Annotated in this window: 54 protein-coding genes and 1 pseudogene (2 of these 55 cut by a window edge); 29 read left to right on the top strand and 26 right to left on the bottom strand. The window is 51.4% G+C overall.

Going from position 1 to position 57,671, the window contains the following annotated elements:
• Positions 1 to 672: the 5' end (the start) of a cyclic di-GMP phosphodiesterase gene (gene pdeR, locus FQ015_RS11075; protein ID WP_160524058.1), read on the bottom strand. The gene continues 1,314 nt to the left of window position 1, outside the view; only the first 672 of its 1,986 coding nucleotides appear in the window; it begins with the start codon at positions 670 to 672; its stop codon lies beyond the left edge, outside the window.
• A gap of 53 nt (positions 673 to 725) precedes the next feature.
• Here pdeR and FQ015_RS11070 point away from each other — a divergent pair, with 53 nt between their 5' ends.
• On the top strand, positions 726 to 830 hold the full coding sequence (locus FQ015_RS11070) for a hypothetical protein (RefSeq protein WP_000221855.1): 105 nt from the start codon (positions 726 to 728) through the stop codon (positions 828 to 830).
• Between the two features lie 76 nt (positions 831 to 906).
• Here FQ015_RS11070 and FQ015_RS11065 read toward each other — a convergent pair whose 3' ends face one another.
• The 13 genes and pseudogenes from FQ015_RS11065 to puuA form a co-directional block, all read right to left on the bottom strand.
• Positions 907 to 2,841, bottom strand: a complete 1,935-nt coding sequence (locus FQ015_RS11065; protein WP_000484961.1) for an exoribonuclease II — start codon at positions 2,839 to 2,841, stop codon at positions 907 to 909.
• Between the two features lie 67 nt (positions 2,842 to 2,908).
• Positions 2,909 to 4,036 (bottom strand): carboxymuconolactone decarboxylase family protein, encoded by a 1,128-nt coding sequence (locus FQ015_RS11060; protein WP_032302932.1) that lies wholly within the window; start codon positions 4,034 to 4,036, stop codon positions 2,909 to 2,911.
• A 143-nt stretch (positions 4,037 to 4,179) separates the two neighbouring features.
• The gene (gene fabI, locus FQ015_RS11055) at positions 4,180 to 4,968 is read right to left on the bottom strand and encodes an enoyl-ACP reductase FabI (protein WP_000506490.1); all 789 of its coding nucleotides are present in this window, start codon (positions 4,966 to 4,968) and stop codon (positions 4,180 to 4,182) included.
• 368 nt (positions 4,969 to 5,336) lie between these two features.
• Positions 5,337 to 5,699 carry a DUF559 domain-containing protein gene (locus tag FQ015_RS11050; protein WP_000357889.1) on the bottom strand — a complete coding sequence of 121 codons (363 nt, stop codon included), beginning with the start codon at positions 5,697 to 5,699 and terminating at the stop codon, positions 5,337 to 5,339.
• 70 nt (positions 5,700 to 5,769) lie between these two features.
• Positions 5,770 to 6,576: a peptide ABC transporter ATP-binding protein SapF gene (gene sapF, locus FQ015_RS11045; protein WP_000573406.1), complete on the bottom strand. Its 807-nt coding sequence runs from the start codon at positions 6,574 to 6,576 to the stop codon at positions 5,770 to 5,772.
• Between the two features lies 1 nt (position 6,577).
• Positions 6,578 to 7,570, bottom strand: coding sequence for a peptide ABC transporter ATP-binding protein SapD (sapD, locus tag FQ015_RS11040; protein WP_001128858.1), 993 nt, complete (start codon positions 7,568 to 7,570; stop codon positions 6,578 to 6,580).
• On the bottom strand, positions 7,570 to 8,460 hold the full coding sequence (gene sapC / locus FQ015_RS11035; protein WP_160524057.1) for a putrescine export ABC transporter permease SapC: 891 nt from the start codon (positions 8,458 to 8,460) through the stop codon (positions 7,570 to 7,572). Before sapC ends, sapD begins: the two co-directional genes overlap by 1 nt.
• Complete coding sequence (gene sapB, locus FQ015_RS11030) at positions 8,447 to 9,412, bottom strand: putrescine export ABC transporter permease SapB (protein ID WP_105267380.1); 966 nt, start codon at positions 9,410 to 9,412, stop codon at positions 8,447 to 8,449. The genes sapC and sapB overlap by 14 nt, the downstream gene beginning before the upstream one ends.
• Positions 9,409 to 11,052: an ABC transporter substrate-binding protein SapA gene (gene sapA / locus FQ015_RS11025; RefSeq protein ID WP_032184026.1), complete on the bottom strand. Its 1,644-nt coding sequence runs from the start codon at positions 11,050 to 11,052 to the stop codon at positions 9,409 to 9,411. The genes sapB and sapA overlap by 4 nt, the downstream gene beginning before the upstream one ends.
• A gap of 312 nt (positions 11,053 to 11,364) precedes the next feature.
• Positions 11,365 to 11,610, bottom strand: coding sequence for a YmjA family protein (locus FQ015_RS11020; protein WP_001015099.1), 246 nt, complete (start codon positions 11,608 to 11,610; stop codon positions 11,365 to 11,367).
• A 133-nt stretch (positions 11,611 to 11,743) separates the two neighbouring features.
• Positions 11,744 to 13,125, bottom strand: a pseudogene (gene puuP, locus FQ015_RS11015) (putrescine/proton symporter PuuP).
• Positions 13,115 to 13,279: a YmjE family protein gene (locus FQ015_RS11010; RefSeq protein ID WP_120795382.1), complete on the bottom strand. Its 165-nt coding sequence runs from the start codon at positions 13,277 to 13,279 to the stop codon at positions 13,115 to 13,117. Before FQ015_RS11010 ends, puuP begins: the two are co-directional and overlap by 11 nt.
• Before the next feature lie 148 nt (positions 13,280 to 13,427).
• On the bottom strand, positions 13,428 to 14,846 hold the full coding sequence (gene puuA / locus FQ015_RS11005; RefSeq protein ID WP_001296746.1) for a glutamate-putrescine ligase: 1,419 nt from the start codon (positions 14,844 to 14,846) through the stop codon (positions 13,428 to 13,430).
• A gap of 211 nt (positions 14,847 to 15,057) precedes the next feature.
• Here puuA and puuD point away from each other — a divergent pair, with 211 nt between their 5' ends.
• The 5 genes from puuD to puuE all read left to right on the top strand — a co-directional run bounded on the left by puuD (position 15,058) and on the right by puuE (position 20,628).
• Complete coding sequence (gene puuD / locus FQ015_RS11000; RefSeq protein WP_001307158.1) at positions 15,058 to 15,822, top strand: gamma-glutamyl-gamma-aminobutyrate hydrolase; 765 nt, start codon at positions 15,058 to 15,060, stop codon at positions 15,820 to 15,822.
• Between the two features lie 26 nt (positions 15,823 to 15,848).
• Positions 15,849 to 16,406 carry an HTH-type transcriptional regulator PuuR gene (puuR, locus tag FQ015_RS10995; protein WP_001278727.1) on the top strand — a complete coding sequence of 186 codons (558 nt, stop codon included), beginning with the start codon at positions 15,849 to 15,851 and terminating at the stop codon, positions 16,404 to 16,406.
• Between the two features lie 149 nt (positions 16,407 to 16,555).
• A complete protein-coding gene (gene puuC / locus FQ015_RS10990; protein WP_160524056.1) occupies positions 16,556 to 18,043 on the top strand; it encodes an aldehyde dehydrogenase PuuC in 1,488 nt (495 codons plus the stop codon).
• A 1-nt stretch (position 18,044) separates the two neighbouring features.
• On the top strand, positions 18,045 to 19,325 hold the full coding sequence (puuB, locus tag FQ015_RS10985) for a gamma-glutamylputrescine oxidase (RefSeq protein ID WP_160524055.1): 1,281 nt from the start codon (positions 18,045 to 18,047) through the stop codon (positions 19,323 to 19,325).
• A 37-nt stretch (positions 19,326 to 19,362) separates the two neighbouring features.
• Complete coding sequence (puuE, locus tag FQ015_RS10980; RefSeq protein WP_000069238.1) at positions 19,363 to 20,628, top strand: 4-aminobutyrate transaminase; 1,266 nt, start codon at positions 19,363 to 19,365, stop codon at positions 20,626 to 20,628.
• A 119-nt stretch (positions 20,629 to 20,747) separates the two neighbouring features.
• Here the strand turns inward: puuE and pspF are convergent, their stop codons facing one another.
• Positions 20,748 to 21,725, bottom strand: a complete 978-nt coding sequence (pspF, locus tag FQ015_RS10975; protein WP_000852835.1) for a phage shock protein operon transcriptional activator — start codon at positions 21,723 to 21,725, stop codon at positions 20,748 to 20,750.
• A 166-nt stretch (positions 21,726 to 21,891) separates the two neighbouring features.
• Between pspF and pspA the strand changes: the two genes are divergently transcribed.
• From pspA to ompG, 16 genes are all read left to right on the top strand, one after another.
• On the top strand, positions 21,892 to 22,560 hold the full coding sequence (gene pspA / locus FQ015_RS10970) for a phage shock protein PspA (RefSeq protein WP_000511033.1): 669 nt from the start codon (positions 21,892 to 21,894) through the stop codon (positions 22,558 to 22,560).
• A gap of 53 nt (positions 22,561 to 22,613) precedes the next feature.
• Positions 22,614 to 22,838 (top strand): envelope stress response membrane protein PspB, encoded by a 225-nt coding sequence (gene pspB, locus FQ015_RS10965; RefSeq protein ID WP_001274963.1) that lies wholly within the window; start codon positions 22,614 to 22,616, stop codon positions 22,836 to 22,838.
• On the top strand, positions 22,838 to 23,197 hold the full coding sequence (pspC, locus tag FQ015_RS10960) for an envelope stress response membrane protein PspC (protein ID WP_039020818.1): 360 nt from the start codon (positions 22,838 to 22,840) through the stop codon (positions 23,195 to 23,197). Before pspB ends, pspC begins: the two co-directional genes overlap by 1 nt.
• Before the next feature lie 8 nt (positions 23,198 to 23,205).
• The gene (gene pspD / locus FQ015_RS10955; protein ID WP_001295585.1) at positions 23,206 to 23,427 is read left to right on the top strand and encodes a phage shock protein PspD; all 222 of its coding nucleotides are present in this window, start codon (positions 23,206 to 23,208) and stop codon (positions 23,425 to 23,427) included.
• A 74-nt stretch (positions 23,428 to 23,501) separates the two neighbouring features.
• Positions 23,502 to 23,816: a thiosulfate sulfurtransferase PspE gene (gene pspE / locus FQ015_RS10950; protein ID WP_000473128.1), complete on the top strand. Its 315-nt coding sequence runs from the start codon at positions 23,502 to 23,504 to the stop codon at positions 23,814 to 23,816.
• Between the two features lie 213 nt (positions 23,817 to 24,029).
• Positions 24,030 to 25,709, top strand: coding sequence for a glucosylglycerate phosphorylase (ycjM, locus tag FQ015_RS10945; RefSeq protein ID WP_160524054.1), 1,680 nt, complete (start codon positions 24,030 to 24,032; stop codon positions 25,707 to 25,709).
• 13 nt (positions 25,710 to 25,722) lie between these two features.
• Positions 25,723 to 27,015, top strand: coding sequence for an ABC transporter substrate-binding protein (locus FQ015_RS10940; RefSeq protein ID WP_160524053.1), 1,293 nt, complete (start codon positions 25,723 to 25,725; stop codon positions 27,013 to 27,015).
• Between the two features lie 20 nt (positions 27,016 to 27,035).
• A complete protein-coding gene (locus FQ015_RS10935) occupies positions 27,036 to 27,917 on the top strand; it encodes a carbohydrate ABC transporter permease (RefSeq protein WP_001080790.1) in 882 nt (293 codons plus the stop codon).
• Complete coding sequence (locus FQ015_RS10930) at positions 27,904 to 28,746, top strand: carbohydrate ABC transporter permease (protein WP_000224670.1); 843 nt, start codon at positions 27,904 to 27,906, stop codon at positions 28,744 to 28,746. Before FQ015_RS10935 ends, FQ015_RS10930 begins: the two co-directional genes overlap by 14 nt.
• Positions 28,747 to 28,776: 30 nt before the next feature.
• Positions 28,777 to 29,829, top strand: a complete 1,053-nt coding sequence (locus FQ015_RS10925; RefSeq protein ID WP_039020821.1) for a zinc-dependent alcohol dehydrogenase — start codon at positions 28,777 to 28,779, stop codon at positions 29,827 to 29,829.
• A gap of 16 nt (positions 29,830 to 29,845) precedes the next feature.
• Complete coding sequence (locus tag FQ015_RS10920; protein WP_160524052.1) at positions 29,846 to 30,634, top strand: sugar phosphate isomerase/epimerase family protein; 789 nt, start codon at positions 29,846 to 29,848, stop codon at positions 30,632 to 30,634.
• A gap of 9 nt (positions 30,635 to 30,643) precedes the next feature.
• Positions 30,644 to 31,699, top strand: coding sequence for a Gfo/Idh/MocA family protein (locus FQ015_RS10915; RefSeq protein ID WP_039020823.1), 1,056 nt, complete (start codon positions 30,644 to 30,646; stop codon positions 31,697 to 31,699).
• Entirely contained in the window at positions 31,696 to 33,963 is a 2,268-nt protein-coding gene (gene ycjT, locus FQ015_RS10910) for a kojibiose phosphorylase (protein ID WP_160524051.1), read from the top strand. The genes FQ015_RS10915 and ycjT overlap by 4 nt, the downstream gene beginning before the upstream one ends.
• A complete protein-coding gene (gene pgmB / locus FQ015_RS10905) occupies positions 33,960 to 34,619 on the top strand; it encodes a beta-phosphoglucomutase (RefSeq protein WP_039020825.1) in 660 nt (219 codons plus the stop codon). The genes ycjT and pgmB overlap by 4 nt, the downstream gene beginning before the upstream one ends.
• Before the next feature lie 13 nt (positions 34,620 to 34,632).
• Positions 34,633 to 35,715, top strand: a complete 1,083-nt coding sequence (locus FQ015_RS10900; protein ID WP_000057969.1) for an ABC transporter ATP-binding protein — start codon at positions 34,633 to 34,635, stop codon at positions 35,713 to 35,715.
• 44 nt (positions 35,716 to 35,759) lie between these two features.
• The gene (gene ompG / locus FQ015_RS10895; protein ID WP_000735245.1) at positions 35,760 to 36,665 is read left to right on the top strand and encodes a monomeric porin OmpG; all 906 of its coding nucleotides are present in this window, start codon (positions 35,760 to 35,762) and stop codon (positions 36,663 to 36,665) included.
• Positions 36,666 to 36,775: 110 nt separating this feature from the next.
• On the opposite strand, the gene FQ015_RS10890 is transcribed toward ompG, so the two are convergent.
• Positions 36,776 to 37,774 (bottom strand): LacI family DNA-binding transcriptional regulator, encoded by a 999-nt coding sequence (locus tag FQ015_RS10890; RefSeq protein WP_039020827.1) that lies wholly within the window; start codon positions 37,772 to 37,774, stop codon positions 36,776 to 36,778.
• 154 nt (positions 37,775 to 37,928) lie between these two features.
• Here FQ015_RS10890 and FQ015_RS10885 point away from each other — a divergent pair, with 154 nt between their 5' ends.
• From FQ015_RS10885 to tyrR, 3 genes are all read left to right on the top strand, one after another.
• Positions 37,929 to 39,326, top strand: coding sequence for a YcjX family protein (locus FQ015_RS10885; RefSeq protein WP_039020828.1), 1,398 nt, complete (start codon positions 37,929 to 37,931; stop codon positions 39,324 to 39,326).
• Positions 39,323 to 40,384: a YcjF family protein gene (locus FQ015_RS10880; protein WP_000138727.1), complete on the top strand. Its 1,062-nt coding sequence runs from the start codon at positions 39,323 to 39,325 to the stop codon at positions 40,382 to 40,384. Before FQ015_RS10885 ends, FQ015_RS10880 begins: the two co-directional genes overlap by 4 nt.
• A gap of 147 nt (positions 40,385 to 40,531) precedes the next feature.
• Positions 40,532 to 42,073, top strand: coding sequence for a transcriptional regulator TyrR (tyrR, locus tag FQ015_RS10875; protein ID WP_032302953.1), 1,542 nt, complete (start codon positions 40,532 to 40,534; stop codon positions 42,071 to 42,073).
• 37 nt (positions 42,074 to 42,110) lie between these two features.
• On the opposite strand, the gene FQ015_RS10870 is transcribed toward tyrR, so the two are convergent.
• Together FQ015_RS10870 and tpx are read right to left on the bottom strand one after the other, a co-directional pair.
• Positions 42,111 to 44,153: a hypothetical protein gene (locus FQ015_RS10870; RefSeq protein WP_160524050.1), complete on the bottom strand. Its 2,043-nt coding sequence runs from the start codon at positions 44,151 to 44,153 to the stop codon at positions 42,111 to 42,113.
• Positions 44,154 to 44,306: 153 nt separating this feature from the next.
• The gene (gene tpx / locus FQ015_RS10865) at positions 44,307 to 44,810 is read right to left on the bottom strand and encodes a thiol peroxidase (protein ID WP_032184040.1); all 504 of its coding nucleotides are present in this window, start codon (positions 44,808 to 44,810) and stop codon (positions 44,307 to 44,309) included.
• 118 nt (positions 44,811 to 44,928) lie between these two features.
• Between tpx and ycjG the strand changes: the two genes are divergently transcribed.
• On the top strand, positions 44,929 to 45,894 hold the full coding sequence (gene ycjG, locus FQ015_RS10860) for an L-Ala-D/L-Glu epimerase (protein WP_039020831.1): 966 nt from the start codon (positions 44,929 to 44,931) through the stop codon (positions 45,892 to 45,894).
• Here the strand turns inward: ycjG and mpaA are convergent.
• Positions 45,869 to 46,597, bottom strand: a complete 729-nt coding sequence (mpaA, locus tag FQ015_RS10855) for a murein tripeptide amidase MpaA (protein WP_001353227.1) — start codon at positions 46,595 to 46,597, stop codon at positions 45,869 to 45,871. The two genes, ycjG and mpaA, sit on opposite strands and share 26 nt — an antisense overlap.
• Positions 46,598 to 46,779: 182 nt before the next feature.
• Between mpaA and mppA the strand changes: the two genes are divergently transcribed.
• The gene (gene mppA, locus FQ015_RS10850; RefSeq protein WP_000683032.1) at positions 46,780 to 48,393 is read left to right on the top strand and encodes a murein tripeptide ABC transporter substrate-binding protein MppA; all 1,614 of its coding nucleotides are present in this window, start codon (positions 46,780 to 46,782) and stop codon (positions 48,391 to 48,393) included.
• A gap of 45 nt (positions 48,394 to 48,438) precedes the next feature.
• Here mppA and ynaI read toward each other — a convergent pair whose 3' ends face one another.
• Complete coding sequence (gene ynaI, locus FQ015_RS10845) at positions 48,439 to 49,470, bottom strand: low conductance mechanosensitive channel YnaI (protein ID WP_000559907.1); 1,032 nt, start codon at positions 49,468 to 49,470, stop codon at positions 48,439 to 48,441.
• 243 nt (positions 49,471 to 49,713) lie between these two features.
• On the opposite strand from ynaI, the gene FQ015_RS10840 reads away from it, so the two are divergent.
• Positions 49,714 to 49,971, top strand: coding sequence for a DUF2534 family protein (locus tag FQ015_RS10840; RefSeq protein ID WP_000605090.1), 258 nt, complete (start codon positions 49,714 to 49,716; stop codon positions 49,969 to 49,971).
• 49 nt (positions 49,972 to 50,020) lie between these two features.
• On the opposite strand, the gene uspE is transcribed toward FQ015_RS10840, so the two are convergent.
• The 6 genes from uspE to abgA form a co-directional block, all read right to left on the bottom strand.
• The gene (gene uspE / locus FQ015_RS10835; protein WP_001262123.1) at positions 50,021 to 50,971 is read right to left on the bottom strand and encodes a universal stress protein UspE; all 951 of its coding nucleotides are present in this window, start codon (positions 50,969 to 50,971) and stop codon (positions 50,021 to 50,023) included.
• Positions 50,972 to 51,122: 151 nt separating this feature from the next.
• Positions 51,123 to 51,875 (bottom strand): fumarate/nitrate reduction transcriptional regulator Fnr, encoded by a 753-nt coding sequence (gene fnr, locus FQ015_RS10830; RefSeq protein ID WP_000611911.1) that lies wholly within the window; start codon positions 51,873 to 51,875, stop codon positions 51,123 to 51,125.
• Between the two features lie 194 nt (positions 51,876 to 52,069).
• Positions 52,070 to 52,585, bottom strand: coding sequence for a methylated-DNA--[protein]-cysteine S-methyltransferase (gene ogt / locus FQ015_RS10825; RefSeq protein WP_000944997.1), 516 nt, complete (start codon positions 52,583 to 52,585; stop codon positions 52,070 to 52,072).
• 10 nt (positions 52,586 to 52,595) lie between these two features.
• The gene (abgT, locus tag FQ015_RS10820) at positions 52,596 to 54,122 is read right to left on the bottom strand and encodes a p-aminobenzoyl-glutamate transporter (protein WP_000062957.1); all 1,527 of its coding nucleotides are present in this window, start codon (positions 54,120 to 54,122) and stop codon (positions 52,596 to 52,598) included.
• Between the two features lie 36 nt (positions 54,123 to 54,158).
• Positions 54,159 to 55,604, bottom strand: a complete 1,446-nt coding sequence (gene abgB, locus FQ015_RS10815; protein ID WP_160524049.1) for a p-aminobenzoyl-glutamate hydrolase subunit AbgB — start codon at positions 55,602 to 55,604, stop codon at positions 54,159 to 54,161.
• Positions 55,604 to 56,914, bottom strand: a complete 1,311-nt coding sequence (gene abgA, locus FQ015_RS10810; protein ID WP_160524048.1) for a p-aminobenzoyl-glutamate hydrolase subunit AbgA — start codon at positions 56,912 to 56,914, stop codon at positions 55,604 to 55,606. Before abgA ends, abgB begins: the two co-directional genes overlap by 1 nt.
• 175 nt (positions 56,915 to 57,089) lie before the next feature.
• Here abgA and FQ015_RS10805 point away from each other — a divergent pair, with 175 nt between their 5' ends.
• On the top strand, positions 57,090 to 57,671 hold the 5' portion of the coding sequence (locus FQ015_RS10805; RefSeq protein WP_160524047.1) for a LysR family transcriptional regulator. The gene runs 327 nt beyond the window's last position; the window shows 582 of its 909 coding nt (coding positions 1-582); it begins with the start codon at positions 57,090 to 57,092; its stop codon lies beyond the right edge, outside the window.

The raw sequence follows: 57,671 nt of genomic DNA, 5'->3' as shown, positions 1-57,671 counted from the left end.
GGTAATGTCGGTGCCGGAACAGATTAAAAAAATCTCGTTCTTGCCACTGCCGCTGTGGACAAATTTATTGCGAAACAGAAACAGCCGCTGGCCTTTACGTGTTGGTATCCACAGTTCGACTTCATATGCATTGCCGCTTCGAAAAAATACACGGTTATTGCGCCTGGATGCCGCAGCTTCACGACGGCTCATAAACAGTTTAAACACGCTTTGCCCAATGACGTCGTGTTCTTTCAACCCTGTGTAATCTTCACATAACCGATTGAAGCGTTGGATATTCCCCCGACTGTCGAGAATCACTATTGCGGAATGTGCTTCAGAAACTACCTGCTCAGCAAAGGAAAGCCCGTGTGATAAATCACGAGCAACCGCCGGTGTGTCATGCCATGCCGACGCGTTGCCAGCCCATTCCCGTTTATTGATTTTTCGTCCTACCAGATGCACAGAAAGATCGCTTTCATCGACGGTCAGACTCATCATCAGGCTGGAAGTGATGACCGTCATTTCCCTGATGCGAGCAGCCTGTTCGGCAGATAACTGCAACGTACGTTCAGGTTCTGTGGTTTCGGTGGTAGAAAAGCGCAAAACATCGCTGCTTTCCGTCAACCGCCAGTATGGATTGTGCGATCCGAGAAAGTTGTACAACGTTGTGGACTCCCTAACGGTTTTCATGATGCATATCCTCCGGTTAACAGCGGAGTCCGCGGTTAAATAAAAGGAACAACATGACTTACATGAAATTAACGGCGGCTAAACGCATTGTTTTTTTTATCTATTTATTTGTAATCCAGTTTTGGAAAAACGCCAGTTTTCAAACGAAAGTCAGTTAAAAATCTGCCGGGATATGGCGAAGGTGGAGCGGGGAAATAAACGGCCCATTCATGAGGAATGGGCCGTGAAAGGAGATTACGCGACCGGGCGTGCAATAATGCTGCGGGTTTCCATGCGGACTTCGGCAATGGTGACGTCAATAACGTCGGTCACTTTGTAAGCCGTTTCACCTTTAATTTGTACAGTGCCGTTTTCCTGGCTGCAAACCAGTTCATCGCGCACAGCGTGTAAGAAAGGTGCTGGAATAAAGGCGATAGCGCCGTTATCAACCAAACGCACACGCATGCCGCCACGGCTGATATCGACAATTTCCGCCGCGAAACGGGTGTCAGTCCCGGCTTTGTCTTTCAGGAAGCGTGCGTATAACCAGTCGCCAACATCACGTTCTGCCATTCGGTTGAGACGGCGACGCTCGGCCATTTGGACAGTGATTTCATCCTGCGGACGCGTCGCAGTTTCGCCTTTGATAACCGCTTTCAGCAGACGGTGGTTGATCATGTCGCCATATTTACGGATTGGCGAAGTCCAGGTGGCGTATGCTTCCAGACCGAGGCCAAAGTGAGGACCGGGTTCAGTGCTAATTTCAGCAAATGACTGGAAGCGACGAATGCGGCTGTCGAGGAAACCAGTTGGTTGCGCATCCAGTTCACGACGCAGTTTGCAGAAACCGTCCAGCGTGAGCACTTCTTCGGCATCGACATGCAGACCGTGGGTTTTCAGCAACGCCGCCAGCGCGTCGGCATTCGCCGGATCAAAGCCCATATGCACGTTATAGATGCCAAAACCGAGCTTATCGCGCAGTACGCGGGCCGCACAAATGTTAGCGGCAATCATCGCTTCTTCGACGATACGATTGGCAATGCGACGAGGCTCGGCGACGATATCCAGCACTTCACCTTTTTCACCGAGAATAAAGCGGTAATCCGGGCGATCTTTAAATACCAGTGCGTGGTTATTACGCCACTCGCCACGGCGTTGGCAAATTTGCGCTAACAAACGGACTTGTTCGGCAATTGCTTCACTTTCAGGCTGCCAGTCACCGGTATTTTCCAGCCAGTCAGAGACCTGGTCATACACCAGCTTCGCTTTGGATTCGATGGTGGCGGCAAAGAATTCGATATTATCTTCAATGGTGCCATCAGCGGAGAGCGTCATGCGGCATGCCAGTACCGGGCGGACTTCATTGGCGCGCAGTGAGCAGAGATCGTCAGAAAGCTCGCGAGGCAGCATAGGGATGTTGAAGCCAGGCAGATAGTTGGTGAATGCGCGAATTTTCGCGGCTTTGTCCAGCTTGCTGCCTTCAGCAATCCACGCGGTTGGATCGGCAATCGCCACAATCAGCTGAAGTTTGTCATCCGGCAACGCCTTAGCGAAAAGGGCGTCATCCATATCTTCTGTGCTGGCACTGTCGATGGTGACAAAATCCAGCGCTGTCAGATCTTCACGAACCAGACCTTCATCGAGCATTTCGGTAGCGACGCCGTCTGGTGCTTCTTTTTCCAGGTTATGGCGCGCCAGGGTAACCCACCACGGTACAAAGTGGTCGTCACCAAAAGTGATGTATTGTGTCAGTTCAGCATAGAAAGAACGATCGCCTTTCAGCGGATGACGGCGCATTTCGGCAACCGCCCAGTCGCCTTCTTTAAACTCGTGGGTCAGGCCACGGGCTGCGCGACAAGGAATAGCGTCTTTTAACAGTGGATGATCAGGAACGATGGCCAGACGGTCATTTTTGCCCTGGACTTTACCCACGAAACGAGTCAGAAACGGCTCAACCAGTTCTTCTGGCTCTGCGGATTCACGATCTTTTTCACTGTGGATCACTGCGATAATTCGGTCGCCATGCATGACTTTTTTCATCTGCGGCGGCGGAATGAAATAACTTTTTTGCGCGTCGACTTCCAGGAAGCCAAAGCCTTTTTCTGTGGCTTTTACCACCCCTTCAGCGCGTGGCGTCTGGGAATGCAGTTGCTGTTTAAGCTGCGCTAGCAGCGGGTTGTCCTGAAACATAATTGTCTATTTTGGTGGCCATTAGAGCGGCTGACAGTTTTACGCGAATCTGTCTGACGCAGCAAGGTTAATATGTCTCACCCAATGCGATTTTTAAGCGATTTATCCAGCCACACATCCCGCTCCATACCAGCAGATTAATAATCTGCGTTGATGATTTTTCGTGTTCGAGTAATGGACTGAATTGGGCTGCGCTAAAGCGATCGGGTGCTCGGGTCAGCCATTGTATCGCCTGAACGGTAGCGCGCTCAACAGAATGACGGTCAGCCCATTGGTTAATTTCATTTTCGCCCTTGCGCAGAAGGGGGCTGATTTTTTTATATTCATTTGATGAATTCATACAGGCAGCAAAACAAGCAGGACTGCCATTAATACGCGCGCATAACAACGCCGCAAGCTTATTATCCGGCTGTGTATTGACCCGTGTGCTGTTTAACAACTTTTCGAGAAGGGAAAGTGAAATAGGGTGGAGAGAGAGTGTTTCGGTCAGTTGGCAAAGTTCTGCATTAGAACTTTTTGTGTGCTCTTCAGGTAGTTTTTCCACCTCATAGCTGCTTCGCCAGCGTATTGATTCATCAGCAAACAGTGACGCGTCGGCGTAGTTTTGTATCTCCAGACCGGGTAACCAGCGTACCGAATGCCCGAGATAAGCCTGAAATGTCGCAATTGTCCGCGCCTGAAAGCCAATAAAACCAATTATTTGGTTGATTATCACACAGTCCCAGGCAGTAAGACCGACGTCATTCAGATGTTGGCGCGATCGGTTGTCGATAATAGAAGGCGAGCTGGCCAGTTGGCGGGCATATTGCGTGATTTGTGCCAACCGATGATTGCTTTCCCTGGAGGAATCAGGTCCGGGGAGCGGTGTAAGTCGCGCCGAATAGTAGTTGCACAACCGCTGGACGCCGCAAACCTGAGCAACCGTCAGGGCCGTCGACAAACGTTCATAAGCGGTGAAGGTCTGTGAACGGGTCACAGTAAGCTGGTCAGGGAACAACTCCGCTGCAAGAATGCGCGCCGGGACCATCCATGAAAGGAAGGGGGCCAGCGTTTCTTCATCAAGGATCACGTCGAGCAGAAAGGGATCGCGAACCTTTGCGGCTTCCGGGACCAGAGGCAGAACGTCATTCTCCGCAGTACTGGATTGCGTTTCATGATACCAGTGGCTTTTGCCGGTGATGTGGCGTTGTTCCATGGGCGCTCCTTGGTCGTAAAGGAAATCGTTATCCTGACGCAAGGCGGGAAGGGGAGAAAGACGGATCGGCGATAACAAATATCAGAAAGGTATAACAGAGATAACGGGCGGCAGAACGCCGCCCATCTTGACCAACAGAACGATTATTTCAGTTCGAGTTCGTTCATTGCAGCGATGCTGAAACCGCCGTCAACGTGGACCACTTCACCGGAGATACCGGCAGAGAGATCGGAGCACAGGAATGCCGCAGAGTTACCCACATCTTCAATAGTAACGGTACGGCGAATCGGGGTAACGGCTTCGCAATGAGCCAGCATTTTGCGGAAATCTTTGATACCGGAAGCCGCCAGAGTACGGATCGGACCAGCAGAGATGGCGTTAACACGCACACCTTCCGGACCCATCGCGTTCGCCATATAGCGCACGTTCGCTTCCAGAGACGCTTTTGCCAGACCCATAACGTTGTAGTTCGGGATAGCGCGCTCAGCGCCAAGGTAGGAAAGGGTCAGCAGGGCAGAACCCGGATTCAGCATGGAGCGGCAAGCTTTTGCCATTGCAACGAAGCTGTAGGAGCTGATGTCGTGGGCAATTTTGAAGCCTTCACGAGTAACGGCGTTAACATAGTCACCATCCAGCTGATCGCCAGGTGCAAAACCAATAGAGTGTACGAAACCGTCAAATTTCGGCCAAACTTTCCCCAGTTCAGCGAACATGGTGTCGATGCTGGCATCTTCGGCAACATCGCACTGCAGAACGATGTCAGAACCCAATTGAGCGGCAAATTCTTCTACGCGGCCTTTCAGTTTGTCGTTCTGGTAGGTGAATGCCAGTTCAGCTCCTTCGCGGTGCATCGCCTGAGCGATACCGTAGGCGATGGACAGTTTGCTGGCAACACCGGTTACCAGAATGCGCTTACCGGAAAGAAAACCCATAGCTTTAATCCTTATTGTTGATGCTTGTTGTGCCTGAAAATCAGGCGATTCGTCGTTTTAGTAAACAGTACGAACAGATAAACGGTTATTATAATCAACCTGGCTGTGGGTGGCTATAGTTGCCAGGTCTGACCGGAGCAGGGCGCGGGCAGGGTGGGCGCTTTTCCCCTCACCCTAACCCTCTCCCCAGAGGGGCGAGGGGACCGATTGTGCGCGTTGTCACCCCAGCAACAAACAGGCACATACAGCCCCCATGCCCTTTCAGGGAGAGGGTAACAGGCGGCTCAGTTCCTGCAGAATGATCCCCGGCACCGCTTGTTCATTTGCCTGCGCAGCAACAAACAGGCACATACAGCCCCCTCGCCCTTTCAGGGAGAGGGTTGGGGTGAGGGTGACCGGCGGCTCAGTTCCTGCAGAATCTCCCCCAGAACCGCCTCTTCATTATGATCGATCTCGTTATTCCAGAAACGCAGCACGGTCCAGCCCTGGGACTCAAGCCAGCGCGTGCGCCTGGTATCATACGCGATAGCTGAATCATGTTGCCCACCATCAAGCTCTACCGCTAAACGTGCAGAGCAACAGGCAAAATCGAGAATGTAATTCCCCACCGGATGTTGACGGCGAAATTTGAAATCAGCAAAACGTCGGCTGCGAAGATATCGCCAGAACTTTCGCTCCTGCGGGGTGAGGTTGCGTCTTAAATCGCGGGCATTTGCTTTTATTTTATCCATCCCTTCATTCTGACAGGATGAATTTCCCTGTCAGAATGAGGTGAATATTCTGCAAGCTTGATTCAGAAAATTAACGGTCCTTACGCCACGCATCCGCCGTCAATGCCTCGCCAAAATGACCGGCAATCAGTCGTTTAGTGAGGTCGTGCAGCGGAGAGGCGAGCACATCCGCAGTACTACCTCGCTCGACAACCTCGCCCTGATGCATCACCAGTACCTGGTCGCTAATGTGCTTCATCATCCCAATATGCTGGGTGACATAAATATACGAAATGCCCTGTTTTTCCTGTAATTCCAGCATCAGATTAATCAACTGCGAACGCATCGACATATCCAGTGAGGCGAGGGCTTCATCGGCAATAATCACTTTTGGACGCAATATCAGCGCGCGCGCCAGACCCAGACGCTGTTTTTGCCCGGGTGCTAACATATGCGGATAGTAACTGACGTGATCCGGTAGCAGCCCAACCATACGCATCGTTTCAATAATCTGTTTGCGACGCTGTTCCGGTTCCAGGTCGGTGTTCAGGCGCAGTGGAAAATCCAGAATTTGCGAGATACGTTGACGGGGATTCAACGAGGTCGAAGGATCCTGAAAAATCATGCGAATACGCTGACTGCGGAAGGAATAATCGCCAAAATGCAGCGGATGATCGTCAATCAATAACTCGCCGCTGGTAGGTTCTATCATTCCCGCCAGCATTTTTGCCAGCGTGGATTTACCAGAACCATTCTCGCCAATGATCGCCAGTGTCTGGCCTTCACGTAGCGTAAAGCTCAAGGGTTTTACCGCTTCTACGGTCTGACGACGAAACCAGCCGGTCCGGTAGCGGAACGTTTTACTTAAATTACGCACTTCAAGCAGCGTTTCGATCATCTCACTCTTTCTCCATGTTCAGCGGGAAATGACAGGCATAGAGATGATTTTTCGCCCCCGTCAAACGTGGCGTCACAATGCATTCTCGTTGTGCATACGGGCAACGCGGCCCCAGACGACACCCAATCGGTAACTGTTCCAGCAGTGGGATAGCGCCGGGCAGCGTATTGAGGCGACTTTTATGCGGCATCGCGCTGCCGAAGTCTGGTATTGCGCGGATCAGCGCCTGGGTATAAGGATGATGTGGCATCGTTACCAACTCCTTACTCGGCGCAGTTTCCACTGTCTGACCACAATAAAGCACGTTGATTTTATCCGCCCATTGGCTAAGCATTTGTAAGTCATGGCTGATAAGCAAAATAGTGGTATTGCTGTTTTGGTTGAGACGCGTCAGCAGGCGAAAGATTTGCGCCTGGGTTGTTGGCTCCATTGAGTTGGTCGGTTCGTCAGCAATCAGCAGACGCGGTTGATTCGCCAGTGCAATGGCTATCATCACTTTCTGACATTCACCTTCGGTCAACTCATAGGGAAAACTGCGCATCGCATCTTTGTGATCTTTAATCCCCACGCGGTGCAGCAGTTCAATGGCACGGCGTTTGCGCCAGCCAAAACGCTGCCACCAACGGCCTTTATAGGTCCAGGCAGGGATGTTTTGCATCAACTGGCGACCCACACGTTCTGAAGGGTCAAGACACGACTGTGGTTCCTGGAAAATCATCGACACGTTGTGACCAACCAGCTTGCGCCGTTCGCGTGCGGAGAGACGCAGCAAATCGATATCATCAAAACGCATACGGTCAGCAGTAACACGCCAGTTATCTTTATTCACCCCACAAATCGCTTTCGCAATCAAACTTTTGCCGGAACCGGATTCGCCAACAAGACCGCGGATCTCACCTTCGGTTAAGGTCATACTTACGCGGTCGACGGCTTTAACCCACTCATCACCGGTTTTAAATTCAATGGTCAGGTTACGAATATCGAGTAATGGCATTATTCCACCCCCGCAATAATTGCACGACGAACACCGTCGCCAAGGAGGTTAACCAACAGCACGCTAATCATAATTGCCGCACCTGGCAGCATGACAGTCCACGGGGCGACATAAATCAGTTCCAGCGCATCACCGAGCATCGCTCCCCATTCAGGCGAGGGGAGTTGTGCGCCGAGATCGAGAAAGCCCAGCGCAGCGATATCGAGAATTGCCATCGACAGTGCGCGGGTGATCTCGGTGACCAGCCCGGCGGTGATGTTTGGCATCACCGCAAACCAGAGAATATTCAGCGTTGATGCGCCATCCAGACGGGCGGCGATAACATACTCTTTTTCCAGTTCATCATGCACCATGCTGTAAATCGAACGTACCATACGAGGCAGCAGCGCCAGCCAGACGGCAAACATGGCGTGCGACAAACTCGGTCCGGCAAACGCTACAACGATAATTGCCAGCAGCAGAGAAGGGATCGCTAGTAAGGTATCCAGAATATGGTTTAGTACTGCTGAGCGTAGACCGTGCGTCGACCCGGCAAAGGTGCCAAGTATCAGGCCACAGATTGTCGCTGCAAGCGTCACCACAAATGCCCCCCCCACGGTTGGTGCAGCTCCACTCAGTAAACGACTTAAAACATCGCGTCCGAGGTCGTCAGTCCCCAGGAAGAAAGAAACTTCGCCATAGCGTGACCATGACGGCGGCAATAATTGATAGCCGAGAAATTGCTGATCGATTCCGTAAGGCGCAAACCAGCCGCCAAAAATACACAGTACAGCCAGTCCCGCGCAGCCGTACAGACCGACCATCGCAGAGGCATCACTATAAAATTTGCGCCAGGCGGTACGCAGCGTGCCCGGCGGGCGCTTTTCGCTGTATACGCTATCGTAAGGCATACCATTCCTTATGTTTCAGAGGGTTAGCCATGGCACCCAAAATATCAGAAATCACGTTAACAATAATGACCAGTGAGCCACACACCATCACTCCGGCGGAAATGGCCGCGTAATCTTGCTGGCGGATGGCGTTAATTAACCAGCGCCCTAAACCCGGCCAGCTAAAGACCATTTCGGTGATCATTGCCAGCGTTAGCATGGTGGAAAACTGTAAGCCCAGGCGAGGAATAACCGGAGGTAACGCGTTATGCAGAACGTGGCGACGCAAAATAGTAAAGCGTGACAACCCGCGTGTCGCCGCCGCTTTCACATAGTTCTGGTCATACACTTCGATAGTGCTGATACGCATCAGTCGGATGACTTCAGTTGTTGGCGCAACCGACAGGGTGATAACGGGCAATACCATATGACGTATTGCGCTCATAATCATTTCATCCCGCCACGGTGAGTCCGAAAGCCAGGCATCAATCAACGCAAAACCGGTAATCGGTTTCACTTCGTAGAGCAGATCGAAACGCCCTGAAACGGGCAACCAACCTAGCGTGAGTGAACAAAACAGCGTCAACAGAAGCGCCAGCCAGAACACCGGGATTGAAAAGCCCAGTAAGGCGATGGCGTTGATCAAGTTATCCTGCCACTTATGGCGCGTAATCCCGGCAATCATTCCTACGGGGATGCCAACAATCAGCGCAAAACCGAAGGCGAGGATGCACAGTTCCATCGTCGCCGGGAAGACCTCTTTTAACTGTTCGGCAATCGGTTGACCGTTAATGCTGGAAACACCAAAATCCCAGTGGATCAGGCCGTTAAACCAGAACACCCAGGCATTCCACAGTGACGCGCCTTGTAACGGCGCATGTGGGGTGAAATAGCTCAAGCTAAAGCCAACGAACGTCAGCAGGAACAAGGTGACAATCAATAACAAAATGCGGCGTAAGGTGAAGATAATCATGGTTTTTTCACCTCATCCTGTTTCTCGCGATACACACCAGCAAAGGAGGCGTTACCAAACGGGCTAAGAACCAGCCCTTTGATATCGTAACGGTAGGCTTGCAAGCGCAATGACGACGCCAGCGGCAAAATGGGCAATTCCTGCGCCAGAATACTTTGCGCTTCGTCATAGGCTTCAATACGCGCCGCTAGCTGCTGCGAGGAGAGCGCCTTACGCAACACGCTGTCGAATTTCGGATCGCACCAGTGGGCGAGGTTGGTCTGGGAATGTATTGCTGCGCAGCTCAGTAGCGGACGAAAGAAACTGTCCGGATCGTTACTGTCTGTCGCCCAACCGGATAACGTCAGATCATGGCTCATATCCATCAACCGCGCCTCCTGAAAACGACCTTCTACCGGCACAATCACCACTTTTACGCCAACCTGCGCCATATCCGCCTGAATCAGTTCGGCGGTTTTCAGTGGACTGGGGTTCCACGCCTGCGAACGTGTTGGCACCCACAGTTTCAGCGTTAAGTTTTCCAGCCCCAACGCCTTCAACTGTTCGCGCGATTTCGCCGGATTGTATTCAGTAATTTTAGCCTCGTTGTCATAGGCCCACGAGGCGCGCGGTAAAATAGAGGCTGCCGTTTCAGCCGTACCATAATAGATGGATTGCATCAGACGCTGGTTATTGATCGCCAGTGCCAGCGCATGGCGGACAGCGGGATTATTTAGCGGCGGTTTAGCAGTGTTAAATGCCAGATAGGCGACATTCATCCCCGGGCGCAGCGTTAAACGCAAGCGTGGGTCGTCACGCAAAATGGATAGCTGACTGGCAGCAGGCCAGGCCAGAACGTCGCATTCACCTGTCAGAAGTTTCGAAAGACGTCCGGTACCGCCGGAGCCTAAATCCACCACCACCTGCGGCATTAACGGTTTGCCGCGCCAGAAGTCATCATGACGTTGTAGGCGAATAAATTGCCCGGCGCGGTATTCCGATAACTGATACGGTCCAGTGCCGACCGGCTGACGGTCGAGTTGTTCCTGGCGATCTTCTTTCTCTAACTTCTGGGCATATTCTGCCGACATGACCGATGCATAATGGGTCGCCAGGTGCCACAAAAAAGAAGCATCTGGCTGGGCGAGTCGGAACTCAACGGTATGATTATCCAGTTTGCGGACGCTTTTAACGTTATCGGCAAATTGCAGGCTGTCGAAGTAGGGAAAGTTGCTGCCGTTGACGTTATGCCACGGGTTGTTACGGTCAAAAATTCGCTGGAAGGTAAACACCACATCGTCGGCATTCATTTTACGAGTGGGAGTAAACCAGTCGGTTTTTTGAAACGGAACATCGCGACGCAGGTGGAAGCGATAGGTCGCGCCGTTGTCGAGAACTTCCCAGCTTTCGGCAAGTTCCGGCATCAGGCGATAGGTATAGGGATCGACATCCAGGAGTCGATCATAAAACTGGGCGGCAAGGGTATCGACAATTAACCCACTGCTCGCTTTGGATGGGTTAAAGGTGTTGACTTGCCCGCTAACGCAATAGACAAAACCGCTGTCGCGGATATCAGCATGCGGGGGGGATTCAGGCGCGGCGATTGCCTGACCACTCACAAGTCCAGCAATCACCAAAAGAGACGATAATACCTGGCGCATAATATTAAGAGATTTTATGTAAAGAGGCTATCTTACTAATATTTAATGACATTTGCCATTACCGTTTGTGTTCAGGGGTCGTAATGAGGGCCGTGTGGTTGGTCGTTGAACAGGTGACGTCGCCATCTGTTCAACATTCGTACCCGTGATTTCTCTATAACTATAACTCACAGAACAACTTAGCGAGGAGCAGAGCGGTACGATCGTGAGAAACCCATTAAAGCACGCTGCAGTGCGTGTCATTTTTAGCCGGATGCGGCGTGAACGCTTTATCCGGGCAACGATACTGACCGAGCGTCTGCAATGAAATAATTACTCATTACCCCATTGATTCAAAAACTCTGCGATCTCATCAATGCGTACGGGATTAATCCCCGCTTCAGCAGCCATTTCATGTTGGGCTTCTTCGCTGATCTCTTCATTGTTCATCAAACGGGTGAGCAGTAACTGGAAGTAGTGGGCCAGCGGTGTGCGTTCAGCGTCTGCGACAGGCTCTGCGCATTCGGTCGCGTACTCATCGGCAATATCAAAATATTTTAGCGGGATATCGTGGTTCATTATTTGCCCCTGGGGTTAATGCGCTAAGCATAAGGGCGGATGATAGCACTCGTGATCCGGGTCATACATCTTTTTATAGTTAATGGCGCGGCGCATTACCCTCAGGCAGGATAATGCGCCGCGCATCCGACTATTACGTTTCGCTCACCGGCGTTCTGTCACCATCATACAACGGCACTTTGCGATAGCGGCGGATCAAATACCACAAATATGCGCCGCCTAATGAAGCCCATACCAGACCGAGTGTCAGTGACGTTGACTCGAGGTTAACCCACAGCACACCCACCGTCAGCGCGCCAACCAGCGGCATCAGCAAATAGTGGAAGTGATCCTTCCAGCTTTTATTCATTCCTTTACGCCGCCAGAAATGATTAAACACCGACAGGTTAACGAAGGTAAACGCCACCAGAGCACCGAAGTTAATCAATGCTGTCGCGGTGACTAAATCAAAGAACAGCGCTGACAACGCGACAATCCCGACCATAATGACATTCAGTGCCGGAGTCCGCCATTTCGGGTGCACATAGCCAAACACGCGTTCCGGAAACACATTGTCGCGCCCCATCACATACAGCACGACACGCTGGCATGTGACGCCAGGCCAGACGCTAACGTGTTCACAAACGTCGTGCAGAGGAAAATCGACTGGAACAACTTGCCGCCAACGTACAGTGCGATTTCCGGCAGTGCGGCGTCCGGATCTTTAAAGCGGCTGATATCCGGGAAGAACAGCTGCATAAAGAACGACGCGGCGATAAAGATAACGCCGCCGTACACCGCCGTCAGGAAGATGGCTTTCGGGATCACGCGTGCGGCGTCCGGCGTCTCTTCTGAAAGCGTGGTCACCGCATCAAAACCGAGGAACGAGAAACAGACAATCGTCGCCCCGGTAATAATCGGGATCAGGTGCGCGTTCTCGCTGATAAACGGCTGAAGTGACCAGACGGTGCCAACGCCTTCTCCTTTATGTAGTCCCTGAACCACCAGGAAGATAAACACCACCATGATGGAGATTTGCACCAGTACAAACAAGGTATTGAAGTTAGCGACCAGGTTGACGCTCTTCAGATTCGCGGCGGTTAAAATGGCGACGAAGGTTACCACCCACACCCACGGCGGCACTTCCGGGAAGAGGGCGGAGAGATAGATTTTCGCCAACAAAACGTTGATCATCGGCAAAAAGAGATAATCCAGCAGCGATGACCAGCCGACCATAAATCCGACGTGCGGGTTAATCGACTTTTGCGCGTAGGTATAGGCCGAACCGGCCTCCGGAAACTGGCGAACCAGTTTGCCGTAGCTGATCGCGGTAAACAGCACACCCGCCAGTGCCAGCAAATAGGACGCCGGAACGTGACCGTCGCTAATGCCGGAAACAATGCCAAAGGTATCGAACACAGTCATCGGCGTGAGATAGGCCAGACCCATCATCACCACCTGCCACAATTTCAGTGATTTTCGCAGACGGGTTTTGCCGGGTTGCGCAGCAATATTCAGTGGTGAATTAATAGCCATAATTGCTGCCTCCCCTGCGTAATAAGGTTTGCGGTCGTGTCGACCTGAAATCAAACCTGTTTAGCAAGGGAAGCAAAGGGGGCGGAGTCCAGTCAGTCGCAGGAGGGGCGCATACGCAGCCTCCCTCGCCATGCGGGGATTTAATCATCGGCATCATCTCATTTCCTCGTCACAGTCTTAATCGTTAACGGAAGCCCGTTGCCGCCTGCGCTCCATAACGCGACATCCGGGAAATGTCTGGATTACCAGCAAATGTCAGGCCTGGCTCCGCTCAGGCCGCTGAAACAACCCCGCAAGGGGTATTACGCGTTTTTCAACATCCACTCAATTTCTGTTTCTGTGATGAGGCGCTCAAACTGCAACAGCTCATCATTTTTACAGGCGTGATAGACATGACAGAAGCGTTCGCCTAAATAGCGGCGCAGGTGATCATTCTCGATAAACTCACCCAGGGCATCGCTCTGGCGAATCGGGAAGGGTAAGCCTTCCTGTTCCAGCCCGTTGCCTTCGACTTCTTCCTGTAATGGCAGTTCGTTATCAAGGCCATGCAAAATACCGGCAAAAATCGCTGCCATCACCAAATACGGGTTGGCATCGGCACCCGCCACGCGATATTCCACGCGGTGATTATGGCGATCGCCGCAGGGAATACGCAGGGCGACGGTGCGGTTGTTATGGCCCCACGACGCCTGCGTCGGTACATACATCCCCGGCTGGAAGCGGCGATACGAGTTCACGTTTGGTGCCAGCAACGCCATTGATGACGGCATCAGGTCAATCATCCCGGCGAGCATCTTTTTCAGCAGCGGCGAATCTTCGCCTTCCGCGTCAGAAAGCACGTTCTCGCCACGATTATTTTGCATACTGATATGGATATGCATCCCGCTGCCCGCGTGCTCTTCATACGGCTTCGCCATAAAAGTGGCGTGCATCTTATGCTTTTCTGCCATCAGACGCACCAGGCGTTTTAGTGCCAGCGCATCATCGCAAGCTTCCAGCACGTTATCGGTATGGTAAAGATTGATTTCAAACTGACCTGGCGAGGCCTCGGCGACCGCGCCATCTGCCGGAATCAGCTGTAACTGCGCCAGCTCATCAATATCATTGAGCACGTCGGCGAAGTGGTTGAGGTTATCAACGGAGTAAACCTGACTTTGTGTATTGCGGTCATCGGTGCCGGGCGCGCAGGGCGGTTGCAGATACCCTTCAGCGTCGCGCTGGCGATCCAGTAAATAGAACTCCAGCTCTACCGCTACAACCGGGAACAATCCGCGCTGGCGTAGCTGCTGCCACAGGCGGTTAAGAACGTTCCGCGGCTCAACGTCAAAGGGAGCGCCATCTTCATCGACCATGGTCAGGAGCATCTGACCGATAAACTCAGGATCTGCAGCAGAAGGGGTTAAGGAACCGAGAACAGGAACACAGGTACGATCCGGCTCGCCCATTTCCTGACCCAGGCCCGCTTCTTCTACTACGTTGCCCAGAATATCCATTGCAAACACCGAGGCCGGGAAATAACACCCTTTCTCGAGCTTCTTCAGGCTTGAAACAGGAATACGTTTCCCACGAAAACAACCATTCAGATCGGTAAGTAAAACATCAACATATTGCGTATTCGGGTAGCGCTCCAGGTAGCGTTTCACTTCCTGCGTAAAGGCGCTACCCCGCCTCTCTTCTGACTGCTGAACAAAGTTCTCTACTTCAACGATATTGGTTTCCATGATTCTTCGCCTTTGGTTTGTTTTCCGCTCGTTATCAAAGCGTAAAATATAATGACCACCATTCGAATCTGTATGCAAACTAAATGTTTGTCAAATGTTAAATTGAGTTTGCAAAAATGAAAACCCGCTGCTAGATTGAAAAAATATTGAACATAAAGGTCATTTAAAGCGCAGTAATGGCGATAATTTAGTCCACTTTGTGAGATTGAGCATGGAAAATATAATGAACAATCCGGTTATCGGTGTCGTAATGTGCAGGAACAGGCTTAAGGGTCATGCGACCCAGACTCTGCAAGAAAAGTACCTGAATGCCATCATCCACGCAGGCGGCTTGCCAATTGCGCTGCCACATGCGCTGGCGGAACCGTCATTACTTGAACAACTTTTGCCGAAACTCGATGGTATTTATCTTCCTGGTAGTCCCAGCAATGTGCAGCCGCACCTATATGGTGAAAACGGCGATGAGCCTGACGCCGATCCCGGGCGTGATCTTCTGAGCATGGCGTTAATTAATGCCGCACTCGAAAGGCGCATCCCCATTTTCGCCATCTGCCGGGGTTTACAGGAACTGGTGGTGGCAACCGGTGGTTCGTTGCATCGCAAGCTGTGCGAACAGCCTGAATTGCTGGAACATCGGGAAGATCCCGAACTGCCGGTGGAACAGCAATATGCACCGTCGCATGAAGTTCAGGTTGAAGAGGGGGGATTGCTGTCTGCACTGTTACCTGAATGTAGCAACTTTTGGGTAAACTCTCTGCATGGACAAGGGGCGAAGGTCGTTAGCCCACGGTTGCGTGTTGAAGCTCGCTCGCCGGATGGCTTAGTTGAGGCGGTTAGCGTCATCAATCATCCTTTTGCGCTGGGCGTACAGTGGCACCCGGAATGGAACAGTAGCGAGTACGCGCTTTCGCGTATATTGTTCGAGGGCTTTATCACCGCTTGTCAGCACCATATCGCTGAAAAACAGCGACTCTGACCACTACAGTTTAAGGAAATGCAAATATGAGTGATGAGGGACTGGCGCCAGGAAAACGCTTGTCGGAAATCCGCCAGCAGCAGGGGCTTTCACAACGTCGTGCCGCCGAACTCTCCGGGCTGACTCACAGTGCTATCAGTACGATAGAACAGGATAAAGTCAGCCCTGCCATCAGTACGCTACAAAAGCTGCTGAAGGTGTATGGTCTGTCACTCTCGGAATTCTTTTCCGAGCCGGAAAAACCTGATGAACCGCAGGTCGTCATTAATCAGGATGACTTAATTGAAATGGGTAGTCAGGGTGTGTCGATGAAGCTGGTGCATAACGGTAACCCGAATCGCACGCTGGCGATGATCTTTGAAACTTACCAGCCGGGCACAACCACTGGGGAAAGAATTAAGCATCAGGGTGAGGAAATAGGCACTGTACTGGAAGGTGAAATTGTTCTGACGATTAATGGTCAGGATTACCACCTCGTCGCGGGGCAAAGTTATGCCATTAATACCGGCATCCCGCACAGTTTCAGTAATACGTCGGCAGGTATTTGCCGAATTATCAGCGCCCATACGCCCACCACGTTTTAATCTTTTTGTTCTGTAAGCCGGGTAAGCGCAATGCGCCCGGCAATCCATAAAGAATGTCGCCAGAAATAAACGGGCATGCGGCCCGGGGATCTCTGCGCCCTGACGTTCACAAACTGCATATATCTGATACACGTGAAACAGGAGTCATAATGAATTTTCATCATCTGGCTTACTGGCAGGATAAAGCGTTAAGTCTCGCCATTGAAACCCGCTTATTTATTAACGGTGAATATACTGCTGCGGCGGAAAATGAAATTTTTGAAACCGTTGATCCGGTCACCCAGGCACCGCTGGCGAAAATTGCCCGCGGCAAGAGCGTCGATATCGACCGTGCGGTGAGCGCAGCACGCAACGTATTTGAACGCGGCGATTGGTCGCAGGCTGCCCCGGCAAAACGTAAAGCGGTGCTGAATAAACTCGCTGATTTAATGGAAGCCCACGCTGAAGAGCTGGCACTGCTGGAAACTCTCGACACCGGCAAACCGATTCGTCACAGTCTGCGTGATGATATTCCCGGCGCGGCGCGCGCCATTCGCTGGTACGCCGAAGCGATCGACAAAGTGTATGGCGAAGTGGCGACCACCAGTAGCCATGAGCTGGCGATGATCGTGCGTGAACCGGTCGGCGTGATTGCCGCCATCGTGCCGTGGAACTTCCCGTTGCTGCTGACCTGCTGGAAACTCGGCCCGGCGCTGGCGGCGGGAAACAGCGTGATTCTAAAACCGTCTGAAAAATCACCGCTCAGTGCGATTCGTCTCGCCGGGCTGGCGAAAGAAGCAGGTCTGCCGGATGGCGTGCTGAACGTGGTGACGGGTTTTGGTCATGAAGCGGGGCAGGCGCTGTCGCGTCATAACGATATCGATGCCATCGCCTTTACCGGTTCGACCCGTACCGGGAAACAGCTGCTGAAAGATGCAGGCGACAGCAACATGAAACGCGTCTGGCTGGAAGCGGGCGGCAAAAGCGCCAACATCATTTTCGCCGAATGTCCGGATTTACAACAGGCAGCAAGCGCCACCGCAGCAGGCATCTTCTACAACCAGGGGCAGGTGTGTATCGCCGGAACGCGCCTGTTGCTGGAAGAGAGCATCGCCGATGAATTCTTAGACCTGTTAATACAGCAGGCGCAAAACTGGCAGCCGGGCCATCCACTTGATCCCGCAACCACCATGGGCACCTTAATCGACTGCGCCCACGCCGACTCGGTCCATAGCTTTATTCGGGAAGGCGAAAGCAAAGGGCAACTGCTGCTGGATGGCCGTAACGCCGAGCTGGCTGCCGCCATCGGCCCGACCATCTTTGTGGATGTAGACCCGAATGCGTCCTTAAGCCGCGAAGAGATTTTCGGTCCGGTGCTGGTGGTCACGCGTTTCACATCAGAAGAACAGGCGCTACAGCTTGCCAACGACAGCCAGTACGGACTTGGCGCGTCGGTATGGACACGCGACCTCTCCCGCGCGCACCGCATGAGTCGCCGCCTGAAAGCCGGTTCCGTCTTCGTCAATAACTACAACGACGGTGATATGACCGTGCCGTTTGGCGGCTATAAGCAGAGCGGCAACGGTCGCGACAAATCCCTGCATGCCCTTGAAAAATTCACCGAACTGAAAACCATCTGGATAAGCCTGGAGGCCTGAAATGACCGAACATACCAGCAGTTATTACGCCGCCAGTGCGAATAAATATGCCCCCTTCGACACGCTGAATGAGTCAATCACCTGCGACGTTTGCGTGGTCGGCGGCGGCTATACCGGGCTTTCCTCCGCGCTGCATCTGGCGGAAGCGGGCTTTGACGTGGTGGTTCTTGAAGCCTCACGCATCGGCTTCGGCGCAAGCGGACGCAACGGCGGGCAGCTTGTGAACTCCTACAGCCGCGACATCGACGTTATCGAAAAAAGCTACGGCATGGATACCGCCCGTATGCTCGGCAGCATGATGTTCGAGGGTGGCGAGATCATCCGCGAACGTATCAAACGTTATCAGATTGACTGCGACTATCGCCCCGGCGGCCTGTTTGTGGCGATGAATGATAAACAACTCGCCACACTCGAAGAGCAGAAAGAGAACTGGGAACGCTACGGTAACAAACAGCTTGAATTGCTGGACGCCAACGCCATTCGCCGCGAAGTCGCCAGCGATCGCTACACGGGTGCGCTGCTGGATCACAGCGGTGGACATATTCACCCGCTGAACCTCGCCATTGGTGAAGCCGACGCCATTCGTCTGAACGGTGGACGCGTGTATGAGCTTTCTGCGGTGACGCAGATCCAGCACACCACGCCAGCCGTTGTGCGCACGGCCAATGGTCAGGTGACGGCGAAGTATGTGATTGTCGCCGGGAATGCGTATCTGGGCGATAAAGTGGAGCCGGAGCTGGCGAAACGCAGTATGCCGTGCGGCACGCAGGTGATCACCACTGAACCACTGTCGGATGATTTGGCCCGTTCGCTGATCCCGAAAAACTACTGCGTGGAAGACTGTAACTACCTGCTCGATTACTACCGTCTTACCGCGGATAACCGCCTGCTGTACGGCGGCGGCGTGGTGTACGGCGCGCGTGACCCGGATGATGTTGAGCGTCTTGTTGTGCCGAAACTGCTGAAAACCTTCCCGCAGCTGAAGGGCGTGAAAATTGATTACCGCTGGACGGGCAACTTCCTGCTGACCTTGTCGCGCATGCCGCAGTTCGGTCGCCTTGATACCAACATCTATTACATGCAGGGTTACAGCGGCCACGGCGTCACCTGTACCCATCTTGCCGGGCGTTTGATTGCTGAACTGCTGCGCGGTGACGCCGAACGCTTCGACGCCTTCGCCAATCTGCCGCATTACCCGTTCCCCGGCGGGCGCACGCTGCGCGTGCCATTTACCGCGATGGGCGCGGCTTATTACAGCCTGCGCGATCGTCTGGGCGTTTAATTTCCGATTAACAGTGAAGAGTCAAAAGGTGTGAAACATGAGCAACAATGAATTCCATCAGCGTCGTCTTTCTGCTACCCCACGCGGGGTTGGCGTGATGTGTAACTTCTTCGCCCAGTCGGCTGAAAACGCCACGCTGAAGGATGTAGAGGGCAACGAATATATCGATTTCGCCGCAGGCATTGCGGTGCTGAATACCGGGCATCGCCACCCTGATCTGGTCGCGGCGGTGGAGCAGCAATTGCAACAGTTTACCCACACGGCGTATCAGATTGTGCCGTACGAAAGCTACGTCACCCTGGCGGAGAAAATCAACGCCCTTGCCCCGGTGAGCGGGCAGGCTAAAACTGCGTTCTTCACCACCGGTGCGGAAGCGGTGGAGAACGCGGTGAAAATCGCCCGCGCCCATACCGGACGCCCTGGCGTGATTGCGTTTAGCGGCGGCTTCCACGGTCGTACATATATGACCATGGCGCTGACCGGAAAGGTCGCGCCGTACAAAATCGGCTTCGGCCCGTTCCCCGGTTCGGTGTATCACGTACCTTATCCGTCAGATTTACATGGCGTTTCAACGCAGGACTCCCTCGATGCCATCGAACGCTTGTTTAAATCGGACATTGAAGCGAAGCAGGTGGCGGCGATTATTTTCGAACCGGTGCAGGGCGAAGGCGGTTTCAACGTTGCGCCAAAAGAGCTGGTTGCCGCCATTCGCCGCCTGTGCGACGAGCACGGTATTGTGATGATTGCCGATGAAGTGCAAAGCGGCTTTGCGCGTACCGGTAAACTGTTTGCCATGGATCACTACGCCGATAAGCCGGACTTAATGACGATGGCGAAAAGCCTCGCGGGCGGGATGCCGCTTTCGGGCGTGGTCGGTAACGCGAATATTATGGACGCGCCCGCGCCGGGCGGGCTTGGTGGTACCTACGCCGGGAACCCGCTGGCGGTGGCTGCCGCGCACGCGGTGCTCAACATTATCGACAAAGAATCACTCTGTGAACGCGCTAATCAACTGGGCCAGCGTCTGACAAATACGTTGATTGATGCCAAAGAAAGCGTTCCGGCCATCGCGGCGGTACGCGGTCTGGGGTCGATGATTGCGGCAGAGTTTAACGATCCGCAAACGGGCGAGCCTTCCGCCGCCATTGCACAGAAAATCCAGCAACGCGCGCTGGCGCAGGGGCTGCTCCTGCTGACCTGTGGCGCATACGGCAACGTGATTCGCTTCCTGTATCCGCTGACCATCCCGGATGCGCAATTCGATGCGGCAATGAAAATATTGCAGGATGCGCTGAGCGACTAATAGCCCAACGCAATAATGTCTGATGCACTGCGCTTATCAGGCCTGCAAACGACGTATTGATTATGTATGCCGGATAAGGCGTTCACGCCGCATCCGGCAAGTTGTATTGCCCAACTTCGCTAAATCTGGTGCTTTTTCAACAACGCGCGGAACTGATGATAGGTTAACCCCAGTAATTCAGCCGCGCGCTTCTGGTTATATTTCCCTTGTTGCAAACTGAGTTGCAGCAACTCTTTTTCCTGCTGCATCTGAAACTCACGTAAATCCAGTGGCAGCGTTGGAAGCGAGGTGGTTTCTGAAACGGCGATAGCGTCTTCAGGCGGACGCCGTTTAAAGGGATCAATAATAATGTCATCAAGCGGATAATCGCTGGTGCCGTGGCGATACACCGAACGTTCCACCACGTTTTTCAATTCACGAATATTTCCCGGCCAGCGATAATTCAGCAATGTTTCTCTGGCGCGCTCAGTAAACCCCGGGAACAGAGGCAGCTTGATTTCCCGACACATCTGAATGGCAAAGTGTTCTGCCATCAGCATAATGTCGCTTTCGCGCTCGCGCAGGGGTGGCAGTTGAACAACATCAAAAGCCAGACGGTCGAGCAGGTCAGCGCGAAAAGTACCTTCATTGACCATCGCCGGGAGGTCGGCATTCGTCGCGCATACCAGCCGCACATTCACCTGCAATGGCTGGCTGCCGCCAACGCGCTCCAGTTCACCGTACTCAATCACGCGCAATAATTTTTCTTGCACCATCATCGGTGCCGTAGCGAGTTCATCAAGAAATAGCGTACCGCCGTCGGCACGTTCAAATCTCCCTGGATGACGTTTTTGCGCACCGGTAAACGCGCCCGCTTCGTGACCAAACAGTTCGGAATCCAGCAGATTTTCATTTAACGCCGCGCAGTTAAGGGAAATAAACGGCCCCTGCCAACGGGAGGAGAGATAATGCAGACGACTGGCAATCAGCTCTTTACCTGTGCCGCGCTCGCCGATGATGAGCACCGGTTTGTCCAGCGGTGCGAGATGCGAAACCTGTTCCAGCACTTCGAGAAAGCTGTTCGCCTCACCGAGTAAATTATCTTTGTATTCTGCCATGATGAAATTCGCCACTTGTTAGTGTAATTCGCTAACTCATCCTGGCATGTTGCTGTTGATTCTTCAATCAGATCTTTATAAATCAAAAAGATAAAAAATTGGCACGCAAATTGTATTAATAGTTCAGCAGGACAATCCTGAACGCATAAATCAAGAGGACAACATTATGGGTATTTTTTCTCGCTTTGCCGACATCGTGAATGCCAACATCAACGCTCTGTTAGAGAAAGCGGAAGATCCGCAGAAGCTGGTGCGTCTGATGATCCAGGAAATGGAAGATACACTGGTTGAAGTACGTTCTACTTCGGCGCGTGCGCTGGCAGAAAAGAAACAGCTGACTCGCCGTATTGAACAAGCGTCGGCGCGTGAAGTTGAATGGCAGGAAAAAGCCGAACTGGCGCTGCTGAAAGAGAGAGAAGATCTGGCGCGTGCGGCGTTAATTGAAAAACAGAAACTGACCGATCTGATTAAGAGCCTGGAACATGAAGTGACGCTGGTGGACGATACGCTGGTGCGTATGAAGAAAGAGATCGGCGAGCTGGAAAACAAATTGAGTGAAACACGCGCTCGCCAGCAGGCATTGATGTTACGCCATCAGGCGGCAAACTCGTCGCGCGATGTGCGTCGTCAGCTGGACAGTGGCAAACTGGATGAAGCAATGGCTCGTTTCGAATCTTTCGAACGTCGAATTGACCAGATGGAAGCGGAAGCAGAAAGCCACAGCTTCGGTAAACAAAAATCGCTGGACGATCAGTTTGCCGAACTGAAAGCCGATGATGCAATCAGCGAGCAACTGGCACAATTAAAAGCCAAAATGAAGCAAGACAATCAATAATAACATCCAGGCGGCGTCCGAACGCGCCGCCGCTCATCGTCTAAGGAGTCCTTATGAGCGCGCTATTTCTGGCTATTCCGTTAACCATTTTTGTGCTGTTTGTTTTACCGATCTGGTTATGGCTGCATTACAGCAATCGTTCTGGTCGCAGTGAATTGTCGCAAAGTGAGCAGCAGCGATTAGCGCAACTGGCTGATGAAGCAAAACGGATGCGCGAACGTATTCAGGCGCTGGAATCCATTCTTGATGCAGAACATCCGAACTGGAGGGATCGCTAATGGCGGGCATTAATCTCAATAAAAAATTATGGCGTATTCCACAGCGGGGCATGGTACGCGGCGTCTGCGCCGGGATTGCCAACTATTTTGATGTACCGGTAAAACTGGTACGTATCCTGGTGGTGCTGTCGATTTTCTTCGGCCTGGCGCTGTTTACCCTGGTTGCTTACATCATTTTGTCATTTGCGCTTGATCCAATGCCGGACAACATGGCCTTTGGTGAGCAGCTACCTTCCAGCAGCGAATTGCTGGATGATGTCGACCGTGAACTGGCGGCAAGTGAAACGCGTTTACGCGAGATGGAACGTTATGTCACTTCCGATACTTTCACGTTACGTAGCCGTTTCCGTCAACTGTGAGGAAAGTTATGAATACTCGCTGGCAACAGGCCGGGCAAAAGGTGAAGCCTGGTTTCAAATTAGCAGGCAAGCTGGTACTTCTTACCGCACTGCGCTATGGCCCGGCGGGTGTAGCTGGTTGGGCGATAAAATCAGTTGCTCGCCGACCGCTGAAAATGTTGCTGGCCGTGGCGCTGGAACCGCTGTTAAGTCGGGCTGCCAATAAACTGGCGCAGCGTTATAAAAGGTGAGGGGAGTTTCGCAAAAATTGTTAAAGCTAAGGCGTATTATGGATGGCAATTTTCATCCATAGAAGGACGCTTACATGTTTAAAAAAGGCTTACTTGCTCTGACACTGGTGTTTTCGCTGCCCGTTTTCGCCGCTGAACACTGGATCGATGTTCGTGTTCCAGAGCAGTATCAGCAAGAGCACGTTCAGGGAGCCATCAATATTCCCCTGAAGGAAGTGAAAGAGCGCATTGCCACCGCCGTTCCGGATAAAAACGACACCGTGAAAGTGTATTGCAATGCCGGACGCCAGTCAGGGCAGGCAAAAGAGATCCTTAGCGAGATGGGATATACCCACGTTGAGAACGCTGGCGGCCTGAAAGACATCGCAATGCCGAAGGTCAAAGGTTAAAAGAATCCACCCTAAGCGGCGCTTATGCGCCGTTTACTTTTTCTGTCACACCTTATTTACATCCCCATAGATTATTTGCGTCAGCTCACAAATACGCTTTTTCCCTGGTAAAAAATGATTTCCTGCGTGACTAAAACCCTTGTGCTCAATTGACAGTTTATTTTCTGCGGAGTAGTCTCTCGTTTCATGGGACCGCTACCACGGAAAGGCAACATGAAACAGAAAATTACGGATTACCTGGACGAAATCTACGGTGGAACATTTACCGCGACTCATTTACAGAAACTTGTAACGCGTCTTGAGAGTGCGAAAAGATTAATTACACAGCGACGTAAAAAACACTGGGATGAAAGTGATGTCGTGTTAATTACCTATGCCGATCAATTTCACAGTAATGATTTAAAACCACTACCCACATTTAATCAGTTTTACCATCACTGGCTGCAAAGCATTTTTTCACATGTTCATTTGTTGCCGTTTTATCCATGGTCATCTGATGATGGCTTTTCGGTAATTGATTATCATCAGGTCGCCAGTGAAGCGGGGGAGTGGCAGGATATTCAGCAACTCGGTGAATGCAGTCATTTAATGTTTGATTTTGTCTGCAACCATATGTCGGCAAAAAGTGAATGGTTTAAAAACTATTTACAACAAAAGCCAGGCTTTGAAGAGTTTTTTATTGCCGTTGACCCGCAAACCGATCTTAGCGCCGTCACCCGCCCACGCGCGTTACCCTTATTAACGCCGTTTCAAATGAACGATAATTCAACGCGCCATTTATGGACCACCTTTAGCGACGATCAAATTGACCTCAATTATCGCAGCCCAGATGTATTACTGGCGATGGTAGATGTGCTGTTGTGTTACCTGGAAAAAGGCGCAGAGTATGTCCGTCTGGATGCCGTTGGCTTTATGTGGAAAGAGCCGGGAACAAGCTGCATCCACCTGGTAAAAACACATCTGATTATCAAGCTGTTACGGTCGATTATTGATGACGTAGCACCAGGTACAGTGATCATTACCGAGACCAATGTTCCGCACAAAGACAACATTGCTTACTTTGGCAACGGTGATGACGAAGCGCATATGGTGTACCAGTTCTCACTGCCGCCGCTGGTGTTACATGCGGTGCAAAAACAGAACGTCCAGGCGCTGTGCCAGTGGGCGCAAAGTCTGACGTTGCCTTCCAGCAAAACCACCTGGTTTAACTTCCTCGCGTCTCATGATGGTATTGGACTTAACCCACTGCGTGGCTTGCTACCCGAAAGCGAAATATTAGCGCTGGTCGAGGCATTACAGCAGGAAGGGGCATTAGTAAACTGGAAAAATAATCCCGATGGTACGCGCAGTCCCTATGAAATAAATGTCACCTATATGGATGCGTTAAGCCGCCGCGAGAGTAGCGATGAAGAGCGGTGTGCCAGGTTTATCCTTGCCCATGCGATTTTGTTAAGTTTCCCCGGTGTGCCAGCGATATATATTCAAAGTATTCTTGGCTCGCGTAATGATTACGCAGGTGTCGAAAAACTGGGATATAACCGTGCGATTAACCGTAAAAAATATCACAATGAAGAGATAACCCGAGAACTGAACGATGAAGATACATTAAGGCATGCGGTATATCATCAGTTGTCGCATTTAATTACACTTCGTTGCAGTCATAACGAGTTTCATCCGGATAATGATTTTACCATCGATACGGTTAATTCATCCGTAATGCGTATTCAAAGAAGCAACGCGGATAGTAATTGTCTGACAGGATTGTTTAATGTCAGTGAAAATATTCAGCATATAAATATTACTGATCTGCACGGTCGGGATCTGATTAGTGAAGTTGATATAGTGGGTAATGATATAACGCTGCGCCCCTGGCAGGTTATGTGGATTAAATAAAAAGGAACATCTCATGATTAAATCAAAAATCGTGCTGTTATCAGCACTGGTTTCCTGCGCCCTGATTTCAGGTTGTAAAGAAGAAAATAAAACGAATGTTTCCATCGAGTTTATGCATTCTTCGGTGGAACAGGAACGCCAGGCGGTTATAAGTCAGTTAATTGCGCGTTTTGAAAAAGAAAACCCAGGCATCACTGTTAAACAAGTGCCGGTGGAAGAAGATGCCTATAACACCAAAGTCATCACCCTTTCCCGTAGCGGCTCGCTGCCGGAAGTGATCGAAACCAGCCATGACTACGCGAAAGTGATGGACAAAGAACAGCTTATCGATCGCAAAGCGGTTGCTACGGTCATCAGTAATGTCGGTGAAGGCGCGTTTTATGACGGCGTTCTGCGGATTGTGCGCACCGAAGATGGTAGCGCCTGGACCGGTGTTCCTGTCAGCGCATGGATTGGCGGTATCTGGTATCGCAAAGATGTCCTGGCAAAAGCCGGGCTGGATGAGCCGAAAAACTGGCAACAGTTGCTGGATGTCGCACAGAAACTGAACGATCCGGCGAATAAAAAATACGGTATTGCACTGCCGACGGCAGAAAGCGTACTGACGGAACAATCGTTCTCCCAGTTTGCGTTATCCAATCAGGCCAACGTTTTTAACGCCGAAGGCAAAATCACCCTTGATACGCCGGAGATGATGCAGGCGCTGACCTATTACCGCGACCTTGCTGCCAACACCATGCCGGGTTCTAACGACATTATGGAAGTGAAAGACGCCTTTATGAACGGCACCGCGCCGATGGCGATTTACTCCACCTACATCCTTCCGGCTGTGATTAAAGAATGCGACCCGAAAAATGTCGGTTTCGTGGTGCCAACCGAGAAAAACTCGGCGGTCTACGGCATGTTGACATCGCTGACCATTACCGCCGGGCAAAAAAGCGAAGAGACGGAAGCGGCGGAAAAATTTGTCACCTTTATGGAGCAGGCGGACAACATTGCCGACTGGGTGATGATGTCGCCAGGCGCGGCGCTGCCGGTGAACAAAGCGGTTGTGACGACTGCCACCTGGAAAGATAACGACGTGATTAAGGCGCTGGGAGACTTGCCGAATCAGTTGATTAGCGAACTGCCAAACATTCAGGTCTTTGGTGCGGTAGGGGACAAAAACTTTACCCGCATGGGCGATGTCACGGGGTCTGGTGTGGTGAGTTCAATGGTGCATAACGTCACCGTGGGGAAAGCCGATCTCTCAACCACGCTGCAAGCGAGCCAGAAAAAGCTGGATGAACTGATCGAACAGCACTAATCCCAGGACAGGAATCCGCAATGAACAGGCTTTTTTCAGGTCGTTCCGATATGCCCTTTGCGCTGCTGCTTCTCGCGCCCAGCTTATTACTGCTGGGCGGTCTGGTGGCGTGGCCAATGGTGTCGAATATCGAAATCAGTTTTTTACGTCTGCCGCTTAATCCCAACATCGAGTCAACGTTTGTTGGGGTGAGCAACTATGTGCGTATTCTCTCCGATCCCGGCTTCTGGCACTCGCTGTGGATGACGGTCTGGTATACCGCGCTGGTGGTGGCAGGTAGCACCGTGCTCGGCCTGGCGGTGGCGATGTTTTTCAACCGCGAGTTTCGCCTGCGCAAAACCGCGCGTTCGTTGGTGATCCTCTCCTACGTAACGCCGTCCATTTCGCTGGTGTTCGCCTGGAAATACATGTTCAACAACGGCTACGGCATTGTGAACTACCTCGGCGTCGATCTTCTGCATCTCTATGAGCAGGCGCCGCTGTGGTTCGATAACCCGGGCAGTAGTTTTGTACTGGTGGTGCTGTTCGCCATCTGGCGCTACTTCCCGTATGCCTTTATTTCGTTTCTGGCGATTTTGCAGACCATCGACAAATCGCTGTACGAAGCGGCAGAGATGGATGGCGCGAATGCCTGGCAGCGGTTTCGCATCGTCACGCTGCCCGCGATTATGCCGGTCCTGGCGACGGTGGTGACTCTGCGTACCATCTGGATGTTCTACATGTTCGCTGACGTTTATTTGCTGACGACCAAGGTCGATATTCTCGGCGTCTATCTCTACAAAACCGCCTTTGCCTTTAATGACTTAGGGAAAGCGGCGGCGATCTCAGTGGTGCTCTTCATCATTATTTTCGCTGTCATTCTGCTGACCAGAAAACGGGTGAACCTCAATGGCAACAAATAAACGCACACTCAGTCGCATCGGTTTTTACTGCGGGCTGGCGCTGTTTCTCATCATCACGCTGTTTCCGTTTTTTGTGATGTTGATGACCTCGTTCAAAAGCGCGAAAGAGGCGATCTCGCTGCATCCTACGCTGCTGCCACAGCAGTGGACGCTGGAGCATTACGTCGACATTTTTAATCCGGTGATTTTCCCGTTTGTCGATTATTTCCGTAACAGCCTGGTGGTGTCGGTAGTTTCATCCGTGATAGCAGTATTTCTCGGCATTCTCGGGGCTTACGCGCTTTCCCGCCTGCGCTTTAAAGGGCGAATGACCATCAACGCCAGCTTCTACACGGTGTACATGTTCTCCGGCATTTTGCTGGTGGTGCCGCTGTTCAAAATCATCACCGCGCTTGGCGTTTACGACACCGAGATGGCGCTGATCATCACCATGGTGACGCAAACCCTGCCTACCGCCGTGTTTATGCTGAAAAGCTACTTCGACACCATCCCCGATGAAATCGAAGAAGCGGCGATGATGGATGGCCTCAACCGGCTGCAAATCATCTTCCGCATCACGGTACCGCTGGCGATGTCCGGGCTGATATCCGTGTTCGTCTACTGCTTTATGGTGGCATGGAACGACTATCTGTTTGCCTCGATTTTCCTCTCCAGCGCCAGCAATTTCACTTTACCGGTAGGCCTGAACGCGCTGTTCAGTACCCCTGATTACATCTGGGGCCGAATGATGGCGGCCTCGCTGGTGACCGCATTGCCGGTGGTGATTATGTATGCACTTTCGGAACGTTTTATTAAGAGTGGTTTGACCGCCGGTGGCGTGAAGGGCTAAAGCGGCCAGTTTCTTGACAAGGAGTTTTACATGAAAAAGTTAGTAGCCACAGCACCGCGCGTTGCCGCGTTGGTGGAGTATGAAGACAGGGCGATTTCAGCCAATGAAGTGAAGATCCGCGTGCGGTTCGGCGCGCCGAAACACGGGACGGAAGTGGTCGATTTCCGCGCCGCCAGCCCGTTTATCGATGAAGACTTTAATGGCGAATGGCAGATGTTCACCCCCCGTCCGGCAGATGCGCCGCGCGGCATTGAGTTTGGCAAGTTCCAGCTTGGCAACATGGTGGTTGGCGACATTATCGAGTGCGGCAGCGACGTTACCGACTACGCGGTGGGTGACAGCGTATGCGGCTACGGCCCGCTTTCCGAAACGGTCATCATTAACGCGGTGAATAACTACAAACTGCGCAAGATGCCGCAAGGTAGCTCGTGGAAAAACGCCGTCTGTTACGACCCGGCGCAGTTTGCCATGAGCGGCGTGCGCGATGCCAACGTGCGCGTGGGCGATTTTGTGGTGGTAGTCGGGCTTGGTGCGATTGGTCAAATTGCCATTCAACTGGCAAAACGCGCTGGCGCGTCGGTGGTGATTGGTGTCGATCCTATCGCTCATCGCTGTGATATTGCCCGTCGCCACGGGGCGGATTTCTGCCTTAACCCCATTGGCACGGATGTAGGCAAAGAGATTAAAACGCTGACCGGCAAGCAGGGTGCCGATGTGATTATCGAAACCAGCGGCTACGCCGACGCGCTGCAATCGGCACTGCGCGGCCTGGCTTATGGCGGCACCATCTCCTATGTTGCGTTTGCCAAACCGTTTGCTGAAGGTTTTAACCTCGGACGCGAAGCGCATTTCAACAACGCCAAAATTGTCTTCTCTCGTGCGTGCAGTGAACCGAACCCGGATTATCCGCGCTGGAGCCGCAAGCGTATTGAAGAAACTTGCTGGGAACTGCTGATGAACGGTTATCTCAATTGTGAAGATTTAATCGACCCGGTGGTGACCTTTGCTAACAGCCCGGAAAGCTACATGCAGTATGTCGACCAGCATCCGGAACAGAGCATCAAAATGGGCGTAACTTTTTAATTCTAAGGACGGAAAAATGAAAATTGGTACACAGAATCAGGCGTTCTTTCCGGAAAATATTCTGGAGAAATTTCGTTATATCAAAGAGATGGGTTTTGATGGCTTTGAGATTGACGGCAAACTGCTGGTTAACAATATCGAAGAAGTCAAATCAGCGATCAAAGAAACCGGTTTACCGGTGACCACCGCCTGCGGCGGTTATGACGGCTGGATTGGGGACTTTATCGAAGAACGTCGTCTTAATGGTTTAAAGCAGATCGAGCGCATTCTTGAGGCGCTGGCGGAAGTGGGCGGCAAAGGTATTGTCGTTCCAGCAGCGTGGGGCATGTTTACCTTTCGCTTACCGCCGATGACCTCGCCGCGCAGCCTGGATGGCGATCGTCAAATGGTGAGCGATTCCCTGCGTTTCCTGGAGAAGGTAGCCGCGCGTACCGGAACGGTGGTGTATCTCGAACCGCTAAACCGCTATCAGGACCACATGATCAACACGCTCGCCGATGCTCGTCGTTACATCGTCGAAAACAACCTTAAACATGTGCAGATTATCGGCGATTTCTATCACATGAACATCGAAGAGGATAACCTGGCGCAGGCGCTGCATGACAACCGTGACCTGCTTGGTCATGTGCATATTGCCGATAACCATCGCTATCAGCCGGGCAGCGGCACCCTCGATTTCCACGCACTGTTTGAACAGTTGCGCGCCGATAACTATCAGGGCTATGTGGTGTATGAAGGGCGCATTCGGGCAGAAGATCCTGCTCAGGCGTACCGTGATTCTTTGGCCTGGTTGCGCACCTGCTAAGAGGTCTTTGTGAAAAGTGCAATGACAAGCTCTCCGCTGCGGGTCGCGATAATAGGCGCGGGCCAGGTGGCGGATAAGGTTCATGCTTCGTACTACTGCACCCGCAACGATCTGGAACTGGTGGCTGTCTGTGACAGCCGCCTTTCCCAGGCGCAGGCGTTGGCAGAGAAATACGGGAACGCATCCGTGTGGGACGATCCGCAGGCCATGCTGCTGGCGGTAAAACCTGACGTGGTAAGCGTCTGTTCACCTAACCGTTTTCATTACGAGCATACCCTGATGGCGCTGGAGGCAGGCTGCCATGTGATGTGCGAGAAACCACCCGCCATGACACCAGAACAGGCGCGGGAGATGTGTGATACCGCGCGTAAACAGGGTAAGGTGCTGGCCTACGACTTTCACCATCGTTTTGCCCTTGATACGCAACAACTGCGTGAACAGGTGACCAACGGCGTTTTAGGTGAGATTTACGTCACGACCGCCCGAGCCCTGCGTCGCTGCGGTGTTCCCGGTTGGGGTGTGTTTACCAATAAAGAACTTCAGGGTGGCGGCCCGCTGATCGACATCGGCATTCATATGCTGGATGCCGCGATGTATGTGCTGGGCTTTCCGGCGGTGAAAAGCGTGAATGCGCACAGCTTTCAAAAGATCGGCCCGCAAAAGAGCTGTGGTCAATTTGGCGAGTGGGACCCGGCAACCTACAGCGTCGAAGATTCGCTGTTTGGCACCATTGAATTTCATAACGGCGGTATTCTTTGGCTCGAGACATCATTTGCACTCAACATTCGCGAACAGTCAATTATGAACGTCAGCTTTTGCGGCGATAAAGCGGGAGCCACGCTGTTTCCGGCGCATATCTATACCGATAACAACGGTGAATTAATGACGCTGATGCAACGGGAACTGGCCGACGACAACCGTCATTTGCGCAGCATGGAAGCCTTTATCAATCACGTACAGGGCAAGCCAGTGATGATTGCCGACGCCGAACAAGGGTACATCATCCAGCAACTGGTGGCGGCGCTGTATCAATCCGCAGAAACAGGGACGCGTGTGGAATTATGACCAGGCCAGTAACATTAACGGAACCCCATTTCAGCCAGCATACCCTGAATAAATATGCCTCATTAATGGCGCAGGGAAACGGCTATCTTGGGCTTCGTGCCAGCCATGAAGAAGATTACACGCGGCAGACGCGCGGCATGTATCTGGCAGGGCTTTATCATCGAGCCGGGAAAGGTGAAATCAACGAACTGGTGAATCTGCCAGACGTGGTGGGAATGGAAATTACCCTAAACGGGGAGATTTTTTCGTTATCCCGCGAAGCGTGGCAGCGTGAGCTTGACTTTGCCAGTGGAGAATTACGCCGCAGTGTTATCTGGCGCACCAGCGACGGCGCAGGGTTCACCATTGAAAGCCGTCGTTTTGTTTCGACAGATCAACTGCCGCTGATCGCGCTGGAAATCAGTATTACCCCGCTGGACGCCGAGGCATCAGTGCTGATCTCAACAGGCATTGACGCCACGCAAACTAACCATGGTCGCCAGCATCTTGATGAAACCCAGGTGCGCGTGTTTGGCCAGCACCTGATGCAGGGGATCTACACCACCCAGGATGGGCGCAGTGATGTGGCCATCAGCTGTCACTGTCAGGCGAGTGGTGACGTTCAGCAGTGCTATACCGCAAAAGAGCGCCGTTTGCTGCAACATACCAGCGCGCAACTTCGCACAGGTGAAACACTGACCCTGCAAAAGCGGGTGTGGATTGACTGGCGGGACGACCGACAAGCCGCTTTAGACGAGTGGGGCAGTGCGTCGCTTCGCCAGCTCGAAAGGTGCACGCAACAGAGTTATGACCAACTTCTTGCAGCATCCACAGAAAACTGGCAGCAATGGTGGCAGAAACGTCGTATCACGGTAAACAGTAGCGATGCGCACGATCAGCGGGCGTTAGACTATGCGCTTTATCATTTGCGTATTATGACGCCCGCCCATGACGAGCGTAGCAGCATTGCGGCGAAAGCCTTAACCGGCGAAGGCTACAAAGGCCACGTTTTCTGGGATACGGAAGTGTTCCTGCTGCCGTTCCATCTGTTTAGCGAACCGACGATTGCCCGAAGTTTACTGCGCTATCGCTGGCACAACTTGCCTGGCGCGCAGGAGAAAGCGCGACGCAATGGCTGGCAGGGCGCGCTGTTTCCGTGGGAGAGCGCACGTAGCGGCGAAGAAGAAACGCCGGAATTTGCCGCCATTAACATTCGTACCGGACTGCGGCAAAAAGTGGCCTCAGCGCAGGCGGAACATCATCTGGTTGCCGATATCGCCTGGGCGGTTATTCAATACTGGCAGGTAACGGGGGATGAAAGCTTCATTGCTCACGAAGGCATGGCGCTACTGCTGGAGACCGCAAAGTTCTGGATTAGCCGCGCGGTAAGGGTTAACGATCGTCTGGAAATTCATGATGTTATTGGGCCAGACGAATATACCGAACACGTTAACAATAACGCATACACAAGTTATATGGCCTGCTACAACGTCCAACAGGCACTGAATATTGCTCGCCAGTTTGGCTGTAGCGACGATGCGTTTATTCATCGTGCCGACATGTTCCTCAAAGAGCTGTGGATGCCAGAAATTCAGCCCGACGGCGTTTTGCCGCAGGATGATTCGTTTATGGCGAAACCGGCGATAGATCTGGCGAAATACAAAGCGGCGGCAGGCAAACAAACCATTCTGCTGGATTATTCACGCGCAGAAGTGAACGAGATGCAGATCCTCAAGCAGGCCGATGTGGTGATGCTCAATTACATGCTACCAGAACAATTTTCAGCGGCCTCTTGTCTCGCCAATCTGCAATTTTATGAACCGCGCACCATTCACGACTCGTCATTGAGTAAAGCGATCCACGGCATTGTTGCCGCGCGTTGTGGCTTGCTTGCGCAGAGTTACCCGTTCTGGCGCGAGGGGAGTGAAATCGATCTTGGTGCTGATCCGCATAGCTGCGATGACGGTATCCATGCCGCCGCAACTGGCGCTATCTGGCTGGGGGCGATTCAGGGTTTTGCCGGAGTCAGCGTGCGCGACGGCGAATTACATCTGAACCCAGTGTTACCTGAGCAGTGGCAACAGTTATCTTTCCCTTTGTTCTGGCAGGGCTGCGAATTACAGGTCACTCTCGACGCGCAGCGTATTGCGATTCGAACTTCTGCGCCCGTTGCACTGCGGTTGAACGGTCAGCTTATTTCCGTGACTGAAGAATCTGTTTTCTGTTTGGGTGATTTTATTTTGCCCTTCAATGGGACCGCTACCACACATCAGGAGGATGAATGAAACTACAAGGGGTAATTTTCGATCTGGATGGCGTGATCACCGACACCGCACATCTGCACTTCCAGGCATGGCAGCAGATTGCCGCCGAAATCGGCATCAGCATCGATGCGCAATTTAACGAGACGTTAAAAGGGATCAGCCGCGATGAGTCCCTGCGACGCATTCTGCAACACGGGGGCAAAGAGGGCGACTTTAACGTGCAAGAGCGGGCGCAACTGGCGTATCGCAAAAATCTGCTCTACGTCCACTCACTGCGCGAACTGACGGTTAACGCTGTTCTGCCGGGAATTCGGCCTTTGCTGGCAGATCTTCGGGCGCAAGGCATCCCGGTAGGGCTGGCCTCCGTCTCTCTGAATGCCCCAACAATTTTAGCGGCGCTGGAGCTGCGCGAGTTTTTCACCTTCTGCGCGGACGCTTCCCAACTTAAACACTCGAAACCGGACCCGGAAATCTTTCTCGCCGCCTGTGCCGGGCTGGGCGTGCCGCCGCAGGCATGTATCGGCATTGAAGATGCGCAGGCGGGCATTGACGCCATTAACGCCAGCGGTATGCGCTCGGTGGGGATCGGCGCGGGCTTAACTGGGGCGCAATTACTGTTGCCCTCAACGGAGTCCCTGACCTGGCCGCGGTTATCGGCCTTCTGGCAAAACGTATAGCAAAGGAATCAACATGGCACAGCTTTCGTTACAACATATTCAAAAGATCTACGATAACCAGGTGCATGTGGTGAAGGACTTCAACCTGGAGATTGCCGATAAAGAGTTCATCGTGTTTGTCGGTCCGTCGGGCTGCGGTAAATCGACCACCCTGCGTATGATTGCCGGGCTTGAGGAGATCAGCGGCGGCGATCTGTTGATCGACGGTAAACGAATGAATGACGTTCCGGCCAAAGCACGCAATATCGCGATGGTGTTCCAGAACTACGCGCTGTATCCGCATATGACGGTCTACGACAACATGGCGTTTGGCCTGAAGATGCAAAAAATCGCCAAAGAGGTGATTGATGAGCGGGTTAACTGGGCGGCGCAAATCCTTGGCCTGCGTGAGTACCTGAAACGCAAGCCGGGTGCGCTTTCCGGCGGGCAACGCCAGCGTGTGGCGCTCGGACGGGCGATTGTGCGCGAAGCGGGCGTGTTTTTGATGGATGAACCGCTCTCTAACCTGGATGCCAAGCTGCGCGTACAAATGCGCGCGGAAATCAGCAAGCTGCATCAGAAACTGAACACCACCATGATCTACGTGACCCACGATCAGACCGAAGCGATGACCATGGCGACGCGGATTGTCATTATGAAGGATGGGATTGTTCAGCAGGTCGGTGCGCCGAAAACGGTCTATAACCAACCGGCGAATATGTTTGTTGCCGGATTTATTGGGTCACCAGCAATGAATTTTATTCGCGGCACGATCGATGGTGATAAATTCGTTACGGAAACGCTTAAATTAACCATTCCCGAAGATAAATTAGCGGTTCTGAAAACGCAGGAAAGTTTGCATAAGCCCATCGTGATGGGAATACGCCCGGAAGATATTCATCCGGATGCGCAAGAGGAAAATAACATTTCCGCCAAAATTAGCGTGGCGGAATTAACCGGTGCGGAATTTATGCTCTACACCACGGTTGGGGGGCACGAGCTGGTGGTCCGTGCCGGTGCGTTAAATGATTATCATGCAGGAGAAAACGTCACTATTCATTTCGATATGACCAAATGTCATTTCTTTGATGCAGAAACGGAAATAGCAATTCGCTAAATACAGGGGGAAGGCATTCCCCCAGGATAATACAAGGAACAATAATGAAAAAGTTATTACCCTGTACCGCACTGGTGATGTGTGCGGGAATGGCCTGCGCACAGGCTGAGGAAAAAAACGACTGGCACTTTAATATCGGCGCGATGTACGAAATAGAAAACGTCGAGGGTTATGGCGAAGATATGGACGGGCTGGCGGAGCCTTCCGTCTATTTTAATGCTGCCAATGGGCCGTGGAGAATATCGCTGGCTTATTACCAGGAAGGGCCGGTAGATTATAGCGCGGGTAAACGTGGAACCTGGTTTGATCGCCCGGAACTCGAAGTGCATTATCAGTTTCTCGAAAGCGATGATTTCAGTTTCGGCCTGACCGGTGGTTTCCGTAACTATGGTTATCACTACGTTGATGAACCGGGTAAAGACACGGCAAATATGCAGCGCTGGAAAATCGCGCCAGACTGGGATGTGAAACTGACTGACGATTTACGTTTCAACGGATGGCTGTCGATGTATAAATTTGCCAACGATCTGAATACAACCGGTTATGCTGATACCCGTGTCGAAACGGAAACGGGTCTGCAATATACATTCAACGAAACGGTTGCCTTGCGAGTGAACTATTATCTCGAGCGCGGCTTCAATATGGACGACAGCCGCAATAACGGTGAATTCTCCACGCAAGAAATTCGCGCCTATTTACCGCTGACGCTCGGCAATCACTCGGTAACACCGTATACGCGCATTGGGTTGGATCGCTGGAGTAACTGGGACTGGCAGGATGATATCGAACGTGAAGGCCATGATTTTAACCGTCTTGGTTTGTTTTACGGTTATGATTTCCAGAATGGTCTTTCCGTTTCGCTGGAATATGCGTTTGAGTGGCAGGATCACGACGAAGGCGATAGCGATAAATTCCATTATGCAGGTGTCGGTGTGAATTACGCGTTCTGATAATGTGCTAAATTGCCGGATGCGGCGCGAGTACTTTATCCGGTTTATAAATGTAGGCCGGATAAGATGCGCCAGCATCGCATCCGGCATTCAGGCAACGTAGCTGGCATTTATTTCAACGACATATGCGTGGCAACGGTAATATTTTGTGGTGACGGTTTTCCGGCAATTAAGCGGAATAATAACTCGCAGCTTTGTTGACCTAACTCCTGCGTCGGAACATCGATGCCGCCCGGTGCAGGCGTTAATATAAACGACAGCGTTTCATTACTATAACCCACCACCGCTAACTGCTGCGGAATAGCAATGTTTTTCTCTGCCGCCGCACGATAAATGCTCATTAATTTCAGGCTGTCAGTAGCAAACACTGCCTCAGGCAACGGTGACTGGCTTAATAATTCCCGCGCGGCTTGCAGTGCTGTCTCATGGGTATAACCGCCGTCAACGATCCACTCATTGCGCACTGCAATATTATGATCTTCCAGACTTTGCTTATAACCATTAACGCGGTCAACCGAAACATGGACATCAAGCGGAGCATGTAGGCAGGCAATATTTTCATGTCCACTTTCAATTAATGCATCGGTCAGCGCAATACTGTCGCCAAAATTATCGGTGTCGACAGAATAAACATGGGCGTATTCACCTTCAACTTTGCCAATTACTACCACCGGAATATCGTATTTATCGAGTTGGGCAAAAAAAGACTCATCTGCTGGCGAACTTAGCATAATAATGCCTTTAATCATTTTCTGCTTAATTTTGCTTTCACATTTTTGTAAGTCTTCAGCCGGGTTGTGCGACGTCTGCAATATCACGTCGAAACCCTCATCTTCCGCTTTGGCGGTAATGGCATGCAAAACTTCGGAGAAAAACGGGTTACCCGCCGTCGTTTTGGTCGAACGGGTAGAAATCACCATAATGGCATCAAAGCCCGAAGAGGTCAGTGCGCGGGCCAGTTTATTTGGCTGATACTGTAATTCTTCAATGGCCCGTAACACTTTTTCGCGCGCTTCCGGGGAGATATTGGTTTGCTTATTCAGCACGCGTGATACGGTGGATTTTGATACGCCGGCAACCCTGGCAATATCATAAATAGTAGGGGACATAGGTCAGGAACTCCGTCCGAACGTGAATGCTGCACATCTTATGGAGTTCGCCTCAAGATGACAACACGGGCAGTTGATAATCAATGGCATGGCCCCCACATTCATATCCTTACGAATGATTTTTTTCTGGTCTTCAGAGCAGCACAGGACAGCAATGAAGCGACTTAAAAATGAACTTAATGCGCTGGTGAATCGGGGTGTCGACAGACATCTGCGCCTCGCTGTAACCGGACTTAGCCGCAGCGGCAAAACCGCGTTTATCACTGCGATGGTCAATCAGTTGCTCAATATTCATGCCGGAGCACGCTTGCCGCTATTAAGTGCGGTGCGTGAAGAGCGCCTGCTGGGCGTAAAACGCATTCCCCAGCGTGACTTTGGCATTCCGCGCTTCACCTACGATGAAGGGCTGGCGCAGTTATATGGCGAGCCTCCCGCCTGGCCGACCCCAACACGCGGCGTCAGTGAGATTCGCCTGGCGCTACGCTATAAATCGAACGATTCGCTGTTGCGTCACTTCAAAGACACTTCCACGTTATATCTGGAGATAGTGGATTATCCCGGCGAATGGTTACTCGACTTGCCGATGTTGGCGCAGGACTATTTAAGCTGGTCGCGCCAGATGACGGGCTTACTCAATGGTCAGCGCGGCGAATGGTCGGCAAAATGGCGAATGATGTGCGAAGGGCTGGACCCACTAGCACCTGCCGACGAAAACCGTCTTGCAGACATTGCTGCCGCATGGACCGATTATCTCCACCACTGCAAACAGCAGGGGCTGCACTTTATTCAGCCTGGGCGTTTTGTCTTGCCGGGCGATATGGCAGGTGCGCCCGCGTTGCAATTCTTCCCGTGGCCAGATGTCGATGCCTGGGGCGAATCAAAACTTGCACAGGCCGACAAGCACACCAATGCCGGAATGCTGCGCGAACGGTTTAATTATTACTGCGAGAAAGTGGTGAAGGGGTTCTATAAAAATCACTTCCTGCGTTTTGATCGGCAGATTGTGCTGGTGGACTGCCTGCAACCGCTCAACAGTGGGCCACAGGCATTTAATGATATGCGTCTGGCGCTGACGCAGCTGATGCAAAGCTTCCACTACGGGCAGCGTACCTTGTTCCGGCGCTTGTTTTCGCCGGTTATCGATAAGCTATTGTTTGCTGCCACTAAAGCGGATCATGTGACCATCGATCAGCACGCCAATATGGTTTCATTACTGCAACAACTGATTCAGGATGCCTGGCAAAATGCGGCGTTCGAAGGGATCAGTATGGACTGCCTGGGGCTGGCGTCAGTTCAGGCGACCACCAGCGGCATTATTGATGTTAACGGTGAGAAAATCCCGGCGCTGCGCGGAAATCGACTCAGTGATGGCGCACCGCTCACTGTTTATCCTGGCGAAGTTCCCGCACGTTTGCCTGGTCAGGCGTTCTGGGATAAACAAGGCTTCCAGTTTGAGGCGTTTCGCCCGCAGGTAATGGATGTCGACAAACCGTTGCCGCATATTCGCCTTGATGCTGCGCTGGAATTTTTAATAGGAGATAAATTGCGATGACCGAACCGTTAAAACCACGTATTGATTTCGACGGTCCACTGGAGGTCGATCAGAATCCAAAATTCAGGGCGCAGCAAACCTTTGACGAAAATCAGGCGCAAAATTTTGCCCCGGCCACGCTCGACGAAGCGCAGGAAGAAGAGGGGCAAGTTGAAGCGGTGATGGACGCAGCGTTACGTCCGAAACGCAGCCTGTGGCGCAAAATGGTGATGGGCGGGTTGGCTCTGTTTGGTGCAAGCGTTGTCGGGCAGGGCGTGCAGTGGACGATGAATGCCTGGCAAACTCAGGATTGGGTAGCGCTGGGTGGATGTGCCGCTGGGGCATTGATTATCGGCGCTGGCGTAGGTTCTGTGGTAACAGAGTGGCGGCGCTTATGGCGCTTGCGACAGCGCGCCCATGAACGCGACGAAGCGCGCGATTTGTTGCACAGTCACGGCACGGGTAAAGGCCGTGCATTCTGCGAAAAACTGGCGCAGCAGGCGGGCATCGACCAGTCGCATCCGGCACTGCAACGCTGGTATGCCTCAATCCATGAAACGCAGAACGATCGTGAAGTGGTCAGCCTGTATGCTCATCTGGTCCAGCCGGTTTTAGATGCCCAGGCGCGGCGCGAAATCAGTCGCTCAGCGGCGGAATCAACGTTAATGATCGCCGTTAGCCCGCTGGCGCTGGTGGATATGGCATTTATCGCCTGGCGCAATCTGCGTTTGATCAATCGCATCGCCACGCTGTATGGCATTGAACTGGGATATTACAGCCGTTTGCGCCTGTTTAAGCTGGTATTGCTGAATATCGCTTTCGCCGGAGCCAGCGAACTGGTGCGCGAAGTGGGGATGGACTGGATGTCGCAAGATCTCGCTGCGCGTTTGTCTACCCGGGCAGCTCAGGGGATTGGTGCTGGACTTCTGACGGCACGACTGGGGATTAAAGCTATGGAGCTTTGCCGCCCTCTGCCGTGGATTGACGATGACAAACCTCGCCTCGGGGATTTCCGTCGCCAGCTTATTGGTCAGGTGAAAGAGACGCTGCAAAAAGGCAAAACTCCTGCCGAAAAATAATGCAATATCGGGTGCTGACCGGATATCTTTACGCCGAAGTGCCCGTTTTTCCGTCTTTGTGTCAATGATTGTTGACAGAAACCTTCCTGCTATCCAAATAGTGTCATATCATCATATTAATTGTTCTTTTTTCAGGTGAAGGTTCCCATGCGTCTGGAAGTCTTTTGTGAAGACCGACTCGGTCTGACCCGCGAATTACTCGATCTACTCGTGCTAAGAGGTATTGATTTACGCGGTATTGAGATTGACCCCATTGGGCGAATCTACCTCAATTTTGCCGAACTGGAATTTGAAAGTTTCAGCAGTCTGATGGCCGAAATACGCCGTATTGCAGGTGTTACCGATGTGCGCACTGTTCCGTGGATGCCTTCCGAACGTGAGCATCTGGCGTTGAGCGCGTTACTGGAGGCGTTGCCTGAGCCTGTGCTTTCTGTTGATATGAAAAGCAAAGTGGATATGGCGAACCCGGCGAGCTGTCAGCTTTTTGGGCAAAAATTGGATCGCCTGCGCAACCATACCGCCGCGCAATTAATTAACGGCTTTAATTTTTTACGCTGGCTGGAAAGCGAACCGCAAGACTCGCATAACGAGCATGTCGTTATTAATGGGCAGAATTTCCTGATGGAGATTACGCCTGTTTATCTTCAGGATGAAAATGATCAACACGTTCTGACCGGTGCGGTGGTGATGTTGCGCTCGACGATTCGTATGGGCCGTCAGTTGCAGAATGTCGCTGCACAGGACGTCAGTGCCTTCAGTCAAATTGTCGCCGTCAGCCCGAAAATGAAGCATGTTGTCGAACAGGCGCAGAAACTGGCGATGCTAAGCGCGCCGTTGCTGATTACGGGTGACACCGGTACAGGTAAAGATCTCTTTGCCTACGCCTGCCATCAGGCAAGCCCCAGAGCGAGCAAACCTTACCTGGCGCTGAACTGCGCGTCTATACCGGAAGATGCGGTCGAGAGTGAACTGTTTGGTCATGCTCCGGAAGGTAAAAAAGGGTTCTTTGAGCAGGCGAACGGTGGTTCGGTGCTGTTAGATGAGATAGGCGAGATGTCGCCAAGGATGCAGGCGAAATTACTGCGTTTCCTTAATGATGGTACTTTCCGTCGAGTTGGTGAAGATCATGAAGTGCATGTCGATGTAAGGGTTATTTGTGCTACGCAGAAGAATTTGGTCGAACTGGTGCAAAAAGGCGTGTTCCGTGAAGATCTCTATTATCGTCTGAACGTGTTGACGCTCAATCTGCCGCCGCTACGTGACTGTCCGCAGGACATCATGCCGTTAACCGAGCTGTTCGTCGCCCGCTTTGCCGACGAGCAGGGCGTGCCGCGTCCGAAACTGGCCGCTGACCTGAATACTGTACTTACGCGTTATGCGTGGCCGGGAAATGTGCGGCAGTTAAAGAACGCTATCTATCGCGCACTGACACAACTGGACGGCTATGAGCTGCGTCCTCAGGATATTTTGTTGCCGGATTATGACGCCGCAACGGTAGCCGTGGGCGAAGATGCGATGGAAGGTTCGCTGGACGAAATTACCAGCCGTTTTGAACGCTCGGTATTAACTCAGCTTTATCGCAATTATCCCAGCACGCGCAAACTGGCAAAACGTCTCGGCGTTTCGCATACCGCGATTGCCAATAAGTTGCGGGAATATGGCTTAAACCAGAAGAAAAGCGAAGAGTGATTGTGCTGGCTGCGCCGTTCAGGCGCAGCGGCAACGTTCATTTGATGCCAAACTTTTTATGCCAGGCTTCCACATGGCGCGCCGTTTGACGCAGCGGCGCATTCACTAAATAGTTCTGAATCCAGGGTGTTTCCATCCAGTAGCGGACTTTTTCCGGCGCGTGCGTGAGGCAGTGCATCACGGCGGCATGATGAAATGAATTTGCTGAATTATCATAACCATCATAGGCACCTTCACCGATCCCACGCACTAATACGCCATGTTCCAGCATGGTCGCCAGAACGGGAATTTGTTCTGGAATATGCACAAAGAAATTTAAAAGTTGACCGCCTTTTGCCAAAGCATAGTTTTCCAGCCCCTGAAGGAACCAGTTAACCTGCGGCATATAGTTTGAGTAGATGTGCAGGTTGTAACGCAGGAGGGCCGTTGCTAGCGCATGTGAAAATCGCGGCTGATTTTTACCAAACTCAGCGATGGTAAGGACGCTGTCGAGCGATAACCTCGAACTGAAAGCCAGTGCCATTATTTCCGGTAGTTCCGGTTGTCCAAAGTGCGCGGCGGCCGCGCTACGGCAATCAGCGCGGTCAAACGTGGCGAGCATGGCGTAAATAGGGTCAGCAACGTCATGCGGCTCGTGGGCCAGTTGTTTGAAAATGTCGCCAGCATGTCCGCATTTCATAGCCATCCAGCAGAGATTAACAAATTCACCCGCCATATTGTCATTTACGAAATAGGCATCCGGATACTGATGTAATTCAAAGGACAACCCGGCAACCCATATGAAACGCATCGGAAAAACAAACGGTTCCGCAATCAGTTGTATAAACTCTGCGGCATCAAAGCATTTTCCTTCCTGGCGCTCAAACAAATAACGGGCAATATCTGGGTGAGAAAGTGAACCCCGACGAGGCCATTGGGCGGCAAATTCATGCCACTGATAACTATCATTATGATGCCGGTGGGCGATATTATTTAGCTCAGATGTCTGAAAGGCCGCTTTCGCTGCAATATATTCCACACTATCCAGCTGACGATATTCATAAACCGCTTCGCCGGGCGAGATTAATTTTCGACTAATCGCGCAGCGCTTTCGGGACTTTCCGCCAAGAACCTTTTCATAAACTGACATGAAGGGACCAGAATGCACAACATCATGTCCGACGGTGAGATATTTATCCTGCAACGCCTGAAACTCTGCGCTGTGCAAGAGATTATTCAGCAAGGTACTAAGTTCAGGCTTTATTCGGCGCTTTGCGCCAGTTGAAACGAAAAGATCATGGAAATGACCATCATTGTTGCGGATTAATTGTTTTACCCAGGTTAGCGCTTCACTTAGCTGATCAGTAGAAGAAAATAAACCAATCGCATAGAGATTAAAGTCTGAGTAGGTATGGATATGATTTAATGGTTCTTTTTTACTGCGTACAAAAGAGAGCGCATCGGCAAACTGTGCATTGTGGATCAAATGGCGCAAGTGGCGGGTATATTGCTTCCAGGTATTGCAGGTTCGCTCATCCAGAACGCCCGCATTAATTAACCACGCTTGTTTTGCCAGCAACCAGGTTTCATCATAATAAGCAGGCCCTAACGGGTGGTAATCCGCGATAAACGCTTTCAGCGCATAAGGGGTAAAATTTGGGGCGACAGGGTTATCTTCCGGGACATCGCTGGCATGGAAAAGCGATTCAAGAACAGCGGATGCTTTATTCCAGTCTTCCATTGCGCAAGCGGCGTTAAATAACACCATTCTTAATGCCGGGTAACGCGATAATGCTGTAAAAACAGGCGTACTACCTCTCCATGAACTATATCCGTTTGGATTAAAGAAATGGTAATCAGTAATGGCTGCTTCGAGCCAGGTTTCTGCACCACTAGCCTCGCCGCAGTGAACCATCGCCGCTGCGCCAAGAAAAATACCAGCTGCAGCTGCCGGCGGTAAGCATGAACTACCTTGATCAATAGGATCTGGCGCTAGCTCTAAAAGCCATTCTGCATGGTTCGTTAGTGCCTCGGCAATGGCAGGAATGTCCGTTGAACAGCAATTGTGTTTAAGCCAGACCGTAATTTGTTTATCATCCATAATAGTCATCACTCCGCTGGGCTAATAATGGCAAAGAGCAATCTTAATGCACAACGGTTAGGGGGAATAGTGGCAGGAACTCTGGAAAATAGTGGGACTGGTAGATCAAAAACTGCCGTTCACCGGTGGTGATTCAGTGAACGGCACAGTTGTTTAGCGCAGTACAGCCAGAGCTGCTTCGTAATCCGGCTCGGTGGTGATTTCATCCACCAGCTGGCTGAAAATCACATTGTCATTTTCATCAATAACCACAACGGCACGCGCTGCCAGACCTTTCAGTGGGCCATCAGCAATTGCCACACCGTAGGCTTGCAGGAATTCAGCGTTACGGAAAGTGGAGAGGGTGATAACGTTGTTCAGACCTTCTGCGCCGCAGAAACGAGACTGGGCGAACGGCAGATCGGCAGAGATACACAGCACAACGGTGTTGTCGATCTCGGTTGCCAGTTGGTTAAACTTACGTACTGATGCGGCGCAAACACCGGTATCAATACTCGGGAAAATGTTCAGCACTTTGCGTTTACCCGCAAACTGACCGAGGGTGACGTCAGACAGATCTTTTGCCACGAGAGTAAAAGTCTGCGCTTTGCTACCCGCCAGCGGGATGGAATTGGCGACTGTAACCGGGTTGCCCTGGAAATGAACGGTTTGTGACATGATTATCTTTCCTGTTTACATATAGTTAACGTCACACCTAGTTTATGCTAACTGTCAATAACACAGCAAACGCTATTTGCGCTTAATCCGCAGACCACCGCGACAACAAGGAGTAAAGATGAGAACCGTTAAGGTATTTGAGGAAGCCTGGCCCTTACATACCCCGTTTGTGATTGCTCGGGGAAGTCGTAGTGAAGCGCGCGTGGTGGTGGTGGAGTTAGAAGAAGAGGGCATTAAAAGTACTGGCGAATGCACGCCGTATCCGCGCTATGGTGAAAGTGATGCCTCGGTAATGGCGCAAATTATGAGCGTCCTGCCGCAATTAGAAAAAGGGCTGACACGGGAGGAATTACAAAAAATTCTCCCTGCTGGAGCGGCACGTAATGCGCTGGATTGTGCTTTGTGGGATCTGGCGGCGCGTAAACAGCAGCGATCGCTGGCTGATTTGATTGGCATAACGCTTCCCGAGACAGTCATTACAGCACAGACGGTAGTCATCGGTACGCCTGATCAGATGGCCAATAGTGCATCAACACTGTGGCAGGCAGGCGCGAAATTGCTGAAAGTGAAGCTGGATAACCATCTTATCAGTGAGCGGATGGTAGCAATTCGCACGGCTGTGCCCGACGCGACGCTTATCGTTGATGCAAATGAATCCTGGCGTGCAGAAGGGTTGGCGGCGCGTTGCCAACTGCTCGCGGATTTAGGCGTTGCGATGCTTGAACAACCGCTTCCTGCGCAGGACGATGCGGCACTGGAGAATTTTATTCATCCGTTACCGATTTGTGCTGATGAAAGTTGTCATACCCGTAGCAATCTGAAGGCGCTGCAAGGGCGCTATGAGATGGTTAACATCAAGCTCGATAAAACGGGTGGCCTGACGGAGGCGCTGGCGCTGGCGACCGAAGCGCGTGCACAAGGTTTCAGTCTGATGCTGGGCTGCATGTTGTGTACCTCTCGTGCCATTAGCGCCGCTTTACCGCTGGTGCCGCAGGTCAGTTTTGCTGATCTTGACGGACCGACCTGGCTGGCGGTAGATGTGGAACCGGCGCTTCAATTCACGACGGGCGCATTGCATCTTTAGGATGCCAGCGCAGCAAGTTAGCCATCGCAAAGAGGTATTTTTCGCTGGCTTCGTCGGAGGAGATGGGGGGAAACTCTGCGGTGATGCAATGCAAGTTCAGATCTGCACACCAACTGCCGAAAGAGCCAGGCGTTTCATAACCGACGCTGGTGACCAGTGGCAATTCAAACGCCTGGGCCAGCCATTCACCTAATTCGCTGTGTCTGGGGTCTTCAATACAGGCCAGTGGATCGTGGAATGAGACCACCCAGGCAGGTTGAATGCGATGTATAAGCTGGCACAGCGCCTGAGTTTCAGGTTCGGAGCCAGGTTTGTCACCTGTCAGTAAAACGACATCACGTTCTTCAGCGGCGCTGTTCCAGCGATAAACCGTTTCACCTTCCTTCCAGTTTGCTGCCGGAAAGTTTCTATTTAAATCCACGCCATTAGCATTGGCCCGTAACCCTAACTGGCAGCCGTCAGGATTCACACACAGCACCACATGATGGCGGCGCAAAGAAGGTGTCAATGTCCGCAAAGCACAGGAGAGGGTCACGACCGAAGAGTTTTCATCACCGTGGGTGCCAGCCAGAATCAAACCACTTTCGTGACTGGCGGCTGGGGCCGGAAACCAGATCAAAGGCGCGCCCAATAATGAACGTCCGTAATGTTCTGTACCGGGCGGAAATGCGCCGCGTTCGGCGCGTGGGCGAGTTACGGTCATGATCGTCTCTGGTTCAGGAAGTATTACAGGCAGTGTTGTGCAAATTTTGCGGATTATCAAATCCTTTTCTTCAACGCTATGTTATCGATCTTGTATCACTTTTTTGCCGGAAGTTGTTTGCATTTCTTTAAGGCGAAACAAATAATTACGCATGATTATTAACGCAGGTTTGAGGGTAACTTATGAAGCACTCTGTTTCAGTCACGTGTTGTGCGCTGTTGGTCAGCAGCATTTCTCTTTCGTATGCTGCAGAAGTTCCGAGCGGCACAGTACTGGCAGAGAAGCAGGAGCTGGTGCGCCATATTAAAGATGAGCCTGCGTCGCTGGATCCCGCTAAAGCCGTGGGTCTGCCAGAGATTCAGGTCATTCGCGATCTTTTTGAAGGACTGGTGAATCAGAACGAGAAAGGGGAGATTGTCCCCGGCGTTGCGACTCAGTGGAAAAGTAATGACAACCGTATCTGGACTTTCACCCTGCGCGATAACGCAAAATGGGCGGATGGCACACCGGTAACGGCACAGGATTTTGTCTACAGCTGGCAACGTCTGGTTGACCCAAAAACGTTGTCGCCGTTTGCCTGGTTTGCCGCGCTGGCGGGAATCAACAACGCACAGGCGATTATTGATGGTAAAGCTACGCCTGATCAGCTAGGCGTCACCGCGGTTGATGCCCGTACTTTGAAAATCCAGCTTGATAAACCGTTGCCGTGGTTTGTGAATTTAACAGCCAATTTTGCCTTCTTCCCGGTGCAAAAAGCTAACGTAGAAAGCGGGAAAGAGTGGACGAAACCCGGAAATCTGGTCGGCAATGGCGCTTATGTTCTTAAAGAGCGTGTAGTCAATGAAAAACTGGTCGTGGTGCCAAATACTCATTATTGGGATAACGCCAAAACGGTGTTGCAAAAAGTGACCTTCCTGCCAATTAATCAGGAATCCGCAGCCACTAAGCGTTATCTCGCGGGGGATATTGATATCACCGAATCCTTCCCCAAAAATATGTATCAGAAGCTGTTGAAGGATATTCCGGGGCAGGTTTATACACCGCCGCAGCTCGGGACCTATTATTATGCGTTTAACACGCAAAAAGGGCCGACGGCAGATCAGCGCGTTCGTCTGGCATTAAGTATGACGATAGATCGCCGCCTGATGACCGAAAAAGTGTTGGGGACGGGCGAAAAACCAGCGTGGCATTTTACGCCAGATGTTACTGCCGGATTCACGCCGGAGCCTTCGCCGTTTGAACAAATGAGTCAGGAAGAACTGAATGCGCAGGCAAAAACTTTGTTGAGCGCAGCCGGTTATGGTCCGCAAAAACCGCTGAAGCTGACGCTTTTGTATAATACTTCAGAAAACCATCAAAAAATTGCGATTGCTGTGGCATCGATGTGGAAAAAGAACCTTGGTGTAGATGTCAAACTGCAAAATCAGGAATGGAAAACCTATATCGATAGTCGTAATACAGGTAATTTTGATGTTATCCGCGCCTCGTGGGTGGGGGATTATAATGAACCCTCCACCTTCCTGACATTATTAACGTCAACGCATTCAGGGAACATTTCACGTTTTAACAACCCGGCCTACGACAAAGTTTTGGCCCAGGCATCGACGGAAAATACCGTTAAAGCGCGTAATGCCGATTACAACGCGGCAGAAAAAATCCTCATGGAGCAAGCACCGATTGCACCAATTTATCAATATACCAATGGACGATTAATCAAGCCGTGGCTGAAAGGTTATCCCATTAATAACCCGGAAGATGTGGCGTATAGCCGGACTATGTATATTGTGAAACATTGATGTGAACTGGCGTTACCCTTGTGGGTAACGCCAGTGATGTCTGAATTAACGACCCTGGTCTGGTGGTGTAATGTTATCCATATACAGCGTCTGGCTTGGGAACGCGAAATCCGCGCCGTGTGACTGTACAATATCGATAATCTTCAAATAAACATCCTGCTGGGCGGCAAGCCATTCAGCCCATACTGTGGTTTTGGTAAAGCAATAAACCATAATATTCAATGACGAGTCAGCAAACTGGTTGAAATAAACCAGTAAGGTTTGTCGCTGGTCGATGGCTGGGTGATTTTTAAGCATCTCACGTACGGCTTCGACAATGGCTCCCACTTTTGCCGCATCCTCATAACGTAAACCGATTGTCGTGGTAATACGTCGGTTGGTCATTCGCCCCGGGTTTTCTACGCTGATAGACGAAAACAGCGAGTTCGGGACGTATAACGGACGATTATCAAAGGTCGTAATTTTGGTAATTCGCCAGCCAATTTCCGCTACTGTACCTTCGATATTTCTGTCCGGTGAACGGATCCAGTCGCCAATACTAAAAGGACGGTCGAAATAGAGCATAATCCCGGAAAAGAAGTTACTCAAAATATCTTTACCGGCCATACCGACAGCCAGACCACCAATACCACCAAAGGTCAACAAGCCAGAAAGGCTCATACCGAAATGTTCGCCATAAAGCAAAACAAGTACCACAATAATGGTGATTTTGATGATACGCGACATAATCCGCGCACTGGTGATATCGCGACCTTTTTTAATCTGCTGTTTTTCAAACTGATTAATCAGCAGAAATAACTTAATCGTCAGAATAACCGCAATCAGGGACGTACAGATAAAATCGATAACGCCTGGAGTGATAAATTGGAGTTTGTAGTTTTCTATAACATAATTAATGATGCTACCAACAGCACTGATAATTATGGTGTAGATTAAAAATTGCACCGCATGGAATAAAAATCCTTTTCTTTTACGATTTCCGCGGCGAAACCAAAAGCTCATCAGAATCAATGCTGCGCAGCTACCGAAAATAATGACCAGATTAAGCGCATTATTTGTAAACAGTTCAGCGATCATTGTTTTATCAGGCTCCTCCAGATAATTGTCGTCATGCCGGAAACCCCTGGCGGGGCTATTTTACCGCGACAATTCATTCAGATCATCAATAGTCAGGGAAGGAAGTAGCAACATTAGCTAACTAATCAATGCGTTGATTGTAAATCCAGCTAAGAGGTGAGGTTTTCAGAGCAGACAACGGTGAAATGTCATGGTATTGTTACTGTTAGGTAACAAGAAATTTGTCTGCACAAGGATTACATCATGATTATGGCGAAACTGAAGTCAGCGAAAGGGAAGAAATTTCTCTTTGGTTTGTTGGCGGTTTTCATTATTGCGGCGTCGGTTGTGACTCGCGCGACCATCGGCGGCGTGATAGAACAGTACAATATTCCGCTGTCTGAGTGGACGACATCAATGTATGTGATTCAGTCATCAATGATTTTTGTTTATAGCCTGGTCTTTACTGTGTTGCTGGCAATCCCGTTGGGAATTTATTTCCTTGGCGGCGAAGAGCAGTAAGTAAAAAATAGGCCCGTTAACTCGGGCCTTGTCAGTTATTGAAGAGTCGTTAATCGTCTTCTTCGTCATCCAGTTCAACGGGGGTCTGATACTGGTCAGGTTTAATGACCAGCAGGTCGCAGCGAAGATGATCAATCACCTGTTCCGCCGTGTTGCCGAGGAATGCTGCTGAAATACCGGTGCGTCCGACCGTTCCCAGAACCACAATCCCCGCCTGTAAGTGCTCCGCCAAATCAGGAATCACCTCTTCTGGTAGACCTTTTTCAACGTGTGTCATGTTTTCATTAATACCGAATTTCTGCCGCAGGGCTTTCATAGCCAGCAAATGTTGCCCACGAATGGCATCGTTATAAACGCTCGGATCAAATTCCGGCAGTTCAATCGCGATATTAATTGGCGTTACCGGATAAGCGCCAACCAGATGAACTTCGGTATGATTAACTTGTTCCGCCAGTTCGATCGTCTCTTTAACCAGTTTTTCATTGAGCGCATTATGGTACGGCTCTTCACTGGCGAGATTCACCGCCACCAGCGCCTTACCCCCTTCCGGCCACGGCTGGTCTTTCACCATCCACACCGGGCTTGGGCATTTGCGTAACAGATGCCAGTCCGTTGGCGTAAAAATCACCGCTTCCAGACGGTCATGTTGGTGCGCCATTTTTAGCACCAAATCGTGTCCGCCGCTGATCACTTCCTGAATGATGGCTTCGAATGGACGGTTATGCCAGACCACTTTAATTTCAATGGGAACGCCAGCATTGAGATAATATTTTGCCTGCTCGTGGATCCAGGCTGTTCGCTGGCTGATGACGCCCTGACGCATAGCGGTACGTTCGTCCGGGGAGAGCAGGGTGGTCATTTCGTATGAGAAGTCATAGATCGGCAAAAAGGCTTTAATTTTGCCACCAATCCGTTGATGTAAATAAACAGCTCGCCGCAATGCTGGTTGGTCGTCCTGGTTAGGATCGATAACAACGAGCATGTTCTGATACATAGCCATACAGGGTCTCCTTACAACAACTGTCAACGCAGTTTGTAATTAAAAGATTAACCCATATCTGGTGAATGAAACAGTGATGAACCTTCTGCCAGATCAATAAATCAGAAAAATTTAATGATATGACAGAAGGATAGTGAGTGATGCGGAAAAATCAGGCAACGTTACGCGTGTGACCAGCAAGCTGGGCCAGCGCATCGTTATTTTCGATGGTGATGTATTTACCTTTGACTGCCAGCATACCGCTTTTCTGGAAGCGACCCAGCAGACGGCTGATGGTTTCTACCGTCAGGCCCAGATAGTTACCGATATCGCCACGAGTCATCGTCAGGCGGAATTCACGAGGGGAGAAGCCGCGTTGGGCAAAACGACGGGACAGGTTGTAGATGAATGCAGCCAGACGCTCCTCGGCATTTTTCTTCGACAACAGCAGGATCATGTCCTGATCGCCTTTGATTTCACCGCTCATCAGACGCATCATCTGCTGACGCAGATTCGGCATTTTACCGGACAAATCGTCCAGCGTTTCGAACGGGATTTCACATACCATCGAGGTTTCCAGCGCCTGCGCGAAGCTTGGGTGATGACCACTGCCGATGGCATCAAATCCCACCAGGTCGCCTGCTAAATGGAAACCAGTGATTTGCTCGTCGCCTTGCTCAGTGATGGTATAACTTTTAATCGTACCGGAGCGGATGGCATAAAGCGATTTAAGTTCATCACCAGCCTTAAACAGCGTCTGGCCTTTCTGAATAGGCTTCTTTCGCTCAATGATATTATCAAGCTGATCAAGCTCATGTTCGTTGAGTGTGAACGGGATGCAAAGCTGGCTGATGCTGCAATCCTGGCAATGGATAGCACAACCGCCAGACTGAATGCGCCGTATAATTCGCTTTTCCGGGATCATAGGTCTGCTCAAGCCGTAATTGATATTTGTCAATTTTAACATCTTTTTAGGGAGCAAGTAAGTCTAAGCAAACCTTAACAGCAGAGAATTCCGATATTAGATGTAAATATATGTCTATCTATTTGAAAACCCTTAAGTTGTTAAGGGTAACTTTACATAAAAGTGTGAACAAGCTGGCACAAATTGTATAAGGTTTACAGCAAAAGATAACCTTCGTGGCGTAATAACCACTCTTTTCGCTGAACTCCGCCTGCATATCCGGTCATGGTACCGTTTCTGCCAATGACCCGATGACAAGGCACAACAATGCTGATGGGATTCGATCCATTTGCCGCACCTACGGCACGCGCCGCGCCGGGGCGGCCCAATTGTTTAGCCAGTTGGCCGTAATGCATTACCTGCCCGCAGGGGATTGTGCGTAATGTTTTCCAGACTTCGCGCTGAAATGGCGTCCCCCCCGTGGCAGTGGGAAGCGTATCAATAATGCTAAGATTACCGGCAAAATATTCACGAAGCTTGTCGCTTAAACCACCTGGGTTGGTGGCAGAAATGCGTTCATAGCCTTCTTTGCGGTAATGGATGTCCAGCAGCTGCACCATGCGTTCGCTGTACTCTTCCCATTCAACCGCCCGCAAGTGAAATTGCTCATCGCAAATCACCCACAGTGGACCTAGTGGCGTGGCAATTTTTTCTTCAAGTAATCTCAGCATCCGTTCTCTCTTAAGACAAACGAGGGTAAATCCCCGGACCTATCGGCAGACCGACAAGATACCACGCCAGCAACATCAGCAGCCATACCACCAAAAAGATAAGTGGATAGGGCAAAACTAACGAATAGTAAGTACCCAGTTTCGCGTCTGGTTTGTAGCGTTGCAGGAATCCAAGAAACAGTGGAACAAAAGGAGATACCGGCGCTAAAGGCAATACGGATGAGTCGGCAATACGAAAGAGGATTTGCGCAAATGCCGGGTGAAAGCCAAGTAGCATAAACATTGGTACAAAAATGGGGGCCAGAATCGACCAGATTGCGGAACCGCTGGCGATAAACATGCATAAGAAAGAGGAAAGCAACGCCAGACCGACAAACGCCGGGATGCCGCTAAGCCCTGAACTTTCGAGTATATCGGTCAGCCCCACAGCGATGAATTTCCCCATGTTGCTCCAGTTAAACATGGCGACAAACTGGGCCAGGGGAAAAACCATCACGATAAATCCCGCCATCTCTTTCATCGGTTCAATCATTAAATGCGGTAAATCCGCCTGACGTCGAATTGTGCGGGTAGCGATGCCATAAGCCAGCGAAACCACAAAGAAAAAGAGAATGATCAGTGGCACGATACCTTTAATAAAGGGGGATGGCATCACGGTGTGATTAATCGGATCGCGCAATATCCCATTTTCCGGGATCACCATCAGCGCAATTGCGGCAATAAAAAGTAGCGATACGACACCTGATATGCGTAAACCAAAACGCTGACTTTCGGTCAATGTCTGCAGTTTCTCATCGCTGTTTCCCTGCCATTGACCTAACCGTGGCTCAATGATTTTGTCGGTTATCAGGCCGCCAACAAACGTCAGTACGACTACGGAGCTGGCCATAAAATACCAGTTATCAATTACACTGACGTGCATTTGCGGATTGAACGCAGCCGCAGCCTCCGTGCTGATCCCCGACAGCAACACGTCGGTTGTGACAATCAGTAAATTAGCCGTAAAGCCGCAACCGACGCCTGCAATGGCGGCCAGTAAACCTGCCACTGGATGCCTGCCCACCGCCAGAAAAATCAATGCGCCCATCGGTGGCATGATAACTAACGCCGCATCGGATGATATATGGCTAAAAAAAGCAATAAACAACACCATATAACTGGCATAGCGGGCATTAACATGCGATGCCATTTTAACCATTAGCGCTGGCAGTAAGCCGACGCGTTCCGCCAGACCAGCACCTAAAACCAGCGCCAGGATCGCGCCTAGTGGGGCAAAACCGCTAAAGTTTTTAATCACATTGGGTAAAAACCAGTGTAATCCTTCCACACTGAGCAGGTTTTTCACGACCACTGGTGTACCATCGGTCGGGTTTTTCGCACTGACGCCAAAGGCCGACAAAATTGCCGTCGTCACCATGAGTACGATAATCAAATAGATAAAGAGCAAAAAAGGATGGGGAACCTTGTTACCAATTCTTTCGACCCAGCCATAGAGCTTCCCGGATTGGGAGGACGACGGTATGGATGACATACTCATGGGCATTCCTCGATTGTTGTGTTTGCGTTGTTGTTGTTATTTTAAAGGTGACGGTGTCACGTTTTTCGGAATAGGGCAGTGATACGGTTGCGTGTCCGTAACTTGCTGATGCTCTTGTTGGCATTCTTGCAATAGCCCTGAATCAATGAAGAGATTAAGTGTGGTTGCTGCTATAGTTTTCGCCGCCAGCAGCATTCCTTTATGAGCAATAGACGTTCGCCCCTGGCTAACCAGTTGCCACGTATGTAGCGGTGTACCGACGGCGAAACAGGGGCTGAAACACTGGGCAACAGGCAGTTTCCAACTGACGTCGCCGACATCAGTTGATGCCGCAAGCACGTTATCGGTGGCGGCATATGGAGCGACTTCATTCGCCAGTACCGTTTCACGATGACGTAGTGCAAAAGCCTTGCCGTTTTCTCCACCGGTTGCGGCGATATTATTCAGACTGTTTTGCCGATCGTTGGGGGTGAGCGTAGCCTGAATTTGTTTCGCAAAAGCCAGTTCTTCGCAGTTCCATTCCGGAGTACCAAAATGGGATAGGGCCTGGTACATGGCTTTTTCTAAGGTGCGATTCGGGAGATAACTGGAACAGGCTTTGTCAAAGCGGCATTCAACCGTGGTTTCGGTCATCAATGCCGCACCTTCGGCGATTTTGGCGACCCGATCATAAATATGCTGCACATCGGTCATTTCGGGGGCGCGGATAAGATAAAGCACTTCTGCCTGCGCCTGGACCACGTTGGGCGAGATCCCGCCGCTATCTGTGATGGCATAGTGTACGCGCGTTTTTTCAATAATATGTTCGTTGAGGAAGTTGGTACCAGTGGTCATCAACGTTACGGCATCAAGAGCGCTGCGTCCCAAATGAGGGGAGTTCGCGGCATGTGCTGCGATCCCTTTAAAGCGCCATGATGCCTGAATGTTTGCCAGCGTGCGGGTATTGAACATACCGGCAAAGGCTTCCGGGTGCCAGGTGAGTGCCGCATCCACATCATCAAATAACCCCTCGCGGACCATGAACGTTTTTCCCGAGCCGCCTTCTTCGCCAGGACAACCATAAAAGCGCACCGTGCCGCCTTGCCCATATTGTTCCAGCCATTTCTTGACGGCTATTGCTGCGGCAAAAGCGGCGGTTCCCAGCAAATTGTGTCCGCAACCGTGACCATTTTCACCGGGCGTCGTGGATGTAGGCTGCGCGCAACCTGCTTGCTGACTTAAACCTGCCAGGGCGTCATATTCCCCCAGCAAGGCGATAACCGGTTTGTCTTGACCAAACGAAGCAATAAAGGCATTTGGGATATTGCCTACGTTGCGAGTCACGGTGAAGCCTGCAGATTCCAGCGCCGAAGCCAGATGTTCCGCTGACCAGAACTCTTCAAAACGTGTTTCTGGATGATCCCAGATTTGATCAGCAATATCGGTATAACGTTGGCGATCGGCTTCAATCGCATCGTCGATAAAACGATAGATTTCCTGCATCAGATACCTCGCGTCCAGGGAAAATTGAGCGCGGTGCGCGCCAGCGTTTCGACGGCAATAGCGAGAACCTGCTCGTCAAAATCGAATTTTTCGTTGTGATGACCTGCCGCCAGCTGTGTGCCAAACACCATATAGGAGGCTTGCCCTTGATGTCGCTGCACGCGGGCCATCATTAATGTGGCATCTTCGGAACCCGCAGGCGCTTCAACACGTTCAATGGCCTGATTGACCCCCGCGACCTGAGCCGCCTGGCTTTGTAACCATGCGACCCATTGCGGCGAAGGAGAACTGGCGGTAGCTGCACCCATCAGCCGAGTTTCAACGCCGACACCATACATGGCTGCTGCGCCCTGAATCGCTTGTTGTGCACGGTCAAAAACATATTGATTGATGACGTCGCTGACCCCTCGAGTTTCAACTTTCAGCAACGCCGAGGCAGGAACCACATTACGACCGCTTCCTGCCTGCATAACGCCCACGTTTACTCTGGAAGCCCCTTCGCTGTGCGGGGCGATTCCATGCAGCGCAAGAGTTGCTTGTGCTGCCGCCAGTAAGGCATTGTGACCGTCTTCTGGTTTTGCGCCTGCGTGAGCGGCGGTCCCGGTGAAGTGCGCGTCAAATTTGGTGGTTGCCATAAAATTATCACTGCCGCACACTACTGTGCCCGCAGGTACACCAGTGCCAATGTGCACAGCAGTAAAATAATCAACATCATCCACTACACCTGCATCGACCATCGCCCGCGCGCCACGCGTACCTTCCTCTGCAGGCTGAAAAATCAGCTTGATGACGCCGTGAAGTCCGGACTCGAACTGTTTAAGGGTGTGCGCCAGCCCAAGCCCAATAGCGGTATGTCCATCATGACCACAGGCATGCATCATTCCGGCGTTACATGACGCAAAACCGTCGCGGTAGGGGCGATGGCTGACATCCCGTTCTTCACTGAGATCCAGCGCGTCCATATCGACACGGAAAGCCATCACCGGACCGGGGCGACCGGTATCCAGGGTAGCGACGATGCCAGTGAAACCACCTTCAAAAGCCGCAATCCATTGTTCTAGCGCCCCCTGTTGACGAGCGCGCTCGAATTCGCGTTGTAGAGTGAATTCATCAGGTAATCCCATCCGGCTACTTTCATTAACGACTTCGCGGCCCAGCGCCAGTGAATAACCGAGCTGGTGCAATTCTTCCGCAACAAGGGTGGCAGTGCGGAATTCCACCCAGCCAGACTCTGCATAGTGGTGAAAATCACGTCGCCAGTGCGATAATTTTGGGGCAAGCGAATTAATAAATTGATTCAAAGACTCCATAACCTTTCCCGTCATCAGTAAAAAGTGTGACCCGGTTCACGTAGCGATAGTTTTTACTTATCACTAACTGATTTTTCACAGTTTTAACCGTTCATAAATTACCCTGACATAATCATCTGCATTAAAGTAGATGCCAGTTTCTTTGGTCTGATAAATAACGGTTATCGGTGGCGTCATGGCTTTTCAGGTAAAAATTCATCAAATTCGGGCTTTTGTTGAAGTGGCTCGTCAGGGCAGCATTCGCGGAGCGAGCCGCATGTTGAATATGTCGCAACCGGCACTGAGTAAATCTATTCAGGAGCTGGAAGAAGGGTTATCGGCGCAACTCTTTTTTCGCCGTAGTAAAGGCGTGACGTTAACTGATGCCGGCGAAAGTTTTTATCAGCACGCCAGTCTTATTCTTGAAGAGCTGCGCGCAGCGCAAGAGGATATTCGCCAACGACAAGGGCAACTGGCAGGGCAAATTAATATCGGCATGGGGGCCAGTATTTCCCGCAGTCTGATGCCAGCTGTCATATCTCGTTTTCATCAGCAGCATCCGCAGGTAAAAGTACGCATTATGGAAGGGCAACTGGTGTCGATGATTAATGAATTGCGCCAGGGAGAACTGGATTTCACCATCAATACCTATTATCAGGGACCCTACGACCACGAATTTACTTTTGAGAAATTACTGGAAAAGCAATTCGCGATCTTTTGCCGCCCGGGACATCCCGCCATTGGTGCCCGTTCGATCAAACAGTTACTGGACTACAGC

It is taken from the genome of Escherichia sp. HH26CH, from assembly GCF_009820205.1.
GTDB classification, from domain to species: Bacteria; Pseudomonadota; Gammaproteobacteria; order Enterobacterales; family Enterobacteriaceae; genus Escherichia; species Escherichia coli_F.
Note: the sequence above shows the minus strand (reverse complement) of the source record. Positions and strands in the feature narration are given on the sequence as shown.

Coding starts and splice junctions, on each gene's coding strand:
- pspD (WP_001295585.1), top strand. CDS start 23,206: ATGAATACTCGCTGGCAACAGGCCGGGCAAAAGGTGAAGCCTGGTTTC.
- tyrR (WP_032302953.1), top strand. CDS start 40,532: ATGCGTCTGGAAGTCTTTTGTGAAGACCGACTCGGTCTGACCCGCGAA.
- sapA (WP_032184026.1), bottom strand. CDS start 11,052: ATGCGCCAGGTATTATCGTCTCTTTTGGTGATTGCTGGACTTGTGAGT.
- FQ015_RS10870 (WP_160524050.1), bottom strand. CDS start 44,153: ATGGATGATAAACAAATTACGGTCTGGCTTAAACACAATTGCTGTTCA.
- ycjT (WP_160524051.1), top strand. CDS start 31,696: ATGACCAGGCCAGTAACATTAACGGAACCCCATTTCAGCCAGCATACC.
- FQ015_RS11060 (WP_032302932.1), bottom strand. CDS start 4,036: ATGGAACAACGCCACATCACCGGCAAAAGCCACTGGTATCATGAAACG.
- ogt (WP_000944997.1), bottom strand. CDS start 52,585: ATGCTGAGATTACTTGAAGAAAAAATTGCCACGCCACTAGGTCCACTG.
- ynaI (WP_000559907.1), bottom strand. CDS start 49,470: ATGATCGCTGAACTGTTTACAAATAATGCGCTTAATCTGGTCATTATT.
- FQ015_RS10885 (WP_039020828.1), top strand. CDS start 37,929: ATGAAGCGACTTAAAAATGAACTTAATGCGCTGGTGAATCGGGGTGTC.
- mppA (WP_000683032.1), top strand. CDS start 46,780: ATGAAGCACTCTGTTTCAGTCACGTGTTGTGCGCTGTTGGTCAGCAGC.
- sapB (WP_105267380.1), bottom strand. CDS start 9,412: ATGATTATCTTCACCTTACGCCGCATTTTGTTATTGATTGTCACCTTG.
- FQ015_RS10920 (WP_160524052.1), top strand. CDS start 29,846: ATGAAAATTGGTACACAGAATCAGGCGTTCTTTCCGGAAAATATTCTG.
- ompG (WP_000735245.1), top strand. CDS start 35,760: ATGAAAAAGTTATTACCCTGTACCGCACTGGTGATGTGTGCGGGAATG.
- puuD (WP_001307158.1), top strand. CDS start 15,058: ATGGAAAATATAATGAACAATCCGGTTATCGGTGTCGTAATGTGCAGG.
- ycjM (WP_160524054.1), top strand. CDS start 24,030: ATGAAACAGAAAATTACGGATTACCTGGACGAAATCTACGGTGGAACA.
- FQ015_RS10940 (WP_160524053.1), top strand. CDS start 25,723: ATGATTAAATCAAAAATCGTGCTGTTATCAGCACTGGTTTCCTGCGCC.
- pspF (WP_000852835.1), bottom strand. CDS start 21,725: ATGGCAGAATACAAAGATAATTTACTCGGTGAGGCGAACAGCTTTCTC.
- sapF (WP_000573406.1), bottom strand. CDS start 6,576: ATGATCGAAACGCTGCTTGAAGTGCGTAATTTAAGTAAAACGTTCCGC.
- uspE (WP_001262123.1), bottom strand. CDS start 50,971: ATGGCTATGTATCAGAACATGCTCGTTGTTATCGATCCTAACCAGGAC.
- puuC (WP_160524056.1), top strand. CDS start 16,556: ATGAATTTTCATCATCTGGCTTACTGGCAGGATAAAGCGTTAAGTCTC.
- fnr (WP_000611911.1), bottom strand. CDS start 51,875: ATGATCCCGGAAAAGCGAATTATACGGCGCATTCAGTCTGGCGGTTGT.
- sapD (WP_001128858.1), bottom strand. CDS start 7,570: ATGCCATTACTCGATATTCGTAACCTGACCATTGAATTTAAAACCGGT.
- FQ015_RS11070 (WP_000221855.1), top strand. CDS start 726: ATGACTTACATGAAATTAACGGCGGCTAAACGCATTGTTTTTTTTATC.
- pgmB (WP_039020825.1), top strand. CDS start 33,960: ATGAAACTACAAGGGGTAATTTTCGATCTGGATGGCGTGATCACCGAC.
- FQ015_RS11020 (WP_001015099.1), bottom strand. CDS start 11,610: ATGAACCACGATATCCCGCTAAAATATTTTGATATTGCCGATGAGTAC.
- FQ015_RS10930 (WP_000224670.1), top strand. CDS start 27,904: ATGGCAACAAATAAACGCACACTCAGTCGCATCGGTTTTTACTGCGGG.
- FQ015_RS10935 (WP_001080790.1), top strand. CDS start 27,036: ATGAACAGGCTTTTTTCAGGTCGTTCCGATATGCCCTTTGCGCTGCTG.
- puuB (WP_160524055.1), top strand. CDS start 18,045: ATGACCGAACATACCAGCAGTTATTACGCCGCCAGTGCGAATAAATAT.
- FQ015_RS10840 (WP_000605090.1), top strand. CDS start 49,714: ATGATTATGGCGAAACTGAAGTCAGCGAAAGGGAAGAAATTTCTCTTT.
- fabI (WP_000506490.1), bottom strand. CDS start 4,968: ATGGGTTTTCTTTCCGGTAAGCGCATTCTGGTAACCGGTGTTGCCAGC.
- pspB (WP_001274963.1), top strand. CDS start 22,614: ATGAGCGCGCTATTTCTGGCTATTCCGTTAACCATTTTTGTGCTGTTT.
- mpaA (WP_001353227.1), bottom strand. CDS start 46,597: ATGACCGTAACTCGCCCACGCGCCGAACGCGGCGCATTTCCGCCCGGT.
- FQ015_RS10880 (WP_000138727.1), top strand. CDS start 39,323: ATGACCGAACCGTTAAAACCACGTATTGATTTCGACGGTCCACTGGAG.
- pspC (WP_039020818.1), top strand. CDS start 22,838: ATGGCGGGCATTAATCTCAATAAAAAATTATGGCGTATTCCACAGCGG.
- abgB (WP_160524049.1), bottom strand. CDS start 55,604: ATGCAGGAAATCTATCGTTTTATCGACGATGCGATTGAAGCCGATCGC.
- puuA (WP_001296746.1), bottom strand. CDS start 14,846: ATGGAAACCAATATCGTTGAAGTAGAGAACTTTGTTCAGCAGTCAGAA.
- pspA (WP_000511033.1), top strand. CDS start 21,892: ATGGGTATTTTTTCTCGCTTTGCCGACATCGTGAATGCCAACATCAAC.
- pspE (WP_000473128.1), top strand. CDS start 23,502: ATGTTTAAAAAAGGCTTACTTGCTCTGACACTGGTGTTTTCGCTGCCC.
- FQ015_RS10890 (WP_039020827.1), bottom strand. CDS start 37,774: ATGTCCCCTACTATTTATGATATTGCCAGGGTTGCCGGCGTATCAAAA.
- FQ015_RS11010 (WP_120795382.1), bottom strand. CDS start 13,279: ATGCCGATGATTAAATCCCCGCATGGCGAGGGAGGCTGCGTATGCGCC.
- FQ015_RS11050 (WP_000357889.1), bottom strand. CDS start 5,699: ATGGATAAAATAAAAGCAAATGCCCGCGATTTAAGACGCAACCTCACC.
- abgA (WP_160524048.1), bottom strand. CDS start 56,914: ATGGAGTCTTTGAATCAATTTATTAATTCGCTTGCCCCAAAATTATCG.
- sapC (WP_160524057.1), bottom strand. CDS start 8,460: ATGCCTTACGATAGCGTATACAGCGAAAAGCGCCCGCCGGGCACGCTG.
- puuE (WP_000069238.1), top strand. CDS start 19,363: ATGAGCAACAATGAATTCCATCAGCGTCGTCTTTCTGCTACCCCACGC.
- FQ015_RS10925 (WP_039020821.1), top strand. CDS start 28,777: ATGAAAAAGTTAGTAGCCACAGCACCGCGCGTTGCCGCGTTGGTGGAG.
- FQ015_RS10900 (WP_000057969.1), top strand. CDS start 34,633: ATGGCACAGCTTTCGTTACAACATATTCAAAAGATCTACGATAACCAG.
- tpx (WP_032184040.1), bottom strand. CDS start 44,810: ATGTCACAAACCGTTCATTTCCAGGGCAACCCGGTTACAGTCGCCAAT.
- puuR (WP_001278727.1), top strand. CDS start 15,849: ATGAGTGATGAGGGACTGGCGCCAGGAAAACGCTTGTCGGAAATCCGC.
- abgT (WP_000062957.1), bottom strand. CDS start 54,122: ATGAGTATGTCATCCATACCGTCGTCCTCCCAATCCGGGAAGCTCTAT.
- FQ015_RS11065 (WP_000484961.1), bottom strand. CDS start 2,841: ATGTTTCAGGACAACCCGCTGCTAGCGCAGCTTAAACAGCAACTGCAT.
- ycjG (WP_039020831.1), top strand. CDS start 44,929: ATGAGAACCGTTAAGGTATTTGAGGAAGCCTGGCCCTTACATACCCCG.